At 72.4% G+C, this 55,906-nt stretch carries 49 protein-coding genes and 2 pseudogenes (1 of these 51 only partly in view); 25 read left to right on the forward strand and 26 right to left on the reverse strand.

Annotated elements, in window-relative coordinates; genetic code table 11:
* Nucleotides 1-426: 426 nt before the first annotated feature.
* The 5 genes and pseudogenes from ACIBAD_RS11185 to ACIBAD_RS11205 form a co-directional block, all read right to left on the reverse strand.
* On the reverse strand, nt 427-1,335 hold the full coding sequence (locus tag ACIBAD_RS11185; RefSeq protein WP_134071349.1) for a pyridoxal-phosphate dependent enzyme: 909 nt from the start codon (nt 1,333-1,335) through the stop codon (nt 427-429).
* Entirely contained in the window at nt 1,332-1,814 is a 483-nt protein-coding gene (locus ACIBAD_RS11190; RefSeq protein WP_398905971.1) for a GNAT family N-acetyltransferase, read from the reverse strand. The genes ACIBAD_RS11185 and ACIBAD_RS11190 overlap by 4 nt, the downstream gene beginning before the upstream one ends.
* A gap of 41 nt (nt 1,815-1,855) precedes the next feature.
* The gene (locus ACIBAD_RS11195; RefSeq protein WP_398905973.1) at nt 1,856-2,446 is read right to left on the reverse strand and encodes an N-acetylmuramoyl-L-alanine amidase; all 591 of its coding nucleotides are present in this window, start codon (nt 2,444-2,446) and stop codon (nt 1,856-1,858) included.
* A 152-nt stretch (nt 2,447-2,598) separates the two neighbouring features.
* Nucleotides 2,599-3,795, reverse strand: coding sequence for a globin domain-containing protein (locus ACIBAD_RS11200; protein WP_398905975.1), 1,197 nt, complete (start codon nt 3,793-3,795; stop codon nt 2,599-2,601).
* A 149-nt stretch (nt 3,796-3,944) separates the two neighbouring features.
* A pseudogene (locus ACIBAD_RS11205) lies at nt 3,945-4,064 on the reverse strand (transcriptional regulator); the annotation flags it as partial.
* Between the two features lie 215 nt (nt 4,065-4,279).
* On the opposite strand from ACIBAD_RS11205, the gene ACIBAD_RS11210 reads away from it, so the two are divergent.
* From ACIBAD_RS11210 to ACIBAD_RS11225, 4 genes are all read left to right on the forward strand, one after another.
* Complete coding sequence (locus tag ACIBAD_RS11210) at nt 4,280-5,686, forward strand: family 2B encapsulin nanocompartment shell protein (protein ID WP_134071343.1); 1,407 nt, start codon at nt 4,280-4,282, stop codon at nt 5,684-5,686.
* 48 nt (nt 5,687-5,734) lie between these two features.
* Complete coding sequence (locus ACIBAD_RS11215) at nt 5,735-6,790, forward strand: family 2 encapsulin nanocompartment cargo protein polyprenyl transferase (protein WP_134071340.1); 1,056 nt, start codon at nt 5,735-5,737, stop codon at nt 6,788-6,790.
* 136 nt (nt 6,791-6,926) lie between these two features.
* The gene (locus ACIBAD_RS11220) at nt 6,927-7,553 is read left to right on the forward strand and encodes a GNAT family N-acetyltransferase (protein WP_134071338.1); all 627 of its coding nucleotides are present in this window, start codon (nt 6,927-6,929) and stop codon (nt 7,551-7,553) included.
* Nucleotides 7,554-7,649: 96 nt separating this feature from the next.
* Nucleotides 7,650-7,886: a hypothetical protein gene (locus tag ACIBAD_RS11225; protein WP_134071336.1), complete on the forward strand. Its 237-nt coding sequence runs from the start codon at nt 7,650-7,652 to the stop codon at nt 7,884-7,886.
* Here ACIBAD_RS11225 and snpA read toward each other — a convergent pair whose 3' ends face one another.
* On the reverse strand, nt 7,887-8,558 hold the full coding sequence (snpA, locus tag ACIBAD_RS11230; RefSeq protein ID WP_398905979.1) for a snapalysin: 672 nt from the start codon (nt 8,556-8,558) through the stop codon (nt 7,887-7,889).
* 207 nt (nt 8,559-8,765) lie between these two features.
* On the opposite strand from snpA, the gene ACIBAD_RS11235 reads away from it, so the two are divergent.
* The 3 genes from ACIBAD_RS11235 (at nt 8,766) to ACIBAD_RS11245 (ending at nt 11,730) form a co-directional block, all read left to right on the forward strand.
* Nucleotides 8,766-9,698 carry a LysR family transcriptional regulator gene (locus tag ACIBAD_RS11235; RefSeq protein WP_134071332.1) on the forward strand — a complete coding sequence of 311 codons (933 nt, stop codon included), beginning with the start codon at nt 8,766-8,768 and terminating at the stop codon, nt 9,696-9,698.
* A 201-nt stretch (nt 9,699-9,899) separates the two neighbouring features.
* Entirely contained in the window at nt 9,900-10,826 is a 927-nt protein-coding gene (locus ACIBAD_RS11240) for a DUF4097 family beta strand repeat-containing protein (protein WP_398905981.1), read from the forward strand.
* 1 nt (nt 10,827) lies between these two features.
* Nucleotides 10,828-11,730, forward strand: a complete 903-nt coding sequence (locus tag ACIBAD_RS11245) for a PadR family transcriptional regulator (protein ID WP_134071328.1) — start codon at nt 10,828-10,830, stop codon at nt 11,728-11,730.
* Between the two features lie 61 nt (nt 11,731-11,791).
* On the opposite strand, the gene ACIBAD_RS11250 is transcribed toward ACIBAD_RS11245, so the two are convergent.
* The 4 genes from ACIBAD_RS11250 to ACIBAD_RS11265 all read right to left on the reverse strand — a co-directional run bounded on the left by ACIBAD_RS11250 (nt 11,792) and on the right by ACIBAD_RS11265 (nt 15,241).
* On the reverse strand, nt 11,792-12,355 hold the full coding sequence (locus tag ACIBAD_RS11250; protein WP_134071326.1) for a Clp protease N-terminal domain-containing protein: 564 nt from the start codon (nt 12,353-12,355) through the stop codon (nt 11,792-11,794).
* The gene (locus ACIBAD_RS11255) at nt 12,355-12,564 is read right to left on the reverse strand and encodes a helix-turn-helix domain-containing protein (RefSeq protein WP_008741547.1); all 210 of its coding nucleotides are present in this window, start codon (nt 12,562-12,564) and stop codon (nt 12,355-12,357) included. The genes ACIBAD_RS11250 and ACIBAD_RS11255 overlap by 1 nt, the downstream gene beginning before the upstream one ends.
* Before the next feature lie 58 nt (nt 12,565-12,622).
* Complete coding sequence (locus ACIBAD_RS11260; protein WP_134071324.1) at nt 12,623-13,585, reverse strand: zinc-binding dehydrogenase; 963 nt, start codon at nt 13,583-13,585, stop codon at nt 12,623-12,625.
* Between the two features lie 453 nt (nt 13,586-14,038).
* The gene (locus ACIBAD_RS11265) at nt 14,039-15,241 is read right to left on the reverse strand and encodes an NADP-dependent malic enzyme (RefSeq protein WP_398905985.1); all 1,203 of its coding nucleotides are present in this window, start codon (nt 15,239-15,241) and stop codon (nt 14,039-14,041) included.
* A 523-nt stretch (nt 15,242-15,764) separates the two neighbouring features.
* Here ACIBAD_RS11265 and ACIBAD_RS11270 point away from each other — a divergent pair.
* The 3 genes from ACIBAD_RS11270 to ACIBAD_RS11280 are packed head-to-tail and all read left to right on the forward strand — an operon-like array spanning nt 15,765 to nt 18,475.
* The gene (locus tag ACIBAD_RS11270) at nt 15,765-16,724 is read left to right on the forward strand and encodes an ABC transporter substrate-binding protein (RefSeq protein ID WP_134071318.1); all 960 of its coding nucleotides are present in this window, start codon (nt 15,765-15,767) and stop codon (nt 16,722-16,724) included.
* Nucleotides 16,725-16,760: 36 nt separating this feature from the next.
* Nucleotides 16,761-17,711, forward strand: a complete 951-nt coding sequence (locus tag ACIBAD_RS11275; RefSeq protein ID WP_134071316.1) for an amino acid ABC transporter permease — start codon at nt 16,761-16,763, stop codon at nt 17,709-17,711.
* Nucleotides 17,708-18,475: an amino acid ABC transporter ATP-binding protein gene (locus tag ACIBAD_RS11280; RefSeq protein ID WP_053691788.1), complete on the forward strand. Its 768-nt coding sequence runs from the start codon at nt 17,708-17,710 to the stop codon at nt 18,473-18,475. The genes ACIBAD_RS11275 and ACIBAD_RS11280 overlap by 4 nt, the downstream gene beginning before the upstream one ends.
* A gap of 88 nt (nt 18,476-18,563) precedes the next feature.
* Here ACIBAD_RS11280 and ACIBAD_RS11285 read toward each other — a convergent pair whose 3' ends face one another.
* Nucleotides 18,564-19,319, reverse strand: coding sequence for a class I SAM-dependent methyltransferase (locus ACIBAD_RS11285; protein WP_134071314.1), 756 nt, complete (start codon nt 19,317-19,319; stop codon nt 18,564-18,566).
* A gap of 82 nt (nt 19,320-19,401) precedes the next feature.
* Between ACIBAD_RS11285 and ACIBAD_RS11290 the strand changes: the two genes are divergently transcribed.
* On the forward strand, nt 19,402-20,031 hold the full coding sequence (locus ACIBAD_RS11290) for a CGNR zinc finger domain-containing protein (protein ID WP_398905989.1): 630 nt from the start codon (nt 19,402-19,404) through the stop codon (nt 20,029-20,031).
* On the opposite strand, the gene sodX is transcribed toward ACIBAD_RS11290, so the two are convergent.
* Entirely contained in the window at nt 19,935-20,354 is a 420-nt protein-coding gene (gene sodX, locus ACIBAD_RS11295; RefSeq protein WP_134071310.1) for a nickel-type superoxide dismutase maturation protease, read from the reverse strand. The genes ACIBAD_RS11290 and sodX overlap by 97 nt on opposite strands.
* Before the next feature lie 182 nt (nt 20,355-20,536).
* On the opposite strand from sodX, the gene sodN reads away from it, so the two are divergent.
* Nucleotides 20,537-20,932: a superoxide dismutase, Ni gene (gene sodN, locus ACIBAD_RS11300; protein WP_008741558.1), complete on the forward strand. Its 396-nt coding sequence runs from the start codon at nt 20,537-20,539 to the stop codon at nt 20,930-20,932.
* A 91-nt stretch (nt 20,933-21,023) separates the two neighbouring features.
* Here the strand turns inward: sodN and ACIBAD_RS11305 are convergent, their stop codons facing one another.
* Nucleotides 21,024-21,209 carry a DUF6104 family protein gene (locus ACIBAD_RS11305; RefSeq protein ID WP_010061466.1) on the reverse strand — a complete coding sequence of 62 codons (186 nt, stop codon included), beginning with the start codon at nt 21,207-21,209 and terminating at the stop codon, nt 21,024-21,026.
* A 133-nt stretch (nt 21,210-21,342) separates the two neighbouring features.
* Between ACIBAD_RS11305 and ACIBAD_RS11310 the strand changes: the two genes are divergently transcribed.
* From ACIBAD_RS11310 to fxsT, 7 genes are all read left to right on the forward strand, one after another.
* The gene (locus tag ACIBAD_RS11310) at nt 21,343-23,427 is read left to right on the forward strand and encodes a trypsin-like peptidase domain-containing protein (protein WP_398905992.1); all 2,085 of its coding nucleotides are present in this window, start codon (nt 21,343-21,345) and stop codon (nt 23,425-23,427) included.
* A gap of 25 nt (nt 23,428-23,452) precedes the next feature.
* Nucleotides 23,453-24,481 carry an AAA family ATPase gene (locus ACIBAD_RS11315; RefSeq protein ID WP_398905994.1) on the forward strand — a complete coding sequence of 343 codons (1,029 nt, stop codon included), beginning with the start codon at nt 23,453-23,455 and terminating at the stop codon, nt 24,479-24,481.
* Between the two features lie 12 nt (nt 24,482-24,493).
* A complete protein-coding gene (locus tag ACIBAD_RS11320) occupies nt 24,494-27,724 on the forward strand; it encodes an SAV_2336 N-terminal domain-related protein (RefSeq protein WP_398906402.1) in 3,231 nt (1,076 codons plus the stop codon).
* Between the two features lie 58 nt (nt 27,725-27,782).
* Nucleotides 27,783-27,977: an FxSxx-COOH cyclophane-containing RiPP peptide gene (gene fxsA, locus ACIBAD_RS11325; protein ID WP_134071303.1), complete on the forward strand. Its 195-nt coding sequence runs from the start codon at nt 27,783-27,785 to the stop codon at nt 27,975-27,977.
* Between the two features lie 125 nt (nt 27,978-28,102).
* On the forward strand, nt 28,103-29,425 hold the full coding sequence (locus ACIBAD_RS11330; protein WP_398905996.1) for an FxsB family cyclophane-forming radical SAM/SPASM peptide maturase: 1,323 nt from the start codon (nt 28,103-28,105) through the stop codon (nt 29,423-29,425).
* Nucleotides 29,422-30,681 carry an HEXXH motif domain-containing protein gene (locus ACIBAD_RS11335; protein ID WP_398905998.1) on the forward strand — a complete coding sequence of 420 codons (1,260 nt, stop codon included), beginning with the start codon at nt 29,422-29,424 and terminating at the stop codon, nt 30,679-30,681. Before ACIBAD_RS11330 ends, ACIBAD_RS11335 begins: the two co-directional genes overlap by 4 nt.
* A gap of 63 nt (nt 30,682-30,744) precedes the next feature.
* The gene (fxsT, locus tag ACIBAD_RS11340) at nt 30,745-33,753 is read left to right on the forward strand and encodes an FxSxx-COOH system tetratricopeptide repeat protein (RefSeq protein WP_398906000.1); all 3,009 of its coding nucleotides are present in this window, start codon (nt 30,745-30,747) and stop codon (nt 33,751-33,753) included.
* Between the two features lie 11 nt (nt 33,754-33,764).
* Here the strand turns inward: fxsT and ACIBAD_RS11345 are convergent, their stop codons facing one another.
* The 7 genes and pseudogenes from ACIBAD_RS11345 to ACIBAD_RS11375 all read right to left on the reverse strand — a co-directional run bounded on the left by ACIBAD_RS11345 (nt 33,765) and on the right by ACIBAD_RS11375 (nt 42,394).
* Nucleotides 33,765-34,439, reverse strand: a complete 675-nt coding sequence (locus ACIBAD_RS11345) for a CPCC family cysteine-rich protein (RefSeq protein WP_398906002.1) — start codon at nt 34,437-34,439, stop codon at nt 33,765-33,767.
* 84 nt (nt 34,440-34,523) lie between these two features.
* Nucleotides 34,524-34,763 carry a hypothetical protein gene (locus ACIBAD_RS11350; protein ID WP_398906004.1) on the reverse strand — a complete coding sequence of 80 codons (240 nt, stop codon included), beginning with the start codon at nt 34,761-34,763 and terminating at the stop codon, nt 34,524-34,526.
* A gap of 26 nt (nt 34,764-34,789) precedes the next feature.
* The gene (locus ACIBAD_RS11355) at nt 34,790-39,457 is read right to left on the reverse strand and encodes a putative T7SS-secreted protein (RefSeq protein ID WP_398906007.1); all 4,668 of its coding nucleotides are present in this window, start codon (nt 39,455-39,457) and stop codon (nt 34,790-34,792) included.
* On the reverse strand, nt 39,457-40,020 hold the full coding sequence (locus ACIBAD_RS11360) for a hypothetical protein (RefSeq protein ID WP_398906009.1): 564 nt from the start codon (nt 40,018-40,020) through the stop codon (nt 39,457-39,459). Before ACIBAD_RS11360 ends, ACIBAD_RS11355 begins: the two co-directional genes overlap by 1 nt.
* Complete coding sequence (locus ACIBAD_RS11365) at nt 40,020-40,436, reverse strand: SseB family protein (protein WP_398906011.1); 417 nt, start codon at nt 40,434-40,436, stop codon at nt 40,020-40,022. The genes ACIBAD_RS11360 and ACIBAD_RS11365 overlap by 1 nt, the downstream gene beginning before the upstream one ends.
* Nucleotides 40,437-40,916: 480 nt before the next feature.
* Nucleotides 40,917-41,633: a hypothetical protein gene (locus tag ACIBAD_RS11370; protein WP_398906013.1), complete on the reverse strand. Its 717-nt coding sequence runs from the start codon at nt 41,631-41,633 to the stop codon at nt 40,917-40,919.
* Nucleotides 41,634-41,816: 183 nt separating this feature from the next.
* Nucleotides 41,817-42,394, reverse strand: a pseudogene (locus tag ACIBAD_RS11375) (HD family hydrolase).
* A gap of 146 nt (nt 42,395-42,540) precedes the next feature.
* Here ACIBAD_RS11375 and ACIBAD_RS11380 point away from each other — a divergent pair.
* From ACIBAD_RS11380 to ACIBAD_RS11390, 3 genes are all read left to right on the forward strand, one after another.
* Nucleotides 42,541-43,785 (forward strand): helix-turn-helix domain-containing protein, encoded by a 1,245-nt coding sequence (locus ACIBAD_RS11380; RefSeq protein ID WP_398906015.1) that lies wholly within the window; start codon nt 42,541-42,543, stop codon nt 43,783-43,785.
* Nucleotides 43,786-43,878: 93 nt separating this feature from the next.
* Entirely contained in the window at nt 43,879-44,100 is a 222-nt protein-coding gene (locus tag ACIBAD_RS11385) for a hypothetical protein (protein ID WP_398906018.1), read from the forward strand.
* Complete coding sequence (locus ACIBAD_RS11390; protein WP_166663122.1) at nt 44,100-44,270, forward strand: hypothetical protein; 171 nt, start codon at nt 44,100-44,102, stop codon at nt 44,268-44,270. The genes ACIBAD_RS11385 and ACIBAD_RS11390 overlap by 1 nt, the downstream gene beginning before the upstream one ends.
* Before the next feature lie 16 nt (nt 44,271-44,286).
* Here the strand turns inward: ACIBAD_RS11390 and ACIBAD_RS11395 are convergent, their stop codons facing one another.
* The 5 genes from ACIBAD_RS11395 to ACIBAD_RS11415 form a co-directional block, all read right to left on the reverse strand.
* Nucleotides 44,287-44,649: a hypothetical protein gene (locus ACIBAD_RS11395; RefSeq protein ID WP_398906020.1), complete on the reverse strand. Its 363-nt coding sequence runs from the start codon at nt 44,647-44,649 to the stop codon at nt 44,287-44,289.
* 252 nt (nt 44,650-44,901) lie between these two features.
* Nucleotides 44,902-48,786, reverse strand: a complete 3,885-nt coding sequence (locus ACIBAD_RS11400; RefSeq protein ID WP_134071286.1) for a multifunctional oxoglutarate decarboxylase/oxoglutarate dehydrogenase thiamine pyrophosphate-binding subunit/dihydrolipoyllysine-residue succinyltransferase subunit — start codon at nt 48,784-48,786, stop codon at nt 44,902-44,904.
* Between the two features lie 259 nt (nt 48,787-49,045).
* On the reverse strand, nt 49,046-50,122 hold the full coding sequence (locus ACIBAD_RS11405; RefSeq protein WP_398906023.1) for an ATP-binding protein: 1,077 nt from the start codon (nt 50,120-50,122) through the stop codon (nt 49,046-49,048).
* A complete protein-coding gene (locus ACIBAD_RS11410) occupies nt 50,119-50,859 on the reverse strand; it encodes a response regulator transcription factor (protein ID WP_030153642.1) in 741 nt (246 codons plus the stop codon). The genes ACIBAD_RS11405 and ACIBAD_RS11410 overlap by 4 nt, the downstream gene beginning before the upstream one ends.
* Nucleotides 50,860-51,179: 320 nt before the next feature.
* The gene (locus tag ACIBAD_RS11415; protein ID WP_134071285.1) at nt 51,180-51,548 is read right to left on the reverse strand and encodes a hypothetical protein; all 369 of its coding nucleotides are present in this window, start codon (nt 51,546-51,548) and stop codon (nt 51,180-51,182) included.
* 422 nt (nt 51,549-51,970) lie between these two features.
* Between ACIBAD_RS11415 and ACIBAD_RS11420 the strand changes: the two genes are divergently transcribed.
* The 3 genes from ACIBAD_RS11420 to ACIBAD_RS11430 all read left to right on the forward strand — a co-directional run bounded on the left by ACIBAD_RS11420 (nt 51,971) and on the right by ACIBAD_RS11430 (nt 55,062).
* Nucleotides 51,971-53,281: a heparan-alpha-glucosaminide N-acetyltransferase domain-containing protein gene (locus tag ACIBAD_RS11420; RefSeq protein ID WP_398906026.1), complete on the forward strand. Its 1,311-nt coding sequence runs from the start codon at nt 51,971-51,973 to the stop codon at nt 53,279-53,281.
* Between the two features lie 389 nt (nt 53,282-53,670).
* Nucleotides 53,671-54,537: a sulfurtransferase gene (locus ACIBAD_RS11425; protein ID WP_398906028.1), complete on the forward strand. Its 867-nt coding sequence runs from the start codon at nt 53,671-53,673 to the stop codon at nt 54,535-54,537.
* Between the two features lie 63 nt (nt 54,538-54,600).
* Nucleotides 54,601-55,062, forward strand: a complete 462-nt coding sequence (locus ACIBAD_RS11430) for a DinB family protein (protein ID WP_398906404.1) — start codon at nt 54,601-54,603, stop codon at nt 55,060-55,062.
* A 203-nt stretch (nt 55,063-55,265) separates the two neighbouring features.
* Here the strand turns inward: ACIBAD_RS11430 and ACIBAD_RS11435 are convergent, their stop codons facing one another.
* On the reverse strand, nt 55,266-55,906 hold the 3' portion of the coding sequence (locus ACIBAD_RS11435) for a hypothetical protein (protein WP_398906030.1). The gene runs 94 nt beyond the window's last position; only the last 641 of its 735 coding nucleotides appear in the window; its start codon lies beyond the right edge, outside the window; it ends in the stop codon at nt 55,266-55,268.

Genomic DNA, 55,906 nt, shown 5'->3' on the forward strand with positions numbered 1-55,906 from the left:
GCCTGCGGCCTGCGGCCTGCGGCCTGCGGCCTGCGGCCTGCGGCCTGCGGCCTGCGGCCTGCGGCCTGCGGCCTGCGGCCTGCGGCCTGCGGCCTGCCGGTGGCCGCGGGGTGCACCCTGCTGAGGACGTGATCGGGCTGCTGTTCGGGAGGGGGTGGGCAGCGTGCCCGCGGCGGTGGTGCACGCGCTGGGCCCGGCGGGGGCGGTGGCGCTCGCCGGTGCGGCGGGGGCGGCGCCTGCCGCGATGGCCGGCGCTGGTCGGCGTGGGCACGCTGGTGCCGTACGGCCTGCCGCGGCCGGGCTGCCTGGTTCCGGCCCGGCTGGGCGTGCTGGAGATCCGCCGGGGGGACTTCCCCTCCGTCGGCGACGTCCGGCCTTCGCGGGCTACGGACTGGCCCTCCTGGCGGCCACCCGCTGGTACTGGCGTTACGGACGGCCCGTGACGACGGCGGCCAGGGTGGTGCCCGCGGGGAACGCGCCCGACTCCGTGAGGGCGGCCAGGGCCCAGAGCAGCTTGGCCACGTAGATCCGCTCGACCGGGAACCCGTGCCGCTCCTCGAAGTCGGCGGCGAACGCGTCCAGCCGCGCGGGGACGCGGGCGTAGCCGCCGTGGTGGAAGCCCTCCGCCAGGCTCCAGTCCCCGGCCGGGCCGCCGAAGGCCGCCTCCTGGAGGGAACGTATCTCCGCCCGCAGGAACTCACCCGCCAGGACGGGAACGCCCAACGCCCGTTGCCCTGGGGCCAGCCCCGCCGCCAGACCGGCCAGGGTGCCGCCCGTGCCGCAGGCCACCGCGACCACGTCGCCGGCGCCCCGCAGCTCGCGCCCGAGCTCCGCACACCCCTCCAGCGCGAGGGCGTTGCTGCCGCCCTCGGGGACGAGGTACGAGGAGCCGGCCCCGGCCCCCGCCAGCAGCCGGGCCAGTACCTCCGGCTCCGTCTTGCGGCGGTACTCCGAGCGCGTGACGAAGTGCAGCCGCATCCCGTCCGCCGCGCACCGGGCCAGGGAGTCGTTGAGGGGCCGGCCGGCGAGCTCGTCACCGCGGACGATCCCGACGGTCTCCATCCCCAGCAGCCGCCCGGCCGCAGCGGTGGCCCGCAGGTGGTTCGAGTACGCCCCGCCGAAGGTCACGACCCCGGGGAAGCCCCCGCCGACGGCGGCCCGCAGATTCGGCGCGAGCTTGCGCCACTTGTTCCCCGGCAGCTCGGGATGCACCAGATCGTCCCGCTTCACCAGCAGCCGCACCCCGTACCGCCCGAACCTCTCGTCCCGCACCTCCGCCAACGGCGAGGCAGGCCGGGGCTGCAGGACGACGCCGGGGTCAGGGGAGCGGTTCACCCACCCATTGTCCGTCCCGCGCCGTCGGACGGGAGGCGGAGGTGGACGTACGGGACCGTCGCGCCGGGGAGGACGTAGCGCTCGGATTCCTCGAAGCCGCGGGCGCGGGCGAAGCGCAGGCCGTCCTCGTTGGAGGCCAGGACGATCGTCTCGATCGTGTCGGGGGCGGGGACGAGTGCGCGCGCCTCGGCGAGGCCGTGGGCGTAGAGCGCGGCGCCGAAGCCCTGCCCGCGGTGGGCGGGCAGGATCCGGGCGATCACGGTGGCCACCGACGGGGCGTCGGCCGTGGGCCGGCGTACGGTCGTGCAGCCGACCGGGGCGTCGCCGAGGTAGGCGACGTCCAGGAGCTGGCGCCCGGCCCGCTCGCGCACCTCGTCGAGGGTGAGGGGGTCCGGGGGAATGATCACGTTGTGCACGTGGCGCCAGTCCTGGAGGGAGGCTTCGCCCGCCACCCGTTCGATTCGGAGGTCATCGGTCATCGGGCCAGGGAAGCCCGTGGATCTTCCCGGCGTCAACCCTCTTATTTGAGGCGTTCTCCCACCCGGGCGCGGAACTCGTCCATCGGGAAGCCCTTCGGGTCGATCTTGCCGGGCTGCCATTCCAGGTGGCCGATCACCGAGCGCTGGGTCCAGCCGTGGACCCGGCACACGGCGGCCGCCGCGCGGGCCATGGCGTCCAGTTGGACCGCCGGCCAGGGGTCCTGGCCGTCGCCCAGGTTCTCGCACTCGAAGCCGTAGAAGTGCCGGTTGCCGTCGGTGTCCGCGTGGCGGTCCGGCGGGAGCCTCTTCTCCGCGATCACCGCCGCCAGCACGTCCGAGTCGCCCGCTCCGGCGTGGTTGGCGCGGCCGTAGCCGACCAGGTGGACCCGGCCGTCCTTGGTGATGACCCCGTGGCAGAGCGGGCCCGGGAGGGCCTCGTCGCCGTCGCGGCAGAGCTCGACGGTGAACTTCGTCCCGTGCGTGACGGTGTGGTGGATCATCACCCCGTTCACCGGGCCCCAGGGTCCCTTGTGGTTGCGGTTGTGGGTGCGCCAGGCGCCCACCTCGACGACGGTCAGACCCTCGTTCCGCAGTGCGGCGATGAACCGGTCCGCGGACATGGGTGCGGACATGGCCGCCTCCTCTCCGGGTGCGCGATGGTCACCTTGCGTGTCCACCTCGTTGCTCTCCGGTGTAGTGGAGGCCGCCCTTCCGGGCTAGTGCGTTCGTACGGCGAGCGAGCGGATCCGGACACTCGCCCCGACCGGCCCACCCGCCACGGGAGTTACGCGGAGGCCAGCCACAGGTCCGGGCCGAACACCTCGTAGTGGATGTCCGAGGGGGGCACGCCCTTGGCGAGCAGCTGCGCGCGGACGGACCGCATGAAGGGGAGCGGCCCGCACAGGTACGCCGTCGTGCCCGGGGCCACCGGCACGTCCGCCAGGTCGAGGCGGCCCTCGCCGTCGCCCGGCTCGGCGGCGGCCTCGTACCAGAAGCGGGCCGAGGCGTCGGCGAGCTTGTGCGCCAGGGCCCGGTGGTCGGCCCGCAGTGCGTGGTCGGCGGGGGAGCGGTCGGCGTGCAGGACCGTCACGGGGGCGGCGTGCCCGGTGTCGGCCAGGTGCTCCAGCATCGACAGCATCGGGGTGCAGCCGATCCCGGCCGAGGCGAGGAGGACCGGCGCGGCCGAGTCCCGCAGGACGAGGTCGCCGTACGGGGCCGAGACCCGCAGGGTGTCGCCGGTCGCGATCCGGGCGTGGAGGTGGTTCGAGACCTCGCCGTCGGGACCCGCGGCCGCCGGGCCGTGGACCCGCTTGACCGTGATCGTGCGGACCGGGGAGCCGGGCGCGCCGGAGAGGCTGTACTGGCGTATCTGCCGTGCCCCGTCCGGCAACTCGACCTGGACCGAGACGTACTGGCCGGGCTTGGCGGAGGGGGCGGGGGCGCCGTCCGCCGGGACCAGGTGGAAGGTGGTGCAGTCCGCGGTCTCCTCGACGCGGGCGGCGACCGTCCAGGGGCGCCAGACGTCGCCGGCCAGGACCTGCTGCTCGGCGTAGAGCCGCTCCTCGATGGCGATCAGGGCGTTGGCCATCAGCCAGTAGACCTCGTCCCAGGCCTCGGCGACGTCGGGGGTGACGGCTTCGCCGAGGATCTCGGCGATCGCCTGGAACAGGTGGTGGTGGACGACCGGGTACTGCTCGCGGGTGACGCCGAGGGAGGCGTGCTTGTGCGCGATGCGCCGCAGCATCACGTCGGGGCGGGTGTCCGGGTGGGCGACGAGGTGGGTGGCGAAGGCCGCGACTGAGCCGGCGAGGGCCTGCTTCTGGAGGCCGGCGTTCTGGTTGCCGCGGTTGAACAGGTCGCGGAGCAGCTCGGGGTGGGCCGCGAACAGCTTCGAGTAGAAGAGGTCCGCGATGTCGCCGATGGCCGCGCCGACGGCGGGCAGGGTGGCGCGTACGGTCCCGGTCGACTTCTCGGACAGCATGGGGGCTCCTCTGCGCGTGGGGTACGCCTGTGTCGAGTAATCGGTATTCAGGATGCTTGTTTTCGGGTGTGGGTACACCTGTTCGGGCCGTTGGTGTCAGGTGGCGGGAACCGGCCGATCGCCCTCGGTACTCGGGGGCCGGCGGTCCCCGGCGGACCGCCCGCGCCGCCCGGCAGCAGCGGGCCGGTCGGCGCCGCGACGAGGTCGTCCACCGTCAGCGGGGCCAGTGCGGCGAAGAAGGCCTCCTGTGCCCCGCGCAGCGGGCAGCGGGCGGCGGCTGCAGGGCCTTGACCCGCCCCGAATCCTGGGGCGGCTGGCTGGCTGGAACCGGTGGGGTGGAAGGGGTCTCGCGTGAAGGAGGTGAACTCCAAAGAGTGCCCACACCCGGACGGAGTAGTCCCACCCTTTTGTGTAATGGTCCCACCACGTTCCGTACTGGAAGGCTGCATCCCGCAGATCCATGGAGTGATCGAAAGGGATACACATGTCGGTCCAGGCAGGTTCCGAATCCGAGGTCCAGGCACCGCAGAGGAGCCTTGCGACCTCGGCCGCGCGGAACTTGGCAACCACGACCAAGTCCGCGCCCCAGATGCAGGAGATCACCTCCCGGTGGCTCCTCAAGATGCTCCCGTGGGTGTCCGTGCAGGGCGGCACGTACCGGGTGAACCGGCGGCTGAGCTACTCGGTCGGCGACGGGCGCGTGGAGTTCGTCAAGACCGGGACCCAGGTCCAGGTCATCCCGGCCGAGCTCGGCGAACTCCCGCTGCTGCGCACCTACGAGGACCTGGACGTGCTCACCGAGCTCGCCCAGCGGTGCCGCCAGGTCGACTTCGAGGCCGGCCAGGAGCTGACCTCCTTCGGCAGTGCCTCCGACAACGTGTTCCTGCTGGCGCACGGCCGCATCGAGCAGATCGGCCCCGGCCCGTACGGCGACGACGCGGTGCTGCGGACCGTCGCCGACGGCGCCTACTTCGGCGAGGACTCCCTCGTCGACGACGAGGCGATCTGGGAGTACACCGCCCGCGCCGTCACCTCCGGCACCGCCCTCGTCCTCTCCCGACAGGACTTCCGGCTGCTCGCCGACCGGGTCGACTCGCTGCGCGAGCACGTGGAGGCCCAGCGCTCCCTGCCCGCCCAGCGCGCCAACCAGTACGGGGAGGCCGCGATCGACCTCTCCGCCGGCCACCACGGCGAGGCCGTGCTCCCCGGCACCTTCGTGGACTACGAGGCCAGGCCGCGCGAGTACGAGCTCTCCATTGCACAAACGGTCCTGCGGGTCCACACCCGCGTCGCCGACCTCTACAACCAGCCGATGAACCAGACCGAGCAGCAGTTGCGGCTCACGGTCGAGGCGCTGCGCGAGCGCCAGGAGCACGAGATGCTCAACAACCCGGAGTTCGGCCTGCTCCACAACGCCGAGTACGACCAGCGCATCCAGCCGCACGACGGCGGCCCCAGCCCCGACGACCTGGACCAGCTGCTCAGCATGCGGCGCGGCTCCGACCTGTTCCTCGCCCACCCCAAGGCCATCGCCGCCTTCGGCCGCGAGTGCAACAAGCGGGGCCTGGTCCCCGAGACGATCGACGTCGGCGGCCACCGGATGACGACGTGGCGGGGCGTGCCGATCTTCCCGTGCAACAAGATCCCGATCAGCGACGCGCGGACGACGTCCATCCTCTGCATGCGCACCGGCGAGGACGAGTCCGGTGTCATCGGCCTCCACCAGCCCGGCATCCCGGACGAGATCGAGCCGAGCATGTCGGTGCGCTTCATGGGCATCAGCGAGCAGGCGATCATCTCGTACCTGGTCACCGCGTACTTCTCCGCCGCGGTGCTCGTGCCGGACGCGCTCGGCATCCTGGAGAACGTCGAGATCGCCCGCTGGCGCTGAGCGGCCGGCAGAGCAGGACGACCGGGGATCGGGGATCGGGGACACGCCATGGGCACCACTGAGGCGATCACGACCGGCGAGGGGCACGAGGCCGCGGCCCTGCTGGAGCGGACGAGGGAAACGGTCAACCCGGAACTGCGCCGCACGGTCGAGAGCCTGCCCGGCTCGATGCGGCGCGTGGCGATGTACCACTTCGGCTGGGAGCAGGCGGACGGGACCCCGGCCGCGGGCCACGCGGGCAAGGCCATCCGGCCCGCCCTCGTGCTCGCCGCGGCCCGGGCCCTGCGGGGCGACCGGGACGGGAAGGAGGCCGAAGGCGCCTTACGGGCGGCGGTGGCCGTGGAGCTGGCGCACAACTTCACGCTGCTGCACGACGACGTCATCGACAAGGACACCAAGCGCCGGGGCCGGCCCACCGCCTGGACCGTGTTCGGGACACCGGACGCCATCATCACGGGCGACGCCATGATGGCGCTCGCGCTGCGGCTGCTGGCCGAGGATCCGCACCCCGCCGCGGCCGCGGCCTCGGCGCGGCTCGCGACCTGCGTCATCGAGCTGTGCGCGGGCCAGCAGGCGGACTGCGCGTTCGAGCAGCGCGCGTACGTCTCGCTCGACGAGTGCCTGACCATGGCGACGGCCAAGACGGGGGCCCTGCTGGGCTGTGCCTGCGCGCTCGGCGCGCTCTACGCGGGCGCCGGGCCGGACGAGGTCGACGCGATGGACGCGTTCGGACGGGAGGCCGGGCTGGCCTTCCAGCTGATCGACGACCTGATCGGCATCTGGGGGGACCCGGGACACACCGGCAAGCCCGCCGGGGCGGATCTGATCGCCCGCAAGAAGTCCCTCCCGGTCGTGGCCGCCCTCACCTCGGGGACCACGGCCGGCGAGGAGCTGGCGGCCCTGTACGCGGGGCCCATGGCGGCGGACGACGTGCGCAGGGCCGCCGAGGCGGTGGACCGGGCCGGCGGGCGCGACTGGGCGCAGGCCCATGCCGCGGACCGGATGGGCCGGGCGGTGCAGCTGCTGTCGCGGGCCGTGCCGGACCTCGGGGCGGCCGGGGGCCTGCTGGCGCTGGCGGAGTTCGTGACGCGGCGGACCCGGTGAGCCCGTAGCCAGGGGCGGGTGGTCGTACGCAAGCCCCGTTCCGGCACCGCATGGTGCCGGAACGGGGCTATCCGCCGTTCCGGGCCAACTCTAGGATCGCTCGCGGTAGTTGAAACGCGAGCGAAGGGTGTGCCCAGTGGCGCTGGAGATACGTCAGGCGGATCAATCGGACCGGGACGCGGTGGCCCGCCTCCTCGACGAGGCCTTCCGCGCCGACCCGGTCAGCAGCTGGGTCTTCCCGGACCCGGAGCACCGGGCCGCGGTGCACGGCAGGTTCCTGGGCGTCTTCGTGGACGTGGCGCTGGCGGAGGGCCGGATCGACTACGCGGCGGACGGCTCGGCAGCCGCCCTGTGGCTGCGGGTCCCGGCGGGGGATCCCGAGGGGGAAGCCGCCGAGGACGACGTGCCGGCGAGGATGCGGGAGGCCGCCGACCCCGACAACGAGCGGTGCGAGCTGGTCGGCCGGCTGACGGGCGAGGTCCACCCGACCGCCGAGGAGCACGAGTACCTGCTGATGATCGCGGTCGCCCCGGACCGCCAGGGCGAGGGGCTCGGGACGGAGCTGATGCGGCCGGTGCTGGAGCGCTGCGACCGCGAGGGCGTTCCGGCCTACCTGGAGGCCAGCAGCGAGCGCAGCAGGCGGCTGTACGAGCGGCTCGGCTGGACGTTCACGGGCGAGGCGGTGCGGCTGCCCGAGGGCCCGCTGATGTGGCCCATGTGGCGCAAGCCGCAGGGGACGGGGGCGCAGGGGGCGGAGGCGTAGGGCCCGCCGGGGCGTACGCACGGTACGGCCGCGGTCGCGGCACGTCGCCGGGCGCCGAGGGCCGCCGGACGCGCGGAACCGGCCTACCGTGGAGGTATGGCCGGTGAACAGCACCAACAGAAGGATCGGCGCCACCCGCAACCGCACGACATCGTGGCCCCGCAGGCCGGGCACGAACAGCGCACGTGCCCGGTCTGCGGTCGCTCCGTCGACACCCTCGTACGGCGGCGCAAGGCGCTCGGGATCTTCGTTCCGGAGTGGGTGCCGGGTCCCTGCAGGAACCCGGACTGCCCCGAGTACGAAGCCGAGGTGGCCAAACTGCCCGAGCTCTGACTAACCCTTCGTGCCCAGGCCCGACGCGGCCAGCCCGTTGGCCCAGAGCTGGTTCACGCGCGAGCGCTCCGTGCTGTTCGGGTACGGGTTCTGGCAGGAGGTGCCCGGGCCGCCGCCCGACATCAGCTCGGAGCAGGGGCCCGAGTAGTGGTCCGGCAGGCCCAGCACGTGTCCGGTCTCGTGCGCGGTCACCCGGGTGGAGTTGTACTGCTGGTTCTGCCGGTAGTCGAGGAAGATGTAGCCCCGGCCGTGGCCGTCCGTGCTCGCGTACGAACCGCGCGAGTCGTTGCCCTCGTAGTACGAGAAGTTCCCGCCGGAGGAGACCTCCTGGAGCTTCACGTTCGAGACCGAGCTGTTCCATATCTGGGTGGAGCTGGCTATCTGGCTGCGGAAGCTGGGCGCGTTGCGCGTGTTGTACGTGACGGTCACCGCGAGGACGCCCGGGTTCGCGGCGCGCTGCTCGGCGACCGAGCGCTGCACGGCCTCGAAGAAGGCGCGGTTCGCGTCCTGGTTCTCCTGCGAGCGCTCGTACGCCGAGTAGGTCGCGGTGTTGCCGACGGGAGCGGGAGCGGGGGCGGCGCTGGCGGTGGGGACGGCGCCGAGGGCGGCCGCGAAGCCGAGGCCGATGGTGGCGGCCAGAACGGCCTTTCGGGACGTACGGGAGTGGCGCATGTGGGGGGCTCCTACTCATCCGGTGCGGGGGGTGGGTCGTTCGGTACCGGAGTCTGCGGGAGCGGGAGCGGCCGGCGGATGATGTCAGCCACCGATAGCGCCGCCCTATCGGGAAGGTTTCGGAAGGTCAACTTCCATGAGAATGGCGGGATTCGGTGGGGTATCAGTGGCTGGTGCGGTGCGCGGGGACCGGCCTACCCTCGGGTCATGGAGCTTGAGGTGAGGCACCTGCGCGCACTGTGCGCCATTGCCGACGCCGGCAGTCTGCACAAAGCCGCGCGGCAGCTCGGCGTGAGCCAGCCCTCCCTGACGACCCAGCTGCGGCGCATCGAACGCGCCCTGGACGGCGAGCTGTTCCTGCGTGAGCGCACCGGCTGCCGGCCCACCCCGTTCGGCCGCACCGTCCTCGGCCGGGCCCGTCCGCTGCTGGCCGAGATGGCCGCGCTCGTCGCCGAGGCGAGGGCGCTGGCGCGCGGGCCGCGGCTGAACATCGGCTCCACGGCCAGCCGCGCGATACCGGGGTGGCTGCGCAGGATCCACCGCAGGATGCCGGACACCGAGACCTCGCTGGTGGTGGACGTCTCCGCCAACGCCCTGCTGCGGATGGTGGCTTCGGGGCAGCTGGACGTGGCGTTCGTGCACGAGGTGGAGGGCTGCCCGCTGCGGGTGCCGGCCGGGTTGGAGCTGCGGACCCTGATGGAGCGCGAGCCGCAGTTCGTGTCGATGTCCCGGGACCATCCGGCGGCGCGCCGGCCGGTGGTCGAGTTACAGGACCTGGCGGCCGACCGGTGGACGGTCGACCCCGCCGTGGACGGCGAGTGGGACGGCCTGCGCCGGGTGTTCGCCGGGGCCGGGCTGGACCCGCCGGTGCTGCACGCCGACTACCACACCGCGACCTCGCTGATCGTCTCCGGCGAGGCGGTGGCCCCCTGCCAGCCGACGTCGGGGCCGCGCGACGACATGGCGATCCGCCCGCTGTCCGGCGACCCCCTGGCGGTCCGGCTGCTGCTCGCCACCCGTCCGGGGGCCCACGCCGAGGTCTTCGAGGACCTCCGCGCCGCCTACCGCGAAGCCGCCCTGCGCACTCCCCCCTACCGCGCCTGGCTCCACCACCACGAAAGCCCCCTCCTCGCGGCGTAGCCGCGATACAACGCGACAACCGGCCCCGCCCGTCGTACGAGGCGCGGAGGCGCTGACGCACGCCTGCCCCCCGATCGGCGGCAGACCCGGACCCCGCCAAGAGGCGCGCACGCTTGACTTCGGCGTACCGCGATATATCGTGTTCATCAGAAGACGCGATATGTTGCGTGCCGTGTCCGTACGCCGAGGAGGATCAGCACCATGGCAGAGCAGAAGACGTGGTCGGTCGCCGAACCGCAGAAGCTCACCTTCGAGGAGCCGGTGACCGAGCTCCGCGTCCGTGTCGTGGGCGGGACGGTGAACGTCGTCGCCGACGAGGGTCCGGCCCGGCTGGAGGTGGCCGCGGTCGACGGGCCGCCGCTGTACGTCGTGCAGGAGGGCGGCACCCTCACCGTCTCCTACGAAGACCTCCCCTGGAACGGTTCCCAGGGCTTCAAGCAGTGGCTTGAGGGCAAGCCCTGGAAGTCCTGGTCGCGCACGGGCCTCGGCCGCAAGGCCTGGGAGCGCAGCGCCACCGTCACCCTCACCGTTCCCGCCGCCACCCGCGTGCAGCTCGCGGCCGTCGGAGCCGCCGCGGTCGTCTCCGGCATCGCCGCCGCCACCGACGTCCACGGGGTCTCCGGCGACGTCACGCTGGTCGGCCTGTCCGGCAAGGTCAGCGCGAACACCGTCTCGGGCGGCGTCGAGGCCCAGTCCCTCACCGGCGAGCTCGGCTTCCACTCCGTCTCCGGCGGCCTGACCGTCGTCGACGGAGCGGGCGGCAGCGTACGGGCGGACTCGGTCAGCGGCGACATGCTCATCGACCTCGCCCTCGACCCGGCCGCCCCGCGCCCCGTGGACATCTCCCTGAACTCCGTCTCCGGGCAGGTCGCCGTCCGCCTCCCGCACCCCGCCGACGCGCGGGTGGAGGCCAACACCGCCACCGGCGGCGTGTCCAACGCCTTCGAGGACCTGCTCGTCTCGGGCCACTTCGCTGCCAAGCGCATCGCCGGCACGCTCGGCGCCGGCACCGGAACCCTGCGGGCCACCACCGTCTCGGGTTCCATCGCCCTGCTGCGCCGCCCGGCCGCCGACGCCCCGTCCGACGAAGGCCCCGCCCCCCTCGTGCTCGACAAGAAGGTGCTCTGACATGCCGCCCGTCTTCGCCCACGGCCGCCTCCGCCTCTACCTGCTCAAGCTGCTGGACGAGGCCCCGCGGCACGGCTACGAGGTGATCCGCCTGCTGGAGGAGCGGTTCCAGGGCCTGTACGCCCCCTCCGCGGGCACGGTGTACCCCCGGCTGGCCAAGCTGGAGGCCGAGGGCCTGGTCACGTACGCCACCGAAGGCGGGCGCAAGGTGTACTCCATCACCGACGCGGGCCGCGCCGAACTGGCCGACCGCGGCGGGGAACTCGCCGACCTGGAGCTGGAGATCCGCGACTCGGTCTCCGAACTGGCCGCCGAGATCCGCGACGACGTACGGGGCGCCGCGGGCGCGCTGCGGCGCGAGATGAGGGCCGCCGCCTCCGTGTCGGCTGCCCCGGTCGAGGACGCGTCCTGGGCGGCGGCCAAGGAAGAGCTGCGCAAGGCCAAGCAGGAGTGGAAGGAGCAGGCGCGCCGGGCGAAGGACGAGAGCCGCCGGGCCCGCGAGGAGGCCCAGCAGGCCCGCCGCCAGGCCAAGGAGGCGCAGGAGCGGGCGCGTGAGGAGGTCATGCGGATCGCGGTCCAGTTCCAGGAGCAGTTCGCGAAGTCCGGCGGGGTGCTGGGCAATCTGGCCGGCAGCTGGCTCGGCGGCACCGGAAAGGACACCACCGCGACCACCGATGCCGCCTCCGCCTCCGCCAGTACGGCCGCCGGCCCGCGCTGGGCCGAGGACCTCGCCCCCACCGGCGATCCGGCCCGTGACCTGGACCGGCTGCTCGACCGCTTCCGCGACGACGTCCGCGACGCGGCCCGCGACCACGGCATCACCCCGGCCAAGCTGGCCGAGGCCCGCGCCCACCTCGCGGCGGCCGCGGACCGCCTCGCCGAAACGCTCCGGCCCAAGCGCTGAGCCCGCCGGGCCGGTCCGCAGTGCCCGCCCGCGGCACCAGCCCGTCGCGACGGGTCGCGCGTCAGGCCGCTGCCAGGCCCGCCTCGGCCGCCGCGTAGGTGACGCCGTGGTCCGCCAGGACCTCGGCGGCAGTGCCCGGGAGCGACAGCAGGGCCAGCAGCAGGTGCAGGGTGGAGATGTGGCGGTCGTGGCGGCCCAGCGCGATGCGCAGGGACTTCTCCAGGGTCTTCTTCGCGCCCTGCGCGAAGGGGACGTGCCGGCTCACCGGCTCCGGGCGGCCCAGCGCCGAGCGGAGCGAGGAGCCCAGGGAGCGCCGCCGCGGGCCGGCGGCGGCCAGCACGCCCTCGCCGTGGGCCTCCTCGACCCGGGAGAGTATCGCGGTCAGGTCGATGCCGAGCCCCGCGAGGGCCTCCTCGTCCGCCCGGGACATGCCGCCCCGGCGGCGGGCCGTGGCGAGGTCCGCCGCCATCGCGGCGCGGTCTACGCCCAGCGGGTCCAGCGCGCCCCGGTCCAGCAGGGCCAGGAGCAGGTGCTCCTCGGTGACCGTGGCGGCCCCCGCCTGCCGGGCCTCGGTCACGGCGCCCACCACGGTGTCCCGGGCGTCCTGCGTGAAGCGTTCGAACATCAGACCCTCCCGTGCTTCTTGTGTACGGCCTGCCGGCTGACGCCCAGCTCGGCCGCGATCTCCTGCCAGGACCACCCCTGGGCACGGGCACTGCGCACCTGTACGGCCTCCAGCTGCTCCAGCAGCCTGCGGAGGGCGGCCACGGCACGCAGGCCCACCCGCGGATCGCGGTCACCGGCCCGTTCGGCGAGATCGGTCGCTTCCGTCATGCATGTCAATTTAGGTTGACAGGCCTGACGGTGTCAACTGTCGTTGACGGCAGGGCGGCTACACGGTCAGGACGATCTTTCCGAACAGATCGCCGGCCTCCAGCTTCTCGAAGCCCTCCCTCGCCCGGTCCAGCGGCAGGACCTCGTCGATCACCGGCCGCACCCCCGTCGCCGCGCAGAAGGCCAGCAGGTCCTCCAGCTCGTCCTTCGACCCCATCGTCGAGCCGACCACCTTGAGCTCCAGGAAGAAGATCCGCGTCAGCTCGGCGTGCGCCGGCCGGTCCCCGCTCGTGGCGCCCGAGATGACCAGGGTGCCGCCGGGGCGCAGCGACTTGACCGAGTGCGACCAGGTGGCCGCGCCGACCGTCTCGATCACCGCGTCCACCCGCTGCGGCAGCCGGGCGCCCGGCTCGTACGCCTCCACCGCGCCCAGCTCGACCGCCCGCTTGCGCTTGGCCTCGTCCCGGCTGGTGGCGAAGACGCGCAGGCCCGCCGCCTTGCCGAGGACGATGGCGGCGGTCGCGACCCCGCCGCCCGCGCCCTGCACCAGCACAGAGTCGCCGGGGCGCACGCCCGCGTTGGTGAACAGCATCCGGTACGCCGTCAGCCACGCCGTCGGCAGGCACGCGGCCTCCTGGAAGGACAGCTCGGCGGGCTTGCGCAGGACGTTCCAGGCCGGGACGGTCACCTGCTCGGCGAAGGTGCCCTGGTAGCGCTCGGTCAGGATCGAGCGCGGCTCGTCGGGGCCGACCCCGTGGCCGCTCTGGCCGATCACGGAGTGCAGGACGACCTCGTTGCCGTCCTGGTCGACTCCGGCGGCGTCACAGCCGAGGATCATCGGGAGTTTGTCCTCGCCGAGGCCGACCCCGCGCAGCGACCACAGGTCGTGGTGGTTGAGGGAGGCGGCCTTGACGTTCACGGTCACCCAGCCGGGGCGGGCCTCGGGGGCCGGGCGCTCGCCCAGCACGAGGCCGCTCAGCGGCTGGTCACGGTCGATTCGGGCGGCGTAGGCAGCGAACATGCCGCGACGCTACCGCTCGGTAGCGCGTCGGGCCAGACCTGTCGGGGCCGTGCCGGTGAGGCCTTCGTCGCACGACCGCCCGTAGGGATCGGCGGCCGTCGGCGGGAACCGGGCGAGGGTGTTCCTGCGTCCGTACAGGACCGTCCGAAAGTCGAACGGAATCTTTCGTCGCTCGCTCAACTAAGCGTGTCACGTGCGGTCTTGTGCGGCCGGAAGAGGGAAGTGGAACGTCAGGATCAAGCCTGGGGTGGCGGTAATATTCACGCCATACCGCCCGGCTCGTCATGAGCCTGCCACCTTGTGGCCGCATTCTCATTGGCGAAGCGTCAGCTTCGTGGAGGTGCCGAGGCGGGGCGTCCCCTCCCGGCTCGGGGGCGGGGAGGGTATGCCCGACGGAAGAGGGGCCCGGCCGGAGACATCCGGTCGGGCCCCTCTTCCGCTGCTGCTTCCGGGTCAGGCCAGGCGGGCCACGCCGTCGGCCTTGGCCGCCGCCGCGACCGCGGCCGCGACGGCCTCGGCGACGCGGGGGTCGAACGGCGACGGGATCACGTAGTCGGCGGCGAGCTCGTCACCCACGACACCGGCGATGGCGTCGGCGGCGGCGATCTTCATGCCTTCGGTGATCCGGCTGGCGCGGACCTTCAGGGCGCCCGCGAAGATGCCCGGGAACGCCAGCACGTTGTTGATCTGGTTCGGGAAGTCCGAACGGCCCGTGGCCACGACCGCCGCGTACTTGTGCGCGACGTCCGGGTGGACCTCCGGGTTCGGGTTGGCCATGGCGAAGACGAAGGCGTCCTTCGCCATCGAGGCCACCGCCTCCTCGGGCACGGTGCCGCCCGAGACGCCGATGAACACGTCCGCGCCGCTCAGCGCCGCTTCCAGGGAGCCGGTTTGGCCGGTCCTGTTCGTCAGGCCCGCGATCTCCGCCTTGACGTCCGTCAGGTCGGAGCGGTCCGCGGAGACGACGCCCTTGCGGTCGGTGACGCACACGTCGCCGATGCCCGCGTCCACGAGGATCTTGGCGATGGCGATGCCCGCCGCGCCCGCACCCGAGATCACGGCGCGCAGGTCCCCGAGCGTGCGCCCGGTCAGCTTCGCGGCGTTGCGCAGGGCGGCCAGGGTCACGATCGCCGTGCCGTGCTGGTCGTCGTGGAAGATCGGGATGTCCAGGGCTTCCTGGAGCCGGCGCTCGATCTCGAAGCAGCGGGGGGCGGAGATGTCCTCCAGGTTCACCCCGCCGAAGGACGGAGCCAGACGGATGACCGTCTCGACGATCTCGTCCGCGTCCTTGGTCGCGAGCGCGATCGGCACCGCGTCCACACCGCCGAACTGCTTGAACAGGATGGCCTTGCCCTCCATCACGGGGAGGGAGGCCTCGGGACCGATGTCACCGAGCCCGAGCACGGCCGTACCGTCGGTGACGACGGCGACCACGTTCGACTTCCAGGTGTACTCGTTCACCAGCTCGGGCTGCTCCGCGATGGCGCTGCAGACCTTCGCCACGCCGGGCGTGTACGCGAGGGACAGGTCGTCCTTGTTCTGGACCGGCACCGTGGCCTGGATGGCCATCTTGCCGCCCCGGTGCAGTGCGAACACCGCGTCCGGGTTGTTGTCCGTCGCGCTGTCGCTGCGAGGATTGACGATCTCCGCTGCCACTTTCTTGGCCCCTTAAGTCTTTGAATCGTTGAGGGTGACCACACCTGGTTAAGGGGTGGGCGGGCACCGCGTCCGTACTCCGCATCGACGGTTGGCCCGTCTCCGCGAAGGGGAGGTTCGTACGCGCGGGCGCGCCGCACGCGCGCCCTGAGCCCCGGATGAGGGGTGTAAGGATCCGTTGTACCCGAAGAACGCTCACCCAGACGAGTCGATTCCGGCTCGACTGTAGACCTCTTGTCCTGTTTTCGGCGAAAGGTCCAAACGACTCTGTCCAATGGTCGAGACGGACCGCAAATACTCCGTCAAAAAGGCCAGGTCGCAGCGGTTCCTGCGGTCTCGAACCCCCCATTCCGCAGTCCTGTTGGGTACCCCGGCCCACCCGTTATCCGATTTTGACCTGACGAACTGCCTGAATGCGTCAGTCCGAATGGCAAGATGCCGTAATCACACGAGGTCGCGACACTCGAAGGTGCGTGCCCGACCGTTCTCGGATGCTCCACCAGCCAGCCGGAGGAACCAGCTCATGACCGCAAGCACCACCCGTCGTACGACCGCCGCCCGGTCCCGGATCGCCGCGGTCGGCGCGATCGCGGTCGCCGGAGCCCTGATCCTCACCGGCTGCGGCGACCAGACGGACAAGGGCGCCTCGTCGACCCCCTCCGGCGGTACGTCGAAGGACAGCTCCGCCCCGCTCTTCTCGGCCCTGCCGAAGAAGATCCAGGACGCCGGTGTCATCAAGATCGGTACGGACTCCGCCTACGCCCCGATGGAGTTCGTCGAGGGCGGCAAGATCGTCGGCGTCGACCCCGACATCGCCGACGCGCTCGCCAAGCAGCTCGGTGTGAAGATGCAGTTCACCGCGGGCACCTTCGACGGCCTGATCACCTCGATCTACACCGGCCGCGAAGACGCGATCATGTCGTCGATCACCGACAACAAGCAGCGCCAGGAAGGCCTCGACGACAAGGGCCAGAAGATCGGCAAGGGCATCGACTTCGTCGACTACTTCTCCTCCGGCCTCTCGCTCCTCGTCAAGAAGGGCAACCCCGAGGGCATCAAGTCCCTGGACGACCTCTGCGGCAAGACGGTGGCCGTCCAGCGCGGCACCACCTACGAGGACGCCTTCAAGGCCCAGGCCGAGAAGTGCGGCGACAAGAAGCTCACGATCCAGGCCTTCGACACCGACGCCGAGGCGCAGACCCGCGTCAAGGCCGGCGGCGCCGTCGCCGACCTGAACGACTACCCGGTCGCCGCCTACACGGTGAAGACCTCGGGCGGCGGCAACGACTTCGAGATCGCCGGCCAGCAGAGCGGCGTCGGCCTCTTCGGCATCGGCGTGAGCAAGGAGAACACCCAGCTCCGCGACGCCCTCAAGCAGGCCCTCGACGCCGCGATCAAGGACGGCTCCTACGCCAAGGCGCTGGAGAAGTGGAACGTGCAGGACAGCGCCGTCAAGTCCGCGACGGTCAACGCAGGTCAGTAAGTCCCGCGCTCCACGCTCCACTGAAGGGCAGTCATTGTGACTGACAAGATCGAAAAGGGTCCGGCCGAGAACCCGCCGGCCGGACCCGGCGCCTCGGGCCTCCCGTACGAGGCCATCAAGGCGATTCCGGTACGGCACTACGGCCGCTGGGTCAGCGGCGTCGTGGTCGTGGCGCTGCTCGTCTGGCTCGTCTACGCGTTCGCCAACGGCAACGTCATCTGGGCGACGGTCGGCGACAAGCTGTTCGACCCGGCGGTTCTGACCGGTCTCGGCAACACCGTGATCATCAGCGTCTCGGCCATGGCGCTGGGCCTCGTGCTCGGCATCCTGTTCGCGGTGATGCGGCTCTCGAAGAACCCGGTGACGGGAGCCGTCTCCTGGCTCTACATCTGGTTCTTCCGCGGTACCCCGGTGTACGTCCAGCTGCTGGTGTGGTTCAACCTGTCGCTGATCTTCCAGTACATCAACCTCGGTCCGATCTACAAGAACGAGACCGTCGACATCATGACCCCGTTCATGGTCGCCCTCCTGGGCCTCGGCCTGAACGAGGGCGCGTACATGGCGGAGATCGTCCGGGCCGGCATCCAGTCGGTCGACGAGGGCCAGACCGAGGCCGCCCACGCGCTCGGCATGCCGCAGACGAAGACCATGCGCCGGATCGTGCTCCCGCAGGCGATGCGCGTGATCATCCCGCCGACGGGCAACGAGTTCATCAACATGCTGAAGACCTCCTCCCTGGTCTCGGCGGTGCAGTACACGGAACTCCTGCGGGCTTCGTCGAACATCGGCAACACGGCCGGTGCCATCATGGAGATGCTGTTCGTGGCCTCCTTCTGGTACCTCGCCCTGACCAGTGTGTTCAGCGTCGGCCAGTACTACCTGGAGCGCCGCTTCGCCCGTGGTTCCACGCGGAACCTGCCGCCGACGCCGTTCCAGCGCCTGAAGGCCAACCTGAACATGTTCCGCCGTACGGAGGTCGCGCGATGACCGCTCAGCCGATGGTCAAGGCCGAGGGCGTCCACAAGTCGTACGGAGCCGCCCACATCCTGCGGGGCATCGACCTTGAGGTCGCCCCCCGCGAGGTGTTCTGCCTGGTCGGCCCCTCCGGCTCCGGCAAGTCCACCTTCCTGCGGTGCATCAACCACCTGGAGCGCATCAACTCCGGCCGTCTCTCGGTGGACGGCCAGCTGGTGGGCTACAAGCAGAAGGGCGACAAGCTCTACGAGCTGAAGGACAGCGAGGTCGCGGCCCAGCGCCGCGAGATCGGCATGGTCTTCCAGCGCTTCAACCTCTTCCCGCACATGACGGCCATAGAGAACGTCATGGAAGCCCCCGTCATGGTCAAGGGCGAGTCCAAGGCGGTGGCGCGCGAGCGCGCCGTGCGCCTGCTCGACCGCGTCGGCCTGGGCGACAAGGGCGGGAACTACCCCTCGCAGCTCTCCGGCGGCCAGCAGCAGCGCGTGGCGATCGCCCGCGCGCTGGCCATGGAGCCGAAGCTGATGCTCTTCGACGAGCCCACCTCGGCGCTCGACCCGGAGCTCGTCGGCGACGTCCTCGACGTCATGCGGGACCTGGCCGAGTCGGGCATGACCATGATCGTGGTGACCCACGAGATGGGCTTCGCCCGCGAGGTCGGCGACAACCTCGTCTTCATGGACGGCGGCGTCGTGGTCGAGTCCGGCCACCCGCGCGAGGTGCTCGGCAACCCCCAGCACGACCGCACGAAGGCGTTCCTTTCCAAGGTGCTGTAAGCGCGGCGAACGGACGGAGGGGCGGTACGGGATTCCCGTACCGCCCCTCCCGCGTGTGGAGGAAAGTTCTCACTTTCCTCCAAGAGCACTACTTCAGGCCCAGGACCAGCGCGTCCGAGGGCGAGCGCCACACCGTCCGGGCCTCCGCGAAGCCCGCCTCGCGCAGGGTCCGCGCGTGCCAGGCGGCGTCGGGGGTGTCCCCGTCGGCGTGCTCGCCGTAGATCTCGTACCGGCGCTTCGTCGGCTCGGCGAGCACCGGGTCGGCTGCCGCGAGGGCCCACCAGTCGGCCCAGTCCAGCGCGCCGGCCGCGCGGGCCCGGTCCATCGCGGCGTGCCGGTGGGCGCGCTCGGCGGCGTTGATGCGCGGGGTCGCGGCGTCGGGCATGTGGTCGGCGTTCATGAAGACCCCGCCCTCGCGCAGCAGCGGGGCGAGCTGCCCGTACACCACGGCGAGCTGCGGGGAGTGCAGCCAGTGCAGGGCGGTGGCCGTCAGGACGGCGTCGTACGTGTCGTACGGGAGCGCCGAGGTCCAGTCGGGGTCCTTGAGGTCCGCGGTGACGAACGTGACACGGCTGTCGCCGTCGAAGTGGCCCCGTGCGATGGTCAGCAGCGCCGGGTCGAGATCGACGCCCGTACTGGTGGCTCCCGGGAACCGCCGGAACACGCGGTCCGTGATACTTCCCGTACCGCACGCCAGATCCAGCACCCGGGGGGTGGGTCCCACCAGTGCCTCGACCATGTCCAGCATCACCCGGAACCGCTCCTCGCGGTCGGGCATGTACCACTCCTGCTGCCGGTCCCAGCTCTCCTGCCAGGCCTGCCAGTCGGTCGTGGTCTGCGCCATCGCTCGCCCTCCAGTCGTAATACCCTCGAAGAAGTCTCGGCCGTTACTTCGAGACCCTAATCCGCAGCCGTAAGGACTACAAGTGGAACTGGCCCATTACTCGGACTATGCCGTGCGCCTGGTCAACACCGAGGAGCCGGCCCGCAACAAGGATTCGCTGACCTCGGTGGACGCAGTCCGGGGCCTCTTCGGTCCCGGGGTACAGGCCGCGCGCCGGGTCACCGACTCCGACGTCACCCGCTTCCGCAACGTCCGCGGCCGGCTGCGCGCCGTCTTCGAGGCCGCCGACGCCGGCGACCACGTGCTCGCGGTCGACCTGCTGAACTCCCTGCTCATGGAGTTCCCGGTCAGCCCGCAGGTCTCCGGCCACGAGTACCTCGACGACGAGGGCCGCCCCAACTGGCACATCCACCTCGCCGACCACCCCTCGAACGCCTCCGCCGGCTACGCCGCGATCGCGTCCTTCGGCCTGGCCTTCCACCTCACCGAGCACGGCCCCAACCGCCTCGGCCTGTGCCAGGCCGCGCCCTGCCGCAACGCCTACCTCGACACCTCCACCAACCGCTCCCGGCGCTACTGCTCCGACCGCTGCGCCACCCGCGCCAACGTGGCCGCCTACCGGGCCCGCAAACGGCTGGAAGCCGAGGCGTCCGGCCAGAGCGGACGCAGCGCCGACGCCGCCCAGGACAGCCGCGCCCTCAGCGAACTCTGATCCGCCGCGCGCGGCCGGAAGCGCAGCACCGCCGTCGCCAGCACCAGCTCCTCGGGCACCGTCCCGTAGTCGGTGCTGTCGCCGGTCTCGTTGTACGGGTTGTCCCCGAGCACCCACCAGCCGCCCGGCCGCCGCTCCACCGCCCGCTTGACCACCAGCAGGTCCTGCTGGAACGGGTGGCGCAGCACCACCACGTCACCCGGGCGCACGACCGCCCCGTACCGGACCACCAGCCGGTCCCCGTGCAGCAGCGTCGGCACCATCGAGGGCCCCGCCACCTCCAGTACCTCGAACGCCATCCGCGAGTGCCTTCTCTCCACCATGCGCGCCTCCTCGCCCGCTCTCGCCTCACTGCGCATGCTGCCGCAGCCTCCCGTAGATTCGCTCACCGGTCCGGACGCCACCCTGGACTTTTGTCCCAAGCCCACGGGGCCGCTCGCGAAATCCCCTTTCCCACGGAGTAATCTCCCCTCTTGAGAAGACGATCACGAGGAGGACAAACTCCATGCTTTCCCGCCTCTTCGCCCCCAAGGCGAAGGTCTCCGCCCACTGCGATCTTCCGTGCGGCGTGTACGACCCTGCCCAGGCCCGCATCGAGGCCGAGTCCGTCAAGGCCGTCCAGGAGAAGTACCAGGCCAACGAGGACGCCGACTTCCGCGCGCGCGCCATCACCATCAAGGAGCAGCGCGCCGAGCTCGCCAAGCACCACGTCTCGGTGCTGTGGAGCGACTACTTCAAGCCCCCGCACTTCGAGAAGTACCCGCAGCTGCACACCCTGGTCAACGACACCCTGAAGGCCCTCTCGGCCGCCAAGGCGTCGAACGACCCGGCGACCGGCCAGAAGGCGCTTGAGCTCATCGCCGAGATCGACCGCATCTTCTGGGAGACCAAGGCCGCCTGATCCCGGCCCGTCCCCGAGTACGGAGAAGGGGCCCGACCACCACGGTCGGGCCCCTTCTCCGTACTCGGGGACAGCGCGTCCCACGTGTGGACTATTCGTCCTCGTCGTCCTCGTCGTCCAGGCGGGCGAGCCAGGTGGCCAGGCGCTCCACCGGGACCTCGAAGTCCGGGTTCAGGTCGACGAAGGTGCGCAGCTGCTCGGCGAGCCACTCGAAGGTGACCTCCTCCTCGCCGCGCCGCTTCTCCAGCTCCTCGATGCCGCGATCGGTGAAGTACAAGTCGGGCTCCGTGCCGTGATGAAGGTGTGCAGGGGACGTTTCCCGCCAGGATAATCCGCATACCCGGCGAGACCTCCCCTCGTGCAGGACCCGGCGCTAGCCTGGACGGTCTCCACACCTGAGGGGGCAGGGGATGCCGGACGGGCGCACGGGCGGCACCGCGCGCGCCTTCGAGCTCCTCGAACCCCTCGTCCAGGCGGCCACCGTGCGCGTCCACGCGGCCCCGGACGGGTATGCACCCCATGGGACCGGTCCCACCTGGGGGAGTGGCTTCTTCATCGCCCCGGGCTGGGTCCTGACGTGCGCGCACGTCGTCGGTGAAGGGGGTGCAGCGGTGCGTCTCGCGGGGCGTGAGCTCGGCATCACCTTCTCCTCCGGCGCCGACGGCGCCACCGGCACCGTCACCGGCCGCGTCGAGTGCGTCCTGCCCGAGCGGCTGGAGGAGCGCCGCCCCGCGCGCCGCGCCCTGTGGGACCTGCCCGACCTCGCGCTGGTCCGGGTCCTCGCCCCGATCACGCACGCCTGTGTACGGCTCACCGACCGCGGCAGACCGCGCCTGGACGAGGTCGCCTACTTCGGCTGCACCGAGGACCTCGGCGCCCCCGAGATCACCGGCCGCACCACCCGGCTGCGCGGCACCGCCGCCGGCGGCGCCGCCCTGCGCCTCGGCGACGACGACGAGATCGAGCCCGGCATGTCCGGCGGCCCGGTCGTGGACCTGGCCCGCGGCGAGGTCGTCGGCGTGGTCAAGGCCCGCCGGAACAACGGCGGCGGCGGACTCGCCGTCTCCGTCGTGCAGTTACGGACCCTGCCGCTGGCCGCCACCGGCCAGGTCGGGCTCTACCGCCGCGTCATGCAGGCCCACGACCTGTACCACTACGACCAGCACCTGAGCGACCTCAACAGCCGCCGCACCTGGACGGACGTCCACGACGAGCTCCCGGTCCGCGAGGACCCGTACGAGGGCCGCAGACGGCTCACCGCCGCCGAGCGCACGACCCTGTGCGGGCTGCTGGCCGAACTGCCACCGCCGCGCTCCTCGGAGGCCGTCCGCGCCCTGGTGGAGGCGGCCCGCGGGGAGGAGCCGGACCCCGGCCTGCCGGCGCCGCTCAGCTGGCGCGACGGGCTCGGCATGCTGCACGACCCGCCGGGCGGCGCCGGCGAGGCCGCCGCGATGCTCCGGTACGCGACCGACGTCAGCGTCGCCGACCACCGCGAGCCGCCCGCCCCCGGCGCCGACGAGGAGCTGTGGGACTGGGTACGGACCACCGCAGAACGGCTGTGGCGGCCCCTGCGGAGGGAGTTGGGCGAGCGGCACGAACAGGGCCTCGCACAGCGCGACCGGCGCCGCCGCGCCCGGGCCGACCGCCATCCGAACGGGCACACCCGGCCGCCCGGCACCCTGCCCCAGGGGCCCTCCGTACTGCTGGAGGCCTGGGCGCACGGCTGGGAGGACGTCTACGACTGGCGCGTCTCGGTGCTCTACGGGCCCGCCCACCCCGGCCGGGTGACCCCGGTGGACTCGGGCGTACGGGCCACCCGGGCCGGTCTCGCCGAAGCGCTGCGGGTCCCGCTCGCCGAGGCGTTCCGGCGCTGCGACACCCACGACGCGGCGGCCCTCCTCGAAGTCGCCGTGGCGCCCGAACTGTTCGGCCTGCCGGTGGACACCTGGACGGTCGCCGGCCGCACCCCGCTGGGCGTCCAGCGGCCGGTGGTGTTCCGCTACCCGGCCGGGAGCGGCGGCGGGATCCCGAACGACGACGAGGCCGACCACCGCCGGGCCGACCGCTGGACCCGCGTCCAGGCCGGTCCGCTGCTCGACGAGCGGGCCGACTGCGACCGCGGCCGCCCCAGGACCCCGGCGCCGGAATGGCTCGACACCCTGCCGGACAACACCGTGCCCGTGCACTGCCGGGCCGCCGACGCGGAGCCCACCCGCGGCTCCCTGTACGGGGTCCGGGACGCCGGATACGGAGTGGCCGTCACCCGGCGGCCCCCGGACGACCCGGCGGCCGACTGCGCGCCGTTCCACCGCGGGCTGCGCGAGGAGCTGACGGAGGCGGCGCGGGGAGCGCCGCTGCCGGTCCGGCTCCAGGCACTGCGGGCACGCGCGCACGGGGCCGACCCCGACGCGTACTGGGCGGACGGGATGGCCCTCGTCTGGGAGGACCCGGCCCGGGCGCTGCCCGAAGACGAGCCGCTGCAGGGCGACCTGTGACGGGCGGGAGGGGGAGGGAGCAGGCGTGAACGAGGAATGGCTCATCTACCGGGGGGTCGGCGAACCCCACGACGGGATCGAGGCCCTGCCCGATCCGCCGCCGTGGCGGGACTTCGACGGCGGCCCCGTCGGCGAGCCCGGGGGACCGGCGGACACCGCCGACGGCAACGTAGCCCGGCGCCTCGGCGCGCACCGGCAGGCCGCCGAGCTGCACCGGCCCGAGCCCGAGGAGTTGGAGGCCATCAACGCGGCCCTGTACCTGCGCCGGCCGCTGCTGGTGACCGGCTACCCCGGAACCGGGAAGTCCACCCTCGCCCACGCCGTCGCCCACGAGCTGAAACTCGGCCGGGTGCTGCGCTGGCCCGTGGTCTCGCGGACCGTGCTCCAGGAGGGCCTGTACCGCTACGACGCGATCGCCCGGCTCCAGGACGTACAGATCGCCGCGAGCGGCGGCTCGTCGGGCGCGGGGCCCGGTCCCGGCACGCCCCCCGGCATCGGGAAGTACATCCGCCTCGGCCCGCTCGGGACGGCCCTGCTGCCCACCGAACGCCCCCGCGTCCTGCTCATCGACGAGCTCGACAAGAGCGACATCGACCTGCCCAACGACCTCCTGAACGTCCTGGAGGAGGGCGAGTTCGCCCTCCCCGAACTCGAACGCGTCGCCGACACCGAACCCGAGGTGCAGGTGCTCACCGACGACGGGGCGAAGGTCACCGTCCGGGGCGGCCGCGTGCGCTGCCGGGCCTTCCCCTTCATCATCCTGACCAGCAACGGCGAACGGGACTTCCCGGCCGCCCTGCTGCGCCGCTGCATCCAGCTCAAGCTCGGGCAGCCCGGCGAGAAGCGCCTCGCCACCATGGTCCGCGCGCACCTCGGCGAGGAGGCCGCGCAGCTCGGGGCCGACCTGATCCGGGAGTTCCTCAGCCGCTCGCAGTCCGAACTCGTCGCCGCCGACCAGCTGCTGAACGCCATCTACCTCACCCACTACGCCGCCCCGCCCACCCGGGAGGACCTCGCCGACCTGCTCATCCAGCGCCTCGACCGCCCGAGGTGAGCGCCCGTGCCCATGGACCGGCCACCGCTGCCCGCCTCCTCCGGGCCCGCCTCCTCCGGGCCCGGCCACGCCCTGCCCGCCCCCTCCGGGCCGGCCGGCGGCCCGGCACCCGTCCCCGCCGCCCTGCGCGACCTCGCCGGGCTGCTGCGCGCCGCCGGGCTCGACCCCACCGCCGAGGAGCTCGCCGACGCGCTGTGGCTGGCCGGGCGGATCGGACCGACCGGCTCCGCCGCCCCCGACCGGGACCGCACCGCCCCGCCCCGGCGGCCGCGCACCGCGGGCGGGGCACCCCCGGCCGAGGAGGAGCCCGTCCGGCCCGAGCCCGCACCGGAGGACGCGGTCCGGCTCTACGCCTCCCGGGTGCTGGGGACCGTCGCGGAGGAGGCCGCCGAGTTCCCCGGCGGCGCCGGAGTGCCCGTAAGGGTGCCCGGTGCGGCCGCGCTGCCCCGGATCCTGGAGATCCAGCGGGCCCTGCGCGCCCTCCAGCGGCACCGCCCGCCCGGCCCGCCCACCCGCCTGGTGCTCGACGAGCCGGCCACCGCCGAGGCCAGCGCCCGCGCCCTCGGGCTCGTCATCCCCGTACTGCGGCCGGAGAGCCGGCGCGAGGCGACCGTACGGCTCGTCATGGACGCCTCCCCGTCGATGGCCGTCTGGCATGACATGTTCGAGGAGCTGCGGTCCGTGTGCGAGCGGCTCGGCGCCTTCCGCGACGTACAGGTGCACTACCTGCACCGGCTCGGGGACGGCCGGGCCGCCGTCGGCCGCGGACCCGGTCCCGGCACCCGGCTGCGCTCCGGGGACCAGCTGCGCGACCCCACCGGGCGGGCGCTGACCATGGTCGTCTCCGACTGCGCCGGCCCGCTCTGGCGCGAGGGCGAGGCCCAGCGGCTGCTGCACCGCTGGGCCGAGTGCACCCCCTGCGTCGTCGTCCAGCCGCTGCCGCAGCGGCTGTGGAGCCGCAGCTGGCTGCCGACCGAGCGGGGCGTCCTCACCCGCGCCGAGGGCGGCTCCGGGAAGCTGCGGTTCCGCGCCGACCGGCCGGTCCGGGGCGGGCGGCACACCGGCGGGCTCACCGTCCCCGTCCTGCCGCCCAGCGCCATCGCGCTCGGCTCCTGGGCCCGCCTCGTCGCCGGTCTCGGCACCGGACCCGTCCCCGCCGAGGTGGGCCGCGTCTTCGCCGACCACCCCGCCGCGCCCCTCCCGCCGCCGCGCGCCGTCCGCCCGCCGCGCGAGCTGGTGCGCCGCTTCCGCGCCTCCGCCTCGCCGCGCGCCGTACAGCTCGCCGTGTACCTGTCGGCGGCCCCGCTGACCCTGCCCGTGATGGCCCTCGTACAGCGCACGATGCTGCCCGACTCGGAGCCCTCGGACCTCGCGGAAGTGCTGCTCAGCGGGTTGCTGCGGCGCGGCCAGGCCGCCGGTCAGTGGTACGAGTTCGTCCCCGGGGTCCAGGACGTCCTGCTCGGGCCGCTCGGCCGGGACGAGGCAGCGCTGGTGCTCAAGCACTGCTCCGAGTACGTGCTCGCGCACTTCGGGCGGGGCGTACGGAACTTCCCCGCCCTGGCCGTCTCCCAGCTCACCGGCGCCCCGCCGGTCGAGGAGGGCGGCGAGGAGCGGGTCCCCGCCGGGCGGCTCCCGCAGGCCTTCGCCGAGGTCTCGGCCCGCGTCGTACGGCGCTACCTGCCCGGACCGCCCGGGGAGCCGGGCGTCCCCGAGCCCGTCGCACCCCCGCCGGGGCGGGCCTGGGCGGTGCGCACCGCCCGCGAGCGGCTCGCCGTGCACGACCAGGACGGCGGCGGCCCCCGCGGGCTGTACGAGGCCGCCGCCGTACTGCGCCGGGCCGTCGCCGCCCCCGCCGGACCCGGGGACGCACCCGGCGAGGCGGAATGCGAGCTGGCCGCCGTCCTGCTGCGGCTGTGGGCCGGGCAGCGCGACCCCGGACTGCTCGCCGAAGCCGAGCGGGCGGTGGCCGGACTCGGCACCCCGCCCGCCCGGGCCGTACTCGGCCGGATCCTGTACGAGCGGGCGCTGGCGGCCGAGCCGGACCCCGAGCTGCTGGCCGCGGCGGAACGGGAGTTCGCGGCCGTCGGCGGCGACCTCGACCCGGAGCTGGACCCGCGGCTGCGCCTGGACTGCGTCGTCCGCAGGGCACAGACCCTGGTCCGCCTCGGCGAGCTCCGCGAGGACACGGGCGCGCTGCGCGAGGCGCGCTCCGCGCTGGAGGCGGTGACCGGAGCCCCCGCCTCGGACCCGGCGGTGCGGCCCGCCCTCGGCCGGGTCCTGCTCGCCCTGCTGCCCCGCACCCCCGACCCGGTGGAGCGCACGGCGCTGGCCGGGCAGGCCGCCGAGCACCTGGCGGCCGGGCTGGACCCCGAGTCCTCCGGAGCGACGGCAGCCCGCGTACGGGTGGAGCTGGCCACCGCCCTGAGGTACCTGCCGGCGCGGCTGGAGGAGGCGGCCGGCCAGCTCGACCTGGCCCTGGCCGAGGCCACCGGCGACCCGGAGCTGCGGCTGGCGGCCCTGGTGTGCCTGGCGAGGGTGCACCGGGCCCTGTACGCGCGGGACGCGCAACCGGCGGCCCTGGAGGACGCGGCCGAGGCGTACGGCAGGGCCCGCCGGCTGATCCCGCGCGACGCGGAGGCGTACGGGGAGCTGCTGCCCGAGTGGGGGGACGTACTGCTGGACCGGGCGCGGGCCGCCCACGGGCGGCGGTTCACCTCGGCGGCCGTCCGGGTGCTGCGCGACAGCCGGGCTGCGGTCCCGCAGTCCGACGCCCGCTCCGCGCAGCGGCTGGTGCGGCTCGCGGAGGGACTGCGGCTGCGGCACGCGTACGAGGGGGACGTGGTGGACCTGCGGGAGGCGGAGTACCTGCTGGAACTGGCCGTCCGGCAGAGCCGCAGCCCGCTGGAGCAGGCCCGCGCCTGGCGCGAGCACGGGGACGTCCAGCAGGAGATCCACGCGCACACCCGGGCCCTGGACCGGCTCGACCGGGCGGCGGACTCCTACCGGCGGGCCTGGCGCTGCGCGCTGGCCGCGGACCGCGAGGAGCGGCGGGACGTGGCGGTGGAGCTGGGGGCGCGCGTACAGGAGCTGCGCGGCGAGGTGCTCGAACGCCTGGCGCGGCCCCGGGCGGCGCTGGACGCGTACCGCTCGGCGCTGGAGCTGTGGACCCGGCTGGGGGATCCGGCCGCCGACCGCAGGGAGGCCCTGGGATCCCGGGTCCGCACCCTGGAGGCGGCGCTGTGACCCCCGTACGTGGGTAGTGGACCATCGACACGCGACTCAACAGGGGGACGGGCAGCCCATGGTGACTCGGCAGCACGAAGCGGAAACGACGGGCTCCGCCTGTCCGGGGCAGTTACCGGACCTCTCCGGGTTCGATCTGGCCGCACTGCGCGGGATCGACCACCCCGTGCTGGCCCGGGTCATCGAGGGCATGGTGGAGCGGGTCACCCACCCCGCGGAGATCCTCAACGCCTTCGACTCGGGAGTGGCCTGACGCGGACCCTCACGCACCGCAGTCCCAAGGACACGCAGAGCACCCACAGTTGTCCCGATTCCGCCGTTAGCCGGTGCGGTCCGCCGGGCAGGGATGCACCGTTCGCGGCTCGGGAGGTACAGGTGATGAGGCAGACCGACACGAGCGACGCCGTGCTGCCCTCACACCCGTCCCCGCGCGGCCACCTCGTCCACGCGCCGTGGCCGTACGCCCGGCTCGACGTGCCGGCGCTGCGCGCCGCAGGCCACCGGCCGCACCCGGTGCGGCAGTTCGTGCTCAAGACCCGCAGCCGCTGCAACCTCGCCTGCACCTACTGCTACGTGTACGAGATGGCCGACCAGGGCTGGCGCGGCCAGCCCGCCGCCATGTCCGCGGCCACGGCCGCCCGCGCCGCCGCCCGCATCGCCGAGCACGCCGCCGCCCACGACCTGGCCCGCGTCGACCTCGTCCTGCACGGCGGCGAACCCCTGCTCACCGCCCCCGCCGAACTGGCCGCCCCCGTCGACGCCGTACGGGCCGCCCTCGCCCGGACCTCCCCGCGGACCCGGGTCACCGCCACCGTCCAGACCAACGGCACCCTGCTCACCCGGGGCCGGCTCCGCGCGCTCGCCGCCGCCGGGATACGCGTCGGCGTCAGCCTCGACGGCGGGCTGCCCGCGCACAACGCCCGCCGCGTGGACCGCACCGGGCGCCCCGGGTTCGCCGCCGCCGCCCGCGGCCTGCGCCTGCTCGCCCGCCACCCCGAGAGCTACGCCGGGGTGCTCTGCGTCGTCGACCTCGCCCAGGACCCGGTGGAGACGTACGAATCCCTGCTCGCCTTCACCCCGCCCGTCATCGGGCTGCTGCTCCCGCTGGCCAACTGGAACACCCCGCCGCCCGGCCACGACCCGCCCCGCACCCCGTACGCCGACTGGCTCGTCGCCGTCTTCGAACGCTGGTGGCACGACGCGGTGCTGCGGACCCGGATCCGGATCTTCGAGGAGATCATCGCCCTGCTGCTCGGACTGCCCGCCGCCACCGAGACCCTCGGCCTCGCCCCCGCCGCCACCGCCGTGATCGAGACCGACGGCGGCATCGAGCAGGCCGACTCCCTCAAATCCGCCTACGAGGGTGCAGCCGCCACCGGTATGAACGTGGAGAGCCACGGATTCGACGCGTTCCTCGACCACCCCGGGCTCGCAGCCCGCCAACTCGGCCGGGAGGCGCTCGCCGACGGCTGCCGCGCCTGCGAGCTCGTCGAGGTCTGCGGCGGCGGCCACTATCCGCACCGCTACCGCGCCGGCGAGGGCTTCCGGCAGCCTTCCGTGTACTGCGCCGACCTCCAGGTCCTCATCCGCCACATCGCGACGGCGCTGCACACGGCCGCAGCGCAGGGGGCCGGTCCGGGCGCCGCCCCGCCCGGCCCGTCATCCGCGGTCCGGGCGCCCCGGCGGGCGGCCGCCTCATGAGCGCGCCGCCCCTGACCGGGTTCACCGTCACCTCCGCCATCCTGGGCGCCCTCGCGTCCACCGAGCCCTCCGCCGAGGGCACCCGCCTGGTCCGCGACATCCGCCGCTCCAAGCGGCTCGTCCTGCTGCGCGGGGTCCTCGACGCCGCCCCCGGCGGCCGGGCCGGAGAAGCCGCCGACCACTGGGCCCTGCTGGAGGAAGCCGAACGCCACGACCCCGAAGCCGTCCGCGACGTACTGCACTACCCGGCCACCGGGGTGTGGGCCGAGGAGACCCTGCGCCGGCTGCACGCCCCGTACGGCCCCCCGGCCGACCTCGGCCACCTCGGAGCCCTCGCCGTCGCCGCGGCCCTGCGCTCCGGGATCGCCTTCAAGGCCACCCTGCGGCCCGTGCACGGCCGGCTCGTACTGCCCACCCTCGGACTGCTGCGCCCCGCCCGGCCCGGCCCGCTCGCCCTCACCGAAGGCTGCTGGGACCCCGACGACCCCGCCGCCCTCGTCCTGCACTCCCTGCCCGGCGGCCGCACGGCCCTCGACGACCTCGACCCGTACCGGGCCCCCGGTCCCGCCCACCCGGCGCCCGTCCGCCCCGCCCGCCGGCTCACTCCCAAGGGCCACAAGCGCTGGGACACCCAGTGGTCCGGGGCGCTCACCCTGCTCGACCGGTACGACACCGCCCGCGCCGAGGAGATCGGCCTGCTGCTGCGCTCCGTCGTCCCGCTGGGCGGCGGCTCCCGCTCCAGCGGCGCCACCCTGCCCGCGGCCGCCGGGTCCGTTCTCGCCCGGGCGCAGGCCCCGCCCGCGCTGGCCGCCACCCTCGTCCACGAGGTCCAGCACGGCAAGCTGACCGCCCTCGCCGACGTCCTGACCCTGCACACCGCCGACCGCACGCCCCGGCACTGGGCCCCCTGGCGCAGCGACCCCCGCCCGCTGGACGGACTCCTGCACGGCGCGTACGCCCACCTGGCCCTGGCCGGGTACTGGCAGCGCGCCGCCCTCTACGGCGCGCGCGGCGCCTGGGCCCAGCACGCCCGGATCCGCGCCCAGGTCGCCGCCGTCCTCCCCGTACTCCACCGGCATCCGCAACTCACCGCGGCCGGACGGGAGTTCACCGCCGCCATGGGCGTCGCGGAACGGGCCATGGACGAGCTGCCGCCGCCCGGGGAGCAGCACGCCGTCGCCCGCCGCGCCGTCGACCGGGAGCGCCGCGACTGGTGCGCGCGGCACCCCGAACTCGCCCCGTTCACAGAGGGCTGACGGGCCGTCCGCTGCGGTACCTTTCAAGCCCGTCCACCGCCCGGATGCCAGGGAGACGGCCGCATGACCACCGGACTTCGCCAGGACCGAGACCGCGACGGAGCCGCGCAGCCGCAGCGCTTCGTCATCAGCTTCGCCGGGTTCAACCGGCCCTGGGCCGTGTGGATCGCCCACCGCCTGGAGGAGCACGGCCACCGGGTCGCCCTCGCGCGCTGGGACCCGCAGTCCACCCCCGGCCTGGCCCCCGCCCTGGACGACCTGGCCCGCAGCGGCAGCCGGGTCCTGCTCATCCTCAGCGAGCGCTACTTCTCCGCCGGCACGCACACCGACGAGGAGTGGAACACCGCCCTGCGCACCGTCGCCGACGCCCACCCCGACCGGTTCGCGGCCGTCTGCCTCACCGACGCGCCGCTGCCCAGCGCCGTCGCCGTACTGGAGAAGACCGACCTGTGGGGCCTGGACGCGTACGAGGCGGAGTACCGGGTCCTGCGCCGGCTCGAACTGCCCACCGACCGGATCGGCGCCGAGACCGGCCGCCGCGGCCCCCGCTTCCCCAACGACCCGCCCGAGATCTGGGGCCGGGTCCCGCGCCGCAACCCGCGCTTCACCGGCCGCAACGACGTCATCGGCCGGCTGCGCGCCGCCCTCACCGACGCCCCGCCCGGCGCCTCGACCGTCACCCTGCTCGGGCTGTCCGGCGTCGGCAAGACACAGGTCGCCACCGAGTACGCCTACCGCTTCGCCTCCGAGTACGACGTGGTGTGGTGGGTCCCCGCCGAGGACCGGCCCACGCTGCGCGAGCGGCTCGCCGACCTGGCCCCGGCGATGGGCCTGCCGCGCGGCGCCGGCAGCTACGGCGAGCAGATCAGGGCCGTCCTGGAGGCGCTGCGGCGCGGCTCCCCGTACAGCCGCTGGCTGGTGGTCTTCGACGGCTGCGACAACCCCGACGACCTCACCGATCTGCTGCCCTCGGGCGCGGGCGACGTCATCATCACCTCCCGCAACCGCGAATGGGCCTCCCGGCACACCAGCCTCCTCGAAGTCCCGCTGTACGCGCGGCCCGAGTCGATCACCTTCATCCGCCGCCGGGCCCGCCGGCTCACCGGCGAGGAGGCCGACCAGCTCGCCGAGGCCTTGGAGGACTACCCCCTCGCCCTCGACCAGACCGCCGGCTGGCTCGCCGACTCCCCGCTGACGGTCGGCGACTACCTGGCCCTGCTCCAGCGCAGACTGGACTCCCGGGAGGCCGTCACCGTCTCCGACGACTACCCGCTGCCCTTCCCCACCGCCCTCGCCATACTGCTGAACAACGTCCGGGAGAACTTCCCCGACGCCCTCGCCCTGCTGCGGCTCTTCGTGTTCTTCGCGCCCGGGCCGGTGCCGCTGCGGCTGCTGCGCGAGTTCCCCGCCGCCGACGTGCCCGAGCAGCTCGCCGGGCTGATCAACGACCAGATCCGGTGGAACGCCGCCCTCAACAAGCTCGTCCAGTTCTCGGTCGTCCGCCTCGAATACTCCGACCTGTCGGTGGAGGAGGGCGGCGGCGGCCTGGAGACCGTGCAGCTGCACCGCATGGTGCACGGGATCGTCCGCGAGAACCTCTCCGAGGAGGAGGCCGAACCGCTCTCGCGCGCCGTCCGGCAGGTCCTCGCGGCCGCCGACCCGGGCCGCCCCTCCGACTCCCGGCTGTGGCCCCGGTACGCGGAGCTGATCCCGCACCTGGAGAGCGCCGGCGTCCTGACCAGCAGCAACCCTCGGATCCAGACCTTCCTGCTGCACTGCCTGCGCTACCTGATCCTCGCCGGCGAGTACCGCACCTGCCTGCGTCTCGCCGAGCAGACCGACGCCGTGTGGCGCACGATGCTCGGCGACGACCACGACCAGGTCCGCGAGCTCAGCTACCACTACGGCGGCGCCCTGCGGATGCTCGGCCACTTCAAGCGCGCCGAGACCCTCGCCAAATCGGTCGCCGACCGTCTGCTGGCCGAGCGCGGCGACCGGGACCTGGAGACCCTGCGCGCCACCAGCACGTACGCCGGGGTGCTGCTCAGCACGGCCAAGTTCGGCCAGGCGCGCGAACTGCTGGAGCACGCCTTCGCGCGCTATCGCGAGCTGCTCGGCGAGGACGACTCCACCACCCTCAACGCCGAGAACAACGTCGCCGTCGCGCTGCGGCTGCTGGGCCGCTACCAGGAGGCGTACGACACCGACCTCGACACCCTGCGCCGGCGCGAGCGGGTCCTGCGCGTACGGCACATCGCCACCCTCTCCTCCGGCATCGGCTGCGCGATGGGACTGCGCCTGATGGGCCGCTACCGCGAAGCCCTCGCCCGCCAGGAACAAGGGCTCAAGCTCAACTCCCAGGTCCTCGGCCCCAACCACCCCCAGACCCTGCGCGCCGAGCACAACCTCGGCATGTGCCTGCGCCGCTCCGGCGACATCCCGGGCGCCGGGGCCCGGCTGCGCAGCGTGCTGGAACGCTCCACGCGGGTCTTCGGCGCGGAGTTCCCCTGGACCCTGATGGTCGCCTCGGACTACGCCACGTACCTGCGGGAGTACGGGGACATCGGCGAGGCCCGCCGGATCTCGGAGGAGGTCGTCCGCGGCTACCAGACGCAGCTGGGCCTCGCCCACCCGTACAGCATCGGCACGGTGGGCAACCTCGGCCTCGTCCTGCGCGCACAGGGCGAACGGGTCGAGGCCCTCAACCTGGCGGAACAGGCCCTGGTCGGCATGCGCGGCGCGGTCGGGGACCGCCACCCGTGGACCCTGGGCTGCGCCCTGAACGCCACCGGGCACCGCAACATCACGGGGCACTTCGAGGACGCGGTGTCCCTGAGCCGCGAGACGCTGCGCGGCTGCGAGCAGGTCCTGGGCCCGGACCACCCGATGACCCTGAGCGCCCAGATCGCCCTGGCCGCCGACCTCCGCTCGGTCCGCGAGGACACGGAGGCCCAGAAACACGAGGACGCGGGCCTGAAGGCCCTGACCCGCACCCTGGGCCCCCAACACGTCCACACCGTCTCGGCGCGCCAGCAGAACCGCCCGTACTGGGACTTCGAACCGCAGCCGTAGGCGGCGGACGATCAGTCCCGTCGATGCGCCGTCACCTCGTGGATCCGCGCCCCGTCGGCGTTCACCCTCGCGCGGAACCGGCCGGCTTCCAGGGACAGGGCCACGGCTGTGCGGGCGCCGGCGCCGAGCGTGATGCGTCCGACCGGGTCGCAGTCCTGGGAGGCCTCCAGCGCGGCGGCCGCACCGATCAGTCGCAGTTGCACCCGGACGGTGTCGAATCCGCTTTCGGCCCAGAGGCGGGGTGGATCGGCCGGGTAGACCGGCAGGTCGAAACTGATCAGCAGCTCCGGTCCGCCTCCGACGCGCCACACGACCTCCCGTACGGCGACCCCTTCGAGTTCCGGGACGGGCTGCGCCCCGTACACCGTCCGCACCGCTTCGGGGTTGTCGACGAAATCGAGCCAGCCGGGAACCGGGTCGGCCGACTCCGCCTGCGGAGCCGCAACCTCCTCGGGGAGCGGGGGCCTGACCCGGTCGATCCGCCGGCGCTCACTGGCACCGAACGCCCGGTAGTTCTCCCGGGCCTCCCGCAGCGTGACGTGGTTCGGGCCGCCCACGTACCGGTCGGGATCACGGTAGTCCCCGCCGTCGTCCTGCCATCCGCAGACGGGGCAGATCTCATGATTCCCCGGCACGCCGACGGTGAGGTTCCCGCAGACGATGCAGGGAAATACGGACCCGGGCACCACTGCTTCATCCCTTCTCGTTCGTTCCAATGCCGTTCGGCGTGGGCGTTCGTGGTCGTGCCGCTGGGGCGAACCGCGCTCCCGCTACGCCTCCCCGCGCAGGCCCCGGGCGATGTCGATGTCGTTCTGTAGTGCACTGAGGCGGGGATAAGGCTCGCGGGTGGAGTCCAGGACGCAGACGTGGAGTTTGTCGCCAGCCCGAGGCGGCGACACGCTCTCGTCCCACCAGGACGGGTGTTTCACCTGGTCGACGAAGCCGAACACGCCTGCGTGCCCGTCCACCTCGACCTTCGCGCCCACGGACGCCACCGCAACGACCGTCACGTCGATTTCCTGGTGATCGTGAAGTCTCAACTCGGTCCTCCAAATACGTCAACCCAACTGCGACGCTGGGTCAGCTCGTTGAACCGGTCGAGCTTTTCCACCGGTATCTCGAACTCCAGCCGGACAGCGCCACCCGGCCCATTCCTGTCATGGACCTTTACATGGTCGCCGAATTCCTCGAGGAACTGCGGATGCATTTCATACTTCACCATCCCCTTGGCGAAGTTCGCTCCGGTAGGCCCGGCGTACTCGGCGGCCACCGCCCGTTCGCCGAAGTAGATCTTGCCATCCGAGATGATGCCGCCACCGATGTCCACCCCCGGCTGATGGTTGGCAGGATTCGGGCCGTGGTCCAGTTCGTACTGGGCGTGGGCCCCCTTCGGCGTGCGGTAGATCGGGACGTAGTCCGGGGCGAGGCCCAGGTAGTCCGTCCACGCATGGGGGTTCGCCACATAGGTGAAAGGGTTTGGCGCCGGGGTGAGGCCGAGGGGATCCGAGGTGAGGTAGCGGGCGTTCTCGGGGTCGTAATGGCGGAAGTAGTTGTAGTGGAGGCCGGTCTCCGGATCGGCGTACTGGCCCGGGAAACGGAGCGGCGTGTACGCGGTGCTGTTGGCCGCCCACGTCGTGAGGCCCCAGAGCGTGGACCTGGAGTGCCATGCCACGGTGCCGGACTCGTCGACCAGCTCCGTGGGAGCCCCGATCAGGTCGGTGAGGATCGCGAAGAACCGCGAGTCCACCTCTTCCCGTGATTCGTCGAGGATGCGTTCTGTCTGGGCGATCGGCCGGATGTCCTCATGGTCCCAGGTGATGGCCACTACGTGGGGCTGCTGGCTTGAGCTCGTGGTCTGCTCGCACAGCGTGTTCCCGTCCCAGGTGAATTCGATCCGCTCGGCGACGCTCTCGCCATCCTGTGCCAGTCGGAGCTTGGCCGTGCGGCGGCCGAGAGGGTCGTAGAGATAGCGCCACTGGGTGCCGTCAGGGGTGCTTGCCGAGACGAGACGGTCCTCCGCGTCCCACACGTAGCGCCACACGTCCGGCTTCCGTGACGGACGGGATTTGCGTCGCATGGTGACGCGGCCGAGCCCGTCGTGTTCGTAGCGCACAGCTCCGGCACGGGTGAGGCGGTTCCCCTCATAGGCGCGCTCGCCGTTCGCCTCGTAGCCGGGATGATCCGGCGGCCAGGAGGCGAAGGTCTGGTTCCCCGCATGGTCGTAGGCATAGCTTTCGTTCCAGCCCGCCGCGTGTACTGCGGTGACCCGCCCGGCCGGGTCGAGCTCGTACTCGTACCGCCCGGCGGCTGCGTCGTCGACAGCGGTGAGGTGGCCGTCCGCTCGGTAGCTGTAGTCGCGGTGCCGCACGCGGGCGCCGGCCGGGCCGGTCACTGACTGGGCCGTGAGACGCCCGGTGGGGTCGTAGGCATGGCTGAGGACGAGGGAGTCGCCGATCCGACGCGTCACCTCGCGCCCTGCGGCGTCGTACGTGAAGGCGAAGGGGCGGCCGGAGGACGTCACCGCAGTGCGGCGGCCAGCACAGTCGTAACTCCACGTCGTCGTCGCGCCAGTCGGCGTGGTGCGGCTGGCACGGCGCCCCAGGTCGTCGTAGGTGTACGCCAGTTTGCGTCCGCCGACGGTCTCCGACAGCAGCCGGCCCTCGCGGTCGCGCAGCAGGGTGACTATCGTGCCGTCGGGTCCCTTGGCCTCGGCGAGCTGGTCCGTGAGGTCGTAGGCATAGCTGGTGACGCTGCCGGCCGCGTCCTTGCGGATGATCTGGTCGATTGCATTGCGCTCGAACGCCGTCGTCTGGCCCAGCGCGTTCGTGCGGGAGGCGAGAGCTCCGGTGGGCCCGTACGTATATGTGACCGTTCGGTCGTCGAAGTCCGTCTCGGAGGTGAGGCGGCCCGCGGCGTCATACGTGTAGTTCCATGCCAGGCCCTGCGCGTTGGTGACTTCCGTGAGACGCAGTTCGGCGTCGTATTGGAAGGTGTGGCGGATGCCGTCGGGGCCGGTGCGCGCCGTGAGGACGTCGAATTCGGTGTACTCGAACCGAGTGATCCCGCCGAGCCGGTCGGTATGGCCGGTGCAGTTCCCCTCACCATCCCAGGTCCAGCTTTCGGAGGCCCCGTCTGCGTGGACACGGCGGGCGAGTCGGCCCTCGACCGTCCACTCAAGCTGTGTGATGGCGCCTGTCGGGTCCGTGATGGCGGTTGGGCGACCGAAGGCGTCGCGCATGAAGCGTGTCGTGGCGCCGAGCGGATCAGTGACCTCGACGGGGAGCCCGGCGCGGTCGCAGCGGATGGTCGTCGTGTGGCCCAGGGGGTCGGTGACGGAAGTGAGGGCACCGGCTTCGTTGTAGGTGAGGCGGGTGGTCCTGCCCATCGAGTCGGTGGTCGCGACGCGGTTGCCGCGCTCGTCGTAGGCGTACCGGACCACCTGGCCGTCGGCCCGCTTGACGTGGACGGGCAGACCGAATTCGTTGTGGCGAGCCGTGGTTCCGCGCCCGTCGGGGCGTGTCACCCTGACCAGACGGCCGTCGTCATCGTAGCCGTAGGCGGTGGTGCGGCCGAGCGCGTCGGTCTGTGCGAGCAAACGGTTGTGGCGGTCGCGAACATAGTGCGTCGTGTGACCGAGAGGGTCGAGGTCAGCCACGATCCTGTACCGGTCGTCGACGAGGTACCGCCGGGTGTGGCCTCCGCCCGTGACGGTTTCGGTGACCCTGTGGCCCGTCGCCTCGTCGACGGCGTCGTAGGCCAGGTTCAGCACCAGGTGCCCGTCGCCTCCACCTTCTGCGATGCAGCGGTTCTGCTCGTCGTACTCGTACGTGTAGGACCGGTTGTTGGTGTCGGTCCACGAGGTGATGCGGGCGCGCTCGTCATAGGCGAAGCGCAACGGCAGCCCCGAGGAGTTGGTGACCTCGGTCAGGTTCCCGTCGGTGTATCCGTAGGCGAGGATGCGCGGCCCGCCGTCGAGGTGCAGGGCGGTGATGCGCCGGTCGTGGGTGGCGAAGCGGAGGCGGTGGCCGGCGGAGTGGGTAAGACCGAGCGGGGTGCCGTGTTCGTCGTACTCGAAGGTGACGACGTTGCCGTTGCGGTCCTCGAGCTGTGCGATGGGTGCGATGCCGTTGCCGTCCGGGTCGTTGGCAGGCGGGGTGAAACGGCGGACGTGTCCGGTGTCGGGATCGGTGAGAGTCCAGTCTCCGTCAGGGGTGCGCCCCAGCGGGTGCCGCGGTGCGGAGGTTGACAGCGGTGCGACAGGAACCCCAGGCGCCGGGTGAGGGTACGCCACGACCAGGCCGTCCTCGGTGACGAGCACGGCACCCTCGGCATCGATCTCCAGATGTTGGTCGATCGTGGACGTCCACGTGGGGCCGAACCAGCGGCCCGCGGTGAAACCCGATTCCGCGCGGCGGACGAAGACCAGTGGCAGGGTTCCCGGGAGCACAACGTCGGTCTGTGGCAGGAACATCCGGCCGGTGGCCAGGTCGATCGGGTCGGTGTTGTCGTACCGTTTGACGACGTCGGGTGTCTCGCTCATGTGCGGCCCGTCCGCGGTGTGCCCGGCGCGGGCGGGTCCCTTGAGGTCGTCCACGTGCTTGGCGGCGGTGCCGAGCTTCTTGAGGGAGCCGAGGCCCTTGGAGCCGACGAGCTCGGGTATCAGCTTTCCGACGCCCTCGCTGGGGTCCTTCATGAACTCGTCGAGCATCTGCTTGCCCGCGCCCCAGGGGTCGTTGGCCATGGTGACCAGGCCCGCGGCCGTCGAGTTCAGGCTCGTGAGGTACTCGGCGGGGTGCGTCAGGTTGTACGGGTCCAGCGGGTTGAGCGCGCGGGCGAAGTTGGCGATGCCGGCGGTGCCCTTGGCGACGCCGCCCAGCAGGTGGGTGGTGGCGAGGTCGAGGTAGTCGAGACCGTCGCCGAGCTGCTGGGCGTACGAGGGCTTGGGCGGGGCGGCGTCCCGGGCGGCCCGGACGGCCGCGGCGGTGGTGTCGGCGACCTCGTTGCGCTGCTTGCGGGCGCTGTCGAGCTTGTCCTGGGCTGCGGTGGCCAGCGCCTTGCCGGGATCGACGAAGTCCTTGGCGTCGACGGGCCTGGGCGGCAGCGGGTCCTGCTTCGCCTCCACCGCTTCCTTGTAGGCGGTGACCTTCTTGTTGTGGGCGTTGCGGGCGTCGGTGGAGACCTTCTGGGCGTGCTCGTACTCCTCCAGCGCCTCCTTGGCCTTGCCCTGCGCCCACTCCACGGTCTCGGCGAAACGATTCATCGCGTCGGCGGCCTTGCCGAAGGCGTCGGCGGCCTTGAACCAGCGCGGCGGCTCCTTGGCCACCGTCTCGCGGAACGTGTCCGCGGTCTTGCCCTTGAGGCCTTCGGGCTGGGTCATGGCCTTCAGACCGTTGCCGACCGACTCGAAGGCCGCCTTGAAGTCGTCCAGATGGGAGACCTGCGCGCGGATCTTGGAGACGCTGCCGTAGATGAGTTTCTTCGGGTCGTCGGTCTGGCCCAGCTCCAGCTCGGACACGTCGGCGCCGAGCTGGTTGGCGGCGGAGCGCGACTTGTCACGGATCCAGTCCCCGGCGTCGTCGAGCCCGACCTCCTCCGCCAGGTCGGCCGTCTTGTCACCGGCCCACTCGATGGCGTCGCCGACCTTCTCGACCCCGTGCTCGACCTTGTCCTCGATCGAGTCCGGTACGAAGTCCCGCCAGCCCATCAGTTACCGCCCCCGTTGCCCTTCGTCTGCTCCAGCAGGTCCTTCAGCGACCCGATCTTCCCCGTCGAGGTCACCGTGTCCTTCGTGTCCGACCAGGTCTTCTTGATGTCCTCGGCGCCCTTCTCGAAGGACTCCTGGCTGTAGTCGGGCTTGTAGACGTCCGCGCTGAAGATGTCGCCCCAGGACTTCTGCTCGATCTCGTCCTCGGAAGCGTGCGGATTGCCGTACGCCGCGTTGGCCACCACCTTGAACGCGCCTTGGACGTACTGGTCCTCCTCCCACACCGTCCCCGCCGCGATCCCGAGGTTCCCGGCCAGGGCGGAGGCGTTCTGGATCAGGGAACGCACGCCCCACTCCCAGCGCTCGCAGAAGTCCTCGAAGTCCTTGGACAGCGCGCCGTGCCCGGCCTCCATCGCGGTCATCGACAGGTTCTCGAAACCCGCACCCTGCGAGGCTCCCGCCGCATCCCCCGACTCACGCAGCTCCGCTATCGCCGCCCGCAGCCCGTTCTGCACCAGGGCGACCGCCTGAGGGGAGACTTCGAGGTCACCGTCGCCGGCCATCAGGCCACCCCCGCCGACTCAGTCTCGACGTCCACGGCACACGCATCAGGGACGATTCCGGCGACCGGCGGAAACATCATCGACCCGTCAGGGTCGGCCACGTTGACGGCGACTCCGGCGGGTCCGCCGACCTCGGGAACCACCGCGTCGACCAGACGCGCACCCAGGATCGCCATATACGGCCACTCCCGGCCGGCGTCCCCACGGGCCACGGCGAACCGGGCCAGCGCTTCCTCGTCCGTGAACGCGTAGAACCAGCGGATCCCACCCGAGACCGCCGACATCAACCCGCCGTCGCCATGCTCGGAACCACCGCCGACCGGAACCAACAGCGCGGCTCGCCGGAACTCACCCACCAGCCGCCGCGGGTCCCCGGCACCCGCCCGATATGCGGCTATCTCTGCACTCAGCTCCATGTGTTGCGTCCACCTCCCGGGTGATTGACACCCTGAAGGGAACACTACCCTGACGGTCAAAACGCCCGATCAAGGTTCATAGCTGCCATCGACGCGGGCGATCAGGTTCATCGTGAGGGACGGACTCGCGCCCTGGTTCGGAGGCTCCTCCTTGCCCGGACGTACCTGCACCTCGGTTGTGATCCGGGCCCGGCCGTTGTCAATTCACCGCTGCGCGTCGGCGTGGCCCTGGGCCTCGTACTCGGGGACCAACTCCCGGACCTTCGAGGCCAACACGTCGGGCGTCCCCGCGCCCTGGGCCCCCAGCACGTCCACACGGCCTCGGCCCGCCAACAGAACCGCCCGTACTGGGACTTCGAACCCCAGCCGTAGACGGCGGACGCGGTACGACCGCGTTGTGCCCGGCGCCCGGTCTCGTCGTGTCACTGGCCAGTAGACCGGGCGGCCTTCGTCTCTATCTCGGCGGTTCGGGGGCGGTCGTCAGACCTCGCATCGGTGCTGTTCGGCCTGCCGTGCGATCTCGCTGCGCTCCCGGCGGGCCGCGTCCGCCTCCTCGCGTACGCCGTCGAGTCGCTCCTCCAACTGGGCGACCCGCTCGCGGTAACGCTCCAGCTCGGCCCGCACGAACGCCACGTCCGCCACCTGCTGCGCGGCCTCCTCGCGGATCTTGTCCGCGCCCTCCTCGAACCGGTGCTTGGCCACGTCCAGTTGGGCGACGGCCATGTCCGCGGCCTCCTCCGCCAGCGCGGTGCGCTGTTCGGCGTCCAGGATCCGCTGGGCCGCGGCCTGGGTCACGGTCCGGATGCGCTCCTCGGCGGCGGCCGAGTCCGTGATGATGGCCAGTTCCTCGATGTAGCCCGGCAGGTCCGTGGACAGCTGGGAGATGAGCGCCACGAGGTCGGTGCGAGGGTCGGATCCGCCCATGGCCGGCATCGCCGCTTCCCTCGCGGACTCCATCGTCCGCTCGACGGGAAGGGCATCCGCGGCGGGCGCCGCCCCGGCCGCCTTCTTGGCCTCGGCCGCCTGGCCCTTCTCGTCCTTGCGCTGCTGCCGCTTGGCCCGGAACTTGCGGAACGCCCCCAGCGCGTTGTGGTCGGGGTGCGCGCAGTACCGGGGCTCGGGGTTGCCGGGCGTCGGCGCCTCGGGGTGGTTGGTGCACTCCGGGTAAGCGCAGAGGGGAAGCGTCTCGACCGTCATTTTTCCGCCTTCTCGTGAAATTTCGGGCTTCCCCGGAGTCGAACCGTCATCGGGTGCGGCTTGCGCCGACCGGTCGCGCTCGGGGATGTACGAACACGCTAAAGGCGGCAGGGGACTTGTGGGCGTCCCCAGAGGGGGGCGTCAGGAATCGGTAAGATCATCGGCCGCCCCGGAGGCCGCGCGTCAGGCCTTCTCGCCGAGGGCGTTCCGCAGCCAGTCCAACGGCCCTTGTGCGAGCAGCTCGTCGGCCAGCCGCCGCCCGGTTTCTGTGGTGAGCCTCGCCCGACTGTTGTCGATCCACCGCTGCGCGTTCTCGTAGCCCTGGGCCTTGACTCGATGCCCTGGAGCATGCACTCCAGTTTGTCCGCGTCGCGGGCGCAGATCGCCTCGGGTGAGTCCTTCGTCTCGTACTCGGCGACCAGTTCCCGGATCGCGGAGGCGAGCCCGTCGGGCATGCCGGTGGTCTGGTCGGCGGTCACGGCCTGCGGGTCGCCGGCCGGCGCGTACTTCTTCCCGAGGTGGTTGACGTCCCCGGTACGGGTTTCCTGGGTGTCGTGCCATACGGCGAGGAACGCGGCACGGGCGGGATCGGCGCCCTCCAGCTTCACGATGACGGACGCGATGATCGACGTCCGCCAGGAGTGCTCGGCGACGCTCTCGGGATCGTTGACGCCGGCCATCCACCAGCCGGTACGGCGGGTGTGCTTGAGCGTGCCGGCCTCGTAGAGGAAGCGCGCCACCGCGGACAGATCGTCAGCCACTGTCTCTCCTTCTCACGCCTCGACGCTCTCCCAGCACGCGTCTCGACCTCAGGACCAGGCTGCATTCGTGCGCTATCGATCACACAGAACCGGCCCCGCCCCATACCCTGTCAGTGTCGAGCTGCAAGGAGAGGGGCAAGGCCGCCATGTCACCTGGTGCTACTCCTGACCCGTACACGGACCCGTTGGTCTTCGGGCAAAGAATGCAGATCCTCCGCCAGCGCCGTGGCCTCACCCGTGAGCAACTCGGCGGCCTCCTCGCACGATCCGGGTCATGGGTCAAAGCCATCGAGACCGGCCGTCTGCGGACCCCGCACCTGCCCGTCGTCCTCCGCATCGCGGAGGTGTTGCGCGTCCGGGAACTGTCCGACCTCACGGGTGACCAGTCCATGCAGGTCAGCCTGTTCACCGGCCCGGGGCACCCGCGGTTCGCCGCGGTCCGCGAGGCACTCAACGCGCTTCAGCTCGGTGACAGTCGGGAAGCACCGCCGGACGCGCACCTGACCGCCCGCCTCGCCCGCGCATGGTCGGCCCGGCACTCGGCGCCCAATCACCGCGACGTCGTGGGGGCCCTGCTGCCGGATCTGGTCCACGACGCGCAGTCCGCAGTCCGACGGGCCGAGACAGTGGCCGACCGCAAGGCGGCTCAAGCGCGGCTGGCGGAGGTTTACTTCCTCGCGCAGTTCTTCTGCGCCTACCAGCCGGACGCACCGCTGGTATGGCGGGTGGCGGAGCGCGGCATGATGGCTGCACAGGACTCCGAGGACCCGCATGCGATCGGCCTCGCCGCGTGGCTCACCACGCAGGCCCACCGGGACAGCGCGCACCTCGACGCGGCCGACGCCGTCACCCTGGAGACCCTCCGCTACCTGGAGCCCCTCCTCCCCGACGCCGGAACGGACGTCCGCGCGGTTGCCGGGGCCCTCACCGTCGAGGCAGGACTGACGGCCGCCCGCCGCGGGGAGACCGGCTCCGCCTGGCGGTACTGGGACGACGCCCGGGCCCTGGCCGAGTCCCTGCCCCGCGGGTACTTCCACCCCGTGACGAGCTTCTCGCACGCCGTCATCGGCGCGCACGCGGTCACCGTCGCAGTGGAGCTGCGCGCCGGCGGGGAGTCGGCACGCCAAGCCGCCCGGGCGGAGTCGGAGGCGATCCCGTCGCGGCCGCGGCGAGCCCGGCACCGGATCGAGCAGGCCCGCGCGTACCACCTCGACGCGCAGCCGGACGTGGCGCTGGCGACGCTGGCGCAAGCTCATGAAGCAGCGCCGGAGACCGTGCAGTACAACGGGTACGCGAAGCGGATCGTTCTGGAGGAGGCCGAGTCGAAGAGCCCTGCACGTCGCCGACGAGCGTCCGAACTCGCCTCCCGGCTAGGGCTGCTGACGGCCTGAAGGAAGGGGCACAAACTGTGCCTCTGCCGATGCCGGACCGCCCCTACCGTCGTCACACCACCCGGTGACGATGGCAGGGAGTGAGACCCCGTGATGCATGAAGCAGTACCCCGCCCCTTCGAGGACGTCCCTCATGCGCTGCTCCACCAGCGGGTGCGGGACATCGCGTCCGGCGTCGAGGGGGAGCTCATGGCGGTGGTCCGGGAAGACGTCTCCGACACCCCCGCCCGTGAGCACTGGGTGAAGCTGGCCTACGTCCGGGGCCCGTCCGGGCGGGAGATCTCCACGGCCGTGCCCAACATCGAGGCCGTGTAGTGGAAGCCGCCGACCTGTTCCCGCGGCTGCCGGTCCCTCCGGACTCCTGCGCCGAGTGCGCCGCCCACGTCGCAGCCCGCTTCCAGGCCCACGTGGACCGTGACCGCTCGCGCGTCAGCGACATGAACGTCCTGATCATGCGACACCACCCCGAACTGCGCGCCCGTTGAGCCGGTGCGCTGTCCGTCAGTGCGACTCGACCGCCGTCGGTGAGTGCGGGAGGGGCTGTTGCCTCGGCTCGGAAAGTGCTCCGGCGAGGATGAGTCCGAAACCGACCAGGTGGAAGGGCAGCGTCAGCGCCGTGAGCACATGGCCGGCCATGGAGGTCCCGACAGCGCGCATGAGGGGTTCCAAGCCCACGGTCGTGCCGAGAACGGCCACGATCGGCCCGGGCAGCATGACCAGGCAGCCCGCCATGGCGAGACGGGCACCGCGTCCTCGCCGGCGGATCGCGAGGGCTGCCGCCACGGCTCCTGCCACGGGTGCGAGGATCTCGACGGCAACGAGGAGCAGACCGACGAGGCCGGCGGCAATCTGATCGTCTTGCAAGGGACTCCGTCCGGGTTCGTGCACGTCAAACGATGTGCGGGCGCGAAGATACCCGCCTGTGGCGACCTGCACAAAGGATGACCCGGCAGGCCTCGGCCGCCGGCCGATCCGGGGCGGCCCGTGTCCAGTCGTAGTCGGCCGACGGGCGCTGTCCGGGACGAGCCCCGCCCCCCCCCGCTCCCCCCGGCCCCCCACAGCCGGAAGGCCCGGCGCCCCATCGGGGTGCCGGGCCTTCCGGTCGGACGGCGAGGCTTACGCCTCGAAGACCTCGTTCAGCAGGAGCTGCTGCTCCGCCTGGTGGCGCTTCGCCGAGCCCACCGCCGGCGAGGAGCCGTGCGGGCGCGAGATGCGCCGCAGGCGCTCGCCCGCCGGGACGTCCGCGCCGACCGCCAGGTCGAGGTGGTCGATCAGGTTCAGCGCGATGAACGGCCACGCACCCTGGTTCGCCGGCTCCTCCTGCGCCCAGATGTACTTCGCCGCGTTCGGGAACTTGGCGATCTCCGCCTGGAGCTCCGCGCCCGGCAGCGGGTACAGCCGCTCGATGCGGATGATCGCGGTGTCCGTGATGCCGCGCTTCTCCCGCTCGGCCTCCAGGTCGTAGTAGACCTTGCCCGCGCAGAAGACGACCTTGCGGACCGCGTTCGGGTCCACGGTCGAGTCGCCGATGACCGGGCGGAACGAGCCGTTCGTGAACTCCTCCGCCTTCGACGCCGCCGCCTTCAGACGCAGCATCGACTTCGGGGTGAAGACGATCAGCGGCTTGTGGTGCGGGTTGTGGACCTGCCAGCGCAGCAGGTGGAAGTAGTTCGACGGCAGGGTCGGCATCGCGACCGTCATGTTGTCCTGCGCGCACATCTGGAGGAAGCGCTCCGGGCGGGCGGACGAGTGGTCCGGGCCCTGGCCCTCGTAGCCGTGCGGCAGGAGCAGCGTGACACCGCTGGTCTGGCCCCACTTCTGCTCCGCGGAGGAGATGAACTCGTCGACGACGGTCTGCGCGCCGTTGACGAAGTCACCGAACTGGGCCTCCCAGAGGACCAGCGCGTCCGGGCGGGCCAGCGAGTAGCCGTACTCGAAGCCCATGGCCGCGTACTCGGAGAGCAGCGAGTCGTAGACGTTGAAGCGGGCCTGCTCGTCCGACAGGTACTGCAGCGGGGTGTAGTCCTCGCCCGTCTCCCGGTCGATCAGCACCGCGTGGCGCTGGCCGAACGTACCGCGGCGGGAGTCCTGGCCGGACAGCCGGACCGGGGTGCCCTCCATCAGCAGCGAGCCGAAGGCGAGGGTCTCGCCCATGCCCCAGTCGATGGTGCCCTCGTCGATCATCGCCGCGCGGCGCTGCAGCTGCGGCAGCAGGCGCGGGTGGACGGTGACGTGGTCGGGGATGTTGACCTGGGACTCGGCGATCCGCTTCACGACCTCCTGGGAGACGGCCGTGTTCACCGTGACCGGGAACTCCTGCGCGGTCTGCGCCGGCGACACCGGGGCGCCGGCGGGCTGCGTGGCGGCCTCGCGGACCTCCGCGAAGACCTTCTCCAGCTGGCCCTGGAAGTCCTGGAGCGCCTGCTCCGCCTCTTCCAGCGTGATGTCGCCGCGACCGATGAGGGACTCGGTGTACAGCTTGCGCACCGAGCGCTTCTTGTCGATCAGGTCGTACATCAGCGGCTGCGTGAACGCCGGGTTGTCCGACTCGTTGTGACCGCGGCGGCGGTAGCAGATGAGGTCGATGACGACGTCCTTGTTGAACGCCTGGCGGAACTCGAAGGCGAGCCGCGCGATGCGGACCACGGCCTCCGGGTCGTCGCCGTTCACGTGGAAGATCGGCGCCTCGATCATGCGGGCCACGTCGGTCGCGTACATCGAGGAACGCGAGGACTCCGGGGCGGCGGTGAAGCCGACCTGGTTGTTGATCACGACGTGGACGGTGCCGCCGGTGCGGTAGCCGCGCAGCTGCGACATGTTCAGGGTCTCGGCGACGACACCCTGGCCGGCGAAGGCCGCGTCACCGTGCAGGGCGACGGGCAGGACGGTGAAGTCCGTGCCGCCCTTGTTGATGACGTCCTGCTTGGCGCGGGCGACACCCTCCAGGACCGGGTCGACGGCCTCCAGGTGCGAGGGGTTGGCGACGAGCGAGACCTTGATCTGCTCCCCGTCCAGGCCCGTGAAGGTGCCCTCGGCGCCGAGGTGGTACTTGACGTCGCCCGAGCCGTGCATGGACTTCGGGTCGAGGTTGCCCTCGAACTCGCGGAAGATCTGCGCGTACGACTTGCCGACGATGTTCGCGAGCACGTTCAGGCGGCCGCGGTGGGCCATGCCGATGACGACCTCGTCGAGGCGGGCCTCGGCGGCCGAGTCGAGGACGGCGTCGAGCAGCGGGATGACGGACTCGCCGCCCTCCAGCGAGAAGCGCTTCTGGCCGACGTACTTCGTCTGCAGGAAGGTCTCGAAGGCCTCCGCCGCGTTCAGGCGGCGCAGGATGCGCAGCTGCTCCTCGCGCTCCGGCTTGCTGTGCGGGCGCTCGATGCGGTCCTGGATCCAGCGGCGCTGCTTCGGGTCCTGGATGTGCATGAACTCGACGCCGGTGGTGCGGCAGTACGAGTCGCGCAGCACGCCGAGGATGTCGCGGAGCTTCATCATCGACTTGCCGGAGAAGCCGCCGACCGCGAACTCGCGCTCCAGGTCCCACAGGGTGAGGCCGTGCTCGGTGATGTCGAGGTCGGGGTGCTTGCGCTGCTTGTACTCCAGCGGGTCGGTGTCGGCCATGACGTGGCCGCGGACCCGGTAGGAGTGGATCAGCTCGAAGACGCGGGCGGCCTTCGTGACGTCGTCGTCGTGCGAGGCGTCGATGTCCCGGAGCCAGCGGACCGGCTCGTACGGGATGCGCAGGGCCTCGAACACGTCGTCGTAGAAGCCGCTCTCGCCGAGCAGCATGTTCGCGACGATGCGCAGGAACTCGCCGGAGGCGGCGCCCTGGATGACCCGGTGGTCGTACGTCGAGGTCAGGGTCATGACCTTGGAGATGCCCAGCTTGTTCAGGGTGTCCTGGGAGGTGCCCTGGAACTCGGCGGGGTAGTCCATGGAGCCGACGCCCATGATGACCGACTGTCCGGGCATCAGGCGGGGCACGGAGTGGACGGTGCCCAGGCCGCCGGGGTTGGTCAGCGAGACGGTGACGCCGGTGAAGTCGTCCATCGTCAGCTTGCCGACGCGGGCGCGGCGGACGATGTCCTCGTACGCCTGCCAGAACTCGAAGAAGTTGAGGGTCTCGGCCTTCTTGATGCCGGCGACGACGAGCTGGCGGTCGCCGTTCGGCTTCACCAGGTCGATCGCGAGGCCGAAGTTCACGTGCTCCGGCTTGACCAGGGTGGGCTTGCCGTCCTTCTCCGCGAAGGAGTAGTTCATCGACGGCATGGCCTTGATGGCCTGCACCATCGCGTAGCCGATCAGGTGCGTGAAGGAGATCTTCCCGCCCCGGGCGCGCTTCAGGTGGTTGTTGATGACGATGCGGTTGTCGAACAGCAGCTTCACCGGGACGGCGCGGACGGACGTGGCCGTCGGGACGTCGAGGGAGGCGTTCATGTTCTTGGCCACGGCGGCCGCCGGGCCGCGGAGCGTCACCAGCTCGGGGCCCGCGGGGGCCTCGGCGGCGGGCGCGGCCTTCTGGGCGGCGGCGGGGGCGGCGGCCGGAGCCGGGGCCTGAGGGGCGGCGGCGGCCGGTGCGGCGGCCTGGGCCTGGGAGGTGACAGTCACAGCAGGGGCACCAGAGGGGGTGGCAGGAGCAGGGGCAGGAGCTGACACAGGCGTGCGCGCGGCGGCAGGAGAGGGCGCGGCGGCGCTCGCCGCCCCCGTGGCGGCGGCGTCGGAGACCTGCGGGGCGACAGCGGGGGCGGCCTGTGCGGAGGCGCCGTCCGTCGTCGGGGACTTCTTGGGCTCGTCCGGCTTCACCGGAGACGCAGCGCCCCCCGGCTTGTAGTCGGCGAAGAAGTCCCACCAGGCCCGGTCGACCGAATTCGGGTCCTGGAGGTACTGCTGATAGATCTCGTCGACGAGCCACTCGTTGGCACCGAAGCCTGAGGCAGGGGTCTTCCCGCCCTCTGCTGCTTCGGTCGTGGTGCTCGGGTTACTGGGGGACTGTGGCGACACGGCGGCAACCGCCCTCTTCCGCTTCACAAGGTATGGACAGCGGGAATAAAGGCTACGCCTCCCTGGCCGGTGCATGCAGACCGGGCGGGAGATACGTCATGTAGGTCACACCGAACGGCGGGTTTCGCCGCTCTGAATGGCGGGAAACCAGCCTGGTTCGGGTAGGGGGCACCGTGGTTGCGGCCCCCTTGGCTTCGCACCCCTGACGGATCCCGGGCACGTGTGGCCGAGATCATGTCCTACGCACTCGAACCCTACGTCAATGTGACGCCCGGGAGCTGCCCGGAAGCGTGACGAGGATGCGGCAGCCGCGTGACGATTCGGCCACCCCGATATGCCCCCCGTGCAGGCCGACGGCCCAGCGGGCGATCGCGAGCCCCAGTCCGGTGCCCCCGTCGCCGCCGTTCGCGCTGCCCCGGTTGAACCGCTCGAAGACCCGGTGCCGCTCGGCCTCCGGGATGCCCGGGCCCTCGTCCCGCACCTCCAGCGCCAGGCTCCCGGGTGCGTCGCCCTCCCGGGCCCGGACGGTGACCCGGCCGTGCGGCGGGCTGTGCTTGACCGCGTTGTCGATCAGGTTCGCCACCACCTGGTGCAGGCGCTCGGCGTCCGCGTACGCGGTGAGCTCGGGCGGGAACACGTCCAGGTGCAGGTGTACGTCGTTGCGGGTGTGCCCGCCCGAGCCCGAGGTCAGTCCCGGCCGGCCGGCCGCCGCGAGGCCCGATTCCTTCAGGACCCCCGACAGGTACGGCCACACCTCGAAGCGGCGGGCCTTCAGCGGCACCACCCCGTTGTCCACCCGGGACAGGTCCAGCAGGGTCTCCACGAGCCGGCCCAGCCGCTCGGTCTGCTTCAGCATCGTGCGCATGGTCTCCGGATCGGCGGCCGAGACCCCGTCCACCACGTTCTCCAGCACCGCCCGCAGCGCCGCGATCGGCGTGCGCAGCTCGTGCGAGACGTTGGCGACCAGCTCCTTGCGGTGCCGGTCCACCGCCTCCAGGTCGTCCGCCATCAGGTTGATGGTGGAGGCCAGGTCGCCCAGCTCGTCGCGGCGCCCGGCTCCGCGCACCCGGCGCGTGTAGTCCCCGTCGGATATCGCCCGGGCCACCTTGGTCATCTCGTCCAGCGGCGCGGTCAGGCCGTGCGCCACGAACTGCGTGATCAGCATCGAGGCGATCACCGAGAACACCGTGATGAAACGGAACTCGGTGCTCGTGCGCACCGCCACCATCAGCAGGCCCGTGGTGATGAAGACCGAGACCACGACGAGCGTGCCCAGCTTGGTCTTGATCGAGAACGGGGAGAACGGCCGCAGTCCCCCCGGGCGCCCGCCGCTCATGCCTGGGCCGGGGTCTCCAGGGCGTACCCGACGCCGTGGACCGTACGGATCCGCTCCGCCCCGATCTTGCGGCGCAGGGCCTTGATGTGGCTGTCGACCGTACGGGTGCCGGAGGCGTCGGCCCAGTCCCACACCTCGGCGAGCAGCTGCTCCCGCGAGAGCACCGCCCGCGGGGTCCCGGCCAGGCAGACCAGCAGGTCGAACTCGGTCGGCGTCAGGTGCACGTCCTCGGCCTGGACCCGGACCCGGCGCTGCGCGTGGTCGATCTCCAGATCGCCCAGGCGCAGGGTGGCCCCGCGCGGGGCGGTGGCGGCCAGGGTGGCCCGCTCCACGCGCCGCAGCAGGACGTGGACCCGCGCCGCGAGCTCGCGCATGGAGAACGGCTTCGTCATGTAGTCGTCCGCACCGACCCCGAGCCCGACCAGCATGTCGGTCTCGTCGTCCCGCGCGGTGAGCATCAGCACCGGCACCGGCCGCTGCGCCTGGACCCGGCGGCAGACCTCCAGGCCGTCGAAGCCGGGCAGCATCACGTCGAGGACGAGCAGTTCGGGCTGCCAGCTCTCGGCCGCCGCCACGGCGGCCGGGCCGTCGAACGCGGCCTGTACCTGGAAGCCCTCGGCGCGCAGCCGCGCCGCGATGGCGTCGGCGATCGTACGGTCGTCCTCGACCACGAGCACGCGCCGCTGAGCGCCGGGGGTGGCCGCGGCGCCGCCGTGGGTGGTGTGTGTCTGTTCCATGTCCCGCCCCTGAAGATCCGCGTGGTAGGGGTGCAGCGTAGAGGAGGCACCGGCCTGCGGCTATGCGGGGTTCGGACAGGGAGACCTGCGGAACCTGTGGTTCCGATTATGGCGGGAATGCGGATATGGGCGGTGATGCCGGGTGGCCGTCGCCCCACGGAACCGCCACCCGGCGCACGGTGATCGTCAGCCACGGCGCGCACGGGGTGACCTTTTTGTCGACCCCCTACAGGGACAGGCCGTGCCCGTACGGGAACACAGGGTCGACGGTGCCGTTCGACGCGTCCGGCTCCGAGCCCGGCACGATCGGCGAGACGCCCCTAGCCCTCCTCGAAGGCGGGCAGCTCGTTCAGTACGTTGCGCAGCCCCGGGGTCAGGGACCGCTGGTCGGCGGCCACCTCCTGGCCGCCGTGCACGAAGACGTACAGGAACCCGTCGAAGACCGCCGGACCGCCCGTCGGGACCCTCGGCAGGTGCGCCAGATCCGCCTGCGCGAGCGCGGTGCGCAGCCTCGCCACGCGGTCCGCCGGCAGCTTTCCCGTGCCGATCGGGCGGGCCTGCCCGTCCAGCCGGGCCCACGAGCCGTCGCCCTTGACCAGCAGGCTGGCGGTCTTCCCGGCGTAACCGCCGCTGCGGGTGACGGTGACCAGGCGCTCCAGCGCCGAGGAGGGCCCGGGGGAGGCGGGCACGGACGAGGCGGACGCGGAGTCCGCCGGCTTTCCCGGCGGAGCGCCGGTCGCGCCCGGTGAGCCGGGTCCGGGAGACGGCTGCACCGAAGCGGAGGCCGAAGCGGGGGCCGAGGCCGACGCCGTACCGCCGCCGCCCGGCGGGGGACTCGCGGGCGGCTTGTCCGTCCCGCCGCCCCCCGAGCCGCACCCTGCCAGGACCACCGCACTCAGCAGTACCGCCGCCACTGCTCGGAACGCGCGCACACCCCACCCCCGGAGGTCTTCGGGCCGACCCCCGAGTATGGAGTCGCCACCACCCGTACGGAAAGCACCAGGAGGACGACATCCGCCGAATCGCCGCCTGGCGCTGGCTGCCGCCGCTGCTCGCCGTCCTCCTCGGCCTCTGGGGCCTGGAGCGCGCCGGCGCGGACGGCCGCGGCAGCATGTGGCGCGACGAGTCCGTCACCTGGCAGGTGGCGCACCGGACGCTCGGCGGGATCGGGGAGCTGCTCGGGCAGGTCGACGCCGTGCACGGCCTGTACTACCTGCTGATGCACGCGGTGTTCCAGGCCTGGGACGGCGGCGGGTCGGGGGCGGGGGGAGCGGGAGCCCTGTGGGCGCTGCGCCTGCCGTCGGTCGCCGCCACCGCTCTCGCGGCCGCAGGGGTGGCCGCCGTCGCCCGCCGGCTCGCGGGGGAGCGGGCCGCGCTGTGCTCCGGCGCGGCCTACGCCGTGCTGCCGCCCGTACAGATCTACGCCCAGGAGGGCCGCTCGTACGCCCTCGTCGCGGCGGCCGTGGTGTGGGCGACGTACCTGATGCTGCGCGAGCGGTGGGTCGCGTACGCCGTGGTCATGCTGCTGGGCTGCTGGCTGCACGAGTTCGCCGTACTGGCCCTCCTCGCGCACGGGGTCGGCGCCCGCCGCGCGCGCGGCTGGCGGTGGAGCGCCGCCGCGGTGGTGGCCCTGCTGCTGCCGCTGGCCGTGGCGAGCGCCCGGCAGGCGGAGCAGCAGCTGGGCTGGCTCGGCCGGCCGAGCTGGCGGGACTGGGCGGCGTACGGGGTGGTCGCGGCGGCCGCGCTGCTGCTCGCGCGGGGCGCGGCCGTACCGCGGGAGCTGGTCCGGGTCGCCCTGCCGCTGGCCCTCCTGCCGCCCGGCCTGCTGATGGCGGTCTCCCTCGTCCACCCCTGGTACGTGGACCGGTACGTGCTCTACGCGCTCGCCGGGCTCGCCCTGCTCGCCGGGACCCGGCTGGCGGCGGCCCGGGGGTGGTGGCCGTGGCTGCTGGTGGGCGCCCTGCTGGTGCCGTTCGGATGGTGGTCGCTCTGGCTGCGCACCCCCGAGAGCCGCAAGGACGACGTGCTCGCGGTGGCGGCCGCCGTACGGGAACGGGCCCGGCCGGGGGACGCCGTGCTGTTCATGCCGTCGCGGCGGCGCGAGTGGCTGCTGTCCTCACCCGAGCTGTACGCGACCCTGCGCGACCCGGCCCTGGAGCGCACCCCGGCGGCCTCGCGCAGCCTCCAGGGCACGGAGCTCCCGACGGCGCGGATCTGGGCCCGCCTGGTGGAGACCCCCCGGGTGGTGGCCCTCCAGGACGCGGCGGACCAGCCGCTGGACCCGTACCCCCGCGAGGCGGTCAAACGCCAGACGCTGGCCTCGCACTTCGACCTGTGCTCGGTGGACGAGGTCCGGGGCGCCCGGATCTCCGTCTACGCCCGGCCGGGCCACTGTCCTCCGGACCGAACGACGACGCGCTGAAGGCGTTCCCCGTCGTGGCGGACGTTCGGGCCCGCACCCCGCTCGTGATGGTGCTGCCGGTGCGCGGGGCTCAGCATGGCCGGGCCGGGCCCGGGAAGAACGGCTTGGCGTGGTCGGACGGCGTGAAGCAGGCGCGTTCGCCGGTCGGCGGGGTGACCGTCGCCTTCACCGTCATGCCGAAGGCGGCTCCCCGCGGCACGATGACGGCGCCGGTGCCGAATGCGCCCCGGCAGCGAAGGACGGCTGATCCGGGACATCTCGGGCGATTCCCGTAAGCGACCCGAACTCCCCTTCCGCCAAGGCGCTTTGCGGGCATCGCCGAGCCCCGTAGGAAGATGTGCCCCGGGCCCCTCGCCTGCGCGGCCCCCCGACCCGCACGGAGGTGCCGTATGACCACGACCCGCTCTGCCGGGGAGGCCGCCGCCCGCCCAGGACCGCTGGTCGGGGCGGACTGGCTGGCCGGCCGGCTCGGTGAGCCGGGACTCGTCGTGTTCGACGCCTCCGTCGGCGCCCACCGCGGCGCCGGCCGGCGGATCCCGGGGGCCCGGCCCTTCGACCTCGACGGCGCCCTCTCCGACCACGACGCCCCCGCCCCGCACACCATGCCCGGAGCCGCCGCCTTCGAGGAGGCGCTGCGCGGGCTGGGCGTCGACGACACCAGCACCGTCGTGGTCTACGACGGCGCCGGCATCTACTCCAGCGCACGGGCCTGGTGGATGCTGCGCGCCATGGGCTTCGACCGGGCGGCCGTCCTGGACGGCGGACTGCCCGCCTGGACCGCCGCCGGACTGCCCGTCGAGGAGTGCGGACCCGCGTACGAGGGCCCGCGCGGCTCCTTCACCGCCCGGCCGCGGCCGGAGCTGCTGGTGGACTTCACCGCCGTCGGGGCCGCCCTCGCCGATCCGGCGGCGCTCGTGCTGGACGCCCGTACGCGCGAACGCTTCACCGGCGCGGCCCCCGAACCGCGGCCGGGGCTGCGCGGGGGCCACATGCCGGGCGCGGTGAACCTGCCGTTCGGGGACCTCTTGGGCGGCGGCGGCCTGATGCGGCCCGCCGGGGAACTCCGCGAGCTCTTCGCGGCGGTGACCGGCGGCCGGGAGCGGCTGTACTTCAGCTGCGGTTCGGGGGTGACGGCCTGCGTCCTGGCCCTCGGCGCCACCCTCGCCGGCCATTTCGACCTGGCGGTCTACGACGGCTCCTGGACGGACTGGGCCATGCGCCCGGAGCTGCCCGCGGTGACGGGGCGGCGGGCGTAGTTCTTCGACGGCGCCGAGACCGGGGGCCGGTTCGCCGCGCCCGCGACGGGCGACGAGCGGGCGCTGCTCACCGATGTCCTGGCGGCGCAGCGCGCGACGCTGGAGCTGAAGTGCTCCGGGCTGGAGGCGGAGTTGTCCCTGCGGTCGGTGGAGCCGTCCACGCTCTCGCTGCTCGGCTTGGTCCGCCACCTCGCGGAGGTCGAGCGCCGCTGGTTCCGCCGGGTCCTGGCCGGGCAGGAGGCGCCGGCCCTGTTCGCGTCGGAGGCGGACCCGGACGGCGACTTCGACGGGGCGGTGCCCGGCCCGGGGGCCGTAGCGGCGGCGTGGGAAGCCTGGCGGGACGAGGTCGCGTTCGCGCAGTCGTTCACGGCCGCGGCGCCCGACCTGGACGTGGAGGCCGAGGACGGGTGGCGCGGGAAGGTGTCACTGCGCTGGGTGCTCATCCACATGATCGAGGAGTACGCCCGCCACAACGGCCACGCCGACCTGCTGCGCGAGCGGATCGACGGCGCGATCGGCCTCTGAAGCAGGAGCCCGGCGGGTGCCGGTCCGCATCGCTCTTCGCGTGCCGCCTGTCTGGTGAATTTCTTGGTTGCGTCGTGACCGGGTGCTGAGCTGCGAGGCGAAAGATGGCGATGCCCTGCGCGGTCCGATTCTGTGCAGAATGATTCTGCGTTTTCGGAGGGCGGGCGCAGGGTTTCTCGGGTCACGGACTGCTGGGTGCTTGCCTAGCCAGCGCTGACTTGGTCGGCGACTGAGAAGTCGGTTTCGCAGTCCGGGCAGGTCGCGTTCCCGAAGACGTAGGTCAGCACGTGGGCGACTTCTTGTTGGCCGTCGGTGAGTGCGATGCCGTGGAGACGCGAGCCGATGCCTTCGAGGTTTGCGGGGATCGTCGGGCGGAGCGGGCGGGTTTCGATGGTGTCGTCAGACAGGGCGTAGTCCTCGCTGGTGCAGAAGAACCCGCGTTCACCAAGGACGATGAACAGGTTGGTTTCGCAGCCGGGGCAGGAGATTTCGTATTCCTCGTTCCCGAGTCCCCAAGCCAGGTTCTCGCTCCATCCCGTGACGCCCTCGAAGCCGAGCATGGATTCCAGGAGGTCGATGTACTCGGTGCGGTCGGTTGCGGTCCGGAGATGGCGGTTCACCGCTGCCAGCAGGATCGTGATTTCCACCGCGTGCTGTGTGCGAACATCGCCCGCTCCATGCGGCTGCTCGGCGCCCGCCATGATGGCACCTGCCAGGCCGAGGGCGTTCACGGCTTGTCCCCGGTCTTCGTTCTCGGCCATGTCGGCCAGCCAGGGCAGCGCTGCGAACCTGGCCGAGTAGACGCTGCCTTGATGGCAGAGCGCGGACCACAGGTCGTTCCAGA

This window comes from Streptomyces sp. NPDC051109 (assembly GCF_044455885.1).
Lineage (GTDB): Bacteria > Actinomycetota > Actinomycetes > Streptomycetales > Streptomycetaceae > Streptomyces.

What these genes read in the sequence shown, in the direction of transcription:
- ACIBAD_RS11190 (WP_398905971.1), bottom strand. Translation starts at nt 1,814, where the DNA reads ATGACCGATGACCTCCGAATCGAACGGGTGGCGGGCGAAGCCTCCCTC.
- ACIBAD_RS11195 (WP_398905973.1), bottom strand. Translation starts at nt 2,446, where the DNA reads ATGTCCGCACCCATGTCCGCGGACCGGTTCATCGCCGCACTGCGGAAC.
- ACIBAD_RS11200 (WP_398905975.1), bottom strand. Translation starts at nt 3,795, where the DNA reads ATGCTGTCCGAGAAGTCGACCGGGACCGTACGCGCCACCCTGCCCGCC.
- ACIBAD_RS11210 (WP_134071343.1), top strand. Translation starts at nt 4,280, where the DNA reads ATGTCGGTCCAGGCAGGTTCCGAATCCGAGGTCCAGGCACCGCAGAGG.
- ACIBAD_RS11215 (WP_134071340.1), top strand. Translation starts at nt 5,735, where the DNA reads ATGGGCACCACTGAGGCGATCACGACCGGCGAGGGGCACGAGGCCGCG.
- ACIBAD_RS11225 (WP_134071336.1), top strand. Translation starts at nt 7,650, where the DNA reads ATGGCCGGTGAACAGCACCAACAGAAGGATCGGCGCCACCCGCAACCG.
- snpA (WP_398905979.1), bottom strand. Translation starts at nt 8,558, where the DNA reads ATGCGCCACTCCCGTACGTCCCGAAAGGCCGTTCTGGCCGCCACCATC.
- ACIBAD_RS11235 (WP_134071332.1), top strand. Translation starts at nt 8,766, where the DNA reads ATGGAGCTTGAGGTGAGGCACCTGCGCGCACTGTGCGCCATTGCCGAC.
- ACIBAD_RS11240 (WP_398905981.1), top strand. Translation starts at nt 9,900, where the DNA reads ATGGCAGAGCAGAAGACGTGGTCGGTCGCCGAACCGCAGAAGCTCACC.
- ACIBAD_RS11245 (WP_134071328.1), top strand. Translation starts at nt 10,828, where the DNA reads ATGCCGCCCGTCTTCGCCCACGGCCGCCTCCGCCTCTACCTGCTCAAG.
- ACIBAD_RS11250 (WP_134071326.1), bottom strand. Translation starts at nt 12,355, where the DNA reads ATGTTCGAACGCTTCACGCAGGACGCCCGGGACACCGTGGTGGGCGCC.
- ACIBAD_RS11255 (WP_008741547.1), bottom strand. Translation starts at nt 12,564, where the DNA reads ATGACGGAAGCGACCGATCTCGCCGAACGGGCCGGTGACCGCGATCCG.
- ACIBAD_RS11260 (WP_134071324.1), bottom strand. Translation starts at nt 13,585, where the DNA reads ATGTTCGCTGCCTACGCCGCCCGAATCGACCGTGACCAGCCGCTGAGC.
- ACIBAD_RS11270 (WP_134071318.1), top strand. Translation starts at nt 15,765, where the DNA reads ATGACCGCAAGCACCACCCGTCGTACGACCGCCGCCCGGTCCCGGATC.
- ACIBAD_RS11280 (WP_053691788.1), top strand. Translation starts at nt 17,708, where the DNA reads ATGACCGCTCAGCCGATGGTCAAGGCCGAGGGCGTCCACAAGTCGTAC.
- ACIBAD_RS11285 (WP_134071314.1), bottom strand. Translation starts at nt 19,319, where the DNA reads ATGGCGCAGACCACGACCGACTGGCAGGCCTGGCAGGAGAGCTGGGAC.
- sodX (WP_134071310.1), bottom strand. Translation starts at nt 20,354, where the DNA reads ATGGTGGAGAGAAGGCACTCGCGGATGGCGTTCGAGGTACTGGAGGTG.
- sodN (WP_008741558.1), top strand. Translation starts at nt 20,537, where the DNA reads ATGCTTTCCCGCCTCTTCGCCCCCAAGGCGAAGGTCTCCGCCCACTGC.
- ACIBAD_RS11310 (WP_398905992.1), top strand. Translation starts at nt 21,343, where the DNA reads ATGCCGGACGGGCGCACGGGCGGCACCGCGCGCGCCTTCGAGCTCCTC.
- ACIBAD_RS11320 (WP_398906402.1), top strand. Translation starts at nt 24,494, where the DNA reads ATGGACCGGCCACCGCTGCCCGCCTCCTCCGGGCCCGCCTCCTCCGGG.
- fxsA (WP_134071303.1), top strand. Translation starts at nt 27,783, where the DNA reads ATGGTGACTCGGCAGCACGAAGCGGAAACGACGGGCTCCGCCTGTCCG.
- ACIBAD_RS11330 (WP_398905996.1), top strand. Translation starts at nt 28,103, where the DNA reads ATGAGGCAGACCGACACGAGCGACGCCGTGCTGCCCTCACACCCGTCC.
- ACIBAD_RS11335 (WP_398905998.1), top strand. Translation starts at nt 29,422, where the DNA reads ATGAGCGCGCCGCCCCTGACCGGGTTCACCGTCACCTCCGCCATCCTG.
- fxsT (WP_398906000.1), top strand. Translation starts at nt 30,745, where the DNA reads ATGACCACCGGACTTCGCCAGGACCGAGACCGCGACGGAGCCGCGCAG.
- ACIBAD_RS11355 (WP_398906007.1), bottom strand. Translation starts at nt 39,457, where the DNA reads ATGGGCTGGCGGGACTTCGTACCGGACTCGATCGAGGACAAGGTCGAG.
- ACIBAD_RS11360 (WP_398906009.1), bottom strand. Translation starts at nt 40,020, where the DNA reads ATGGCCGGCGACGGTGACCTCGAAGTCTCCCCTCAGGCGGTCGCCCTG.
- ACIBAD_RS11365 (WP_398906011.1), bottom strand. Translation starts at nt 40,436, where the DNA reads ATGGAGCTGAGTGCAGAGATAGCCGCATATCGGGCGGGTGCCGGGGAC.
- ACIBAD_RS11370 (WP_398906013.1), bottom strand. Translation starts at nt 41,633, where the DNA reads ATGACGGTCGAGACGCTTCCCCTCTGCGCTTACCCGGAGTGCACCAAC.
- ACIBAD_RS11380 (WP_398906015.1), top strand. Translation starts at nt 42,541, where the DNA reads ATGTCACCTGGTGCTACTCCTGACCCGTACACGGACCCGTTGGTCTTC.
- ACIBAD_RS11385 (WP_398906018.1), top strand. Translation starts at nt 43,879, where the DNA reads ATGCATGAAGCAGTACCCCGCCCCTTCGAGGACGTCCCTCATGCGCTG.
- ACIBAD_RS11405 (WP_398906023.1), bottom strand. Translation starts at nt 50,122, where the DNA reads ATGAGCGGCGGGCGCCCGGGGGGACTGCGGCCGTTCTCCCCGTTCTCG.
- ACIBAD_RS11410 (WP_030153642.1), bottom strand. Translation starts at nt 50,859, where the DNA reads ATGGAACAGACACACACCACCCACGGCGGCGCCGCGGCCACCCCCGGC.
- ACIBAD_RS11420 (WP_398906026.1), top strand. Translation starts at nt 51,971, where the DNA reads ATGTGGCGCGACGAGTCCGTCACCTGGCAGGTGGCGCACCGGACGCTC.
- ACIBAD_RS11425 (WP_398906028.1), top strand. Translation starts at nt 53,671, where the DNA reads ATGACCACGACCCGCTCTGCCGGGGAGGCCGCCGCCCGCCCAGGACCG.